We start from the raw sequence: 57,671 nt of genomic DNA on the forward strand, positions 1-57,671 counted from the left end.
GTAGTCGCTCAGAATATTCCGGGTCTGATCCTTTGAGCCATCATCACGAATAAAAAGCTGAAAGTTCTGATACGACTGGTTGAGAATCGAGTCTATCTGTTCACATAAATAAGTTTCACCATTATATGCCGACATAATTACGGCTACGTTGATCATCTGTTTATTCCTCTGGATTCACAAGTACAGATAGTACAGCGGGGTTCAATTTATAGAAATCCTGAACTGATCTCAATGCAGACAAGTCATAACCTGAACGATATTCAGATCAACCCTTCACAGGAGGTGAAAAACTGTCCGCCCGGATTCGGACATCAGCAATTACAAGCAGATACAGATTCGTTATACTAGATGGCAATACATACATTCAATGAAGGATAAAAACATGATCATTGTAACTGGTGGTGCGGGCATGATCGGCAGTAATATTGTCAAAGCCCTGAATCGTCGTGGCATTGACGATATATTGGTGGTCGATCACCTGAAAGATGGAAAGAAATTTAAGAATCTGGTGGATTTAAATATTGCCGATTACATGGATCGTGATGACTTCTTAACGCAAATTATGGCCGGGGACGACTTCGGACCTATTGAAGCAGTATTTCATGAAGGAGCGTGCTCTGCGACCACTGAGTGGGATGGAAAGTATATGATGCTCAACAATTATGAGTACTCAAAAGAACTCCTCCACTACTGTCTGGACCGGGAAATTCCATTTCTCTATGCCTCTTCCGCGGCAACCTATGGTGAGACAAAAACGTTTGTCGAATCTCCGGAACATGAAGGTGCGCTGAATGTTTACGGCTATTCTAAACAGCTTTTCGACAACTATGTTCGCCGCTTGTGGCAGGATGCTGAAACACACGGTGAGAAACTCTCACAAATCACCGGATTCAGATACTTTAATGTGTACGGTCCAAGAGAAAACCATAAGGGCTCTATGGCTTCAGTTGCCTTCCATCTGAACAACCAGATGAATGCCGGTGACAACCCTAAATTATTTGAAGGCAGCGAGCATTTCATTCGTGACTTCATTTATGTAGGTGATGTCTGTGAAGTCAACCTGTGGTTCCTCGAACATGGTATTTCAGGCATTTTCAATTGTGGTACCGGTCGTGCAGAATCATTTGAAGAAGTGGCGAAAGCAGTGATTCAATATCATGGAAGAGGTCAGATTGAGACCATTCCATTCCCGGAGCATCTCAAAGGTGCCTATCAGGAGTTCACTCAGGCAGACTTAACCAAGCTGCGTCAGGCGGGATGTAATATTCAGTTCAAAACCGTCGCTGAAGGCGTCGCAGAATATTTACAAATCATTAATCAGTAATTCATATTCGGCTCATAACCTGAATCTCATGCTATCCGCCTTATCGTGCGGATAGCATTGCCTGACAATCAGCAAAGAGATGATGTTATGAAAATAGCCATTGCCGGAACCGGCTATGTCGGTTTATCGAATGCCATATTACTGGCGCAAAATCATCAGGTGATCGCTTTAGATATTGTTGAAACCAAAGTTTCTTTAATCAACAGCAAGCAGTCACCCGTTGCTGATGAAGATATAGCCACTTACCTGCAAACCCGGAAACTTGATCTCAAAGCTACGCTCGACCCTGCAGAAGCTTATGATAATGCAGATTTTATCATCGTGGCGACACCCACAGATTACGATCCTGAAACCAACTACTTCAACACTTCATCTGTCGAATCTGTGATTCAGGATATTATCAGATATAATCCACGGGCAACCATTATCATCAAATCTACGGTTCCGGTTGGATTTACTCAGAGAATCAAACAACATACGGGCCACTCTCATCTGATTTTTTCTCCTGAATTTCTGCGCGAAGGCAAAGCCCTTCATGATAACTTGTACCCATCCAGAATTATCGTCGGTGAAGACAGTGACAAAGCCAGAGAATTTGCCAGATTAATGTCCGAAGGTGCTATCAAAACTGATATTCCGGTCCAATTCACCCACGCAACAGAAGCAGAGGCTATCAAACTGTTTTCGAATACATTTTTAGCCATGCGCATCGCTTATTTTAATGAATTAGACAGTTATGCAGAAACGCATCATCTCGATACCCGGCAAATCATTGATGGTGTGTGCTCAGATCCCCGGATCGGCCACCACTACAATAATCCTTCCTTTGGCTACGGTGGGTACTGTTTGCCTAAAGATACCAGGCAATTGCTGGCAAACTATCAAAGCGTACCGAACAATCTGATTAAGGCAATTGTGGAAGCGAACCAGACCCGGAAAAACTTTATTACGGAAAGCATTATGCAGCGAGACCCGCAAGTGGTGGGCATCTATCGCCTTATCATGAAATCGGGGTCAGATAACTTCAGAGAATCTTCGGTCCAGGGCATTATGAGACGTCTGCATGAAAAAGGCGTTAAAGTCATCATTTATGAACCATTATTGTCAGATGAAAGGTTTAATCACTCAACGGTATTAACCGATCTGGAAGTATTCAAAGCTTTATCCGATATCATCATATCCAACCGGATGTCAGCAGATTTAGAAGATGTCGCAGAAAAAATATATACCCGGGATATATTTGGCTCTGACTGAAACCGGTCAATTTTACTTCCGGGGAACACTTCTGGCATAATCCTGTTTTTCTGCACTTGCATACAGATGATATGGCATTATTTCAATCTTCCCCTCGTTCTATCTGCATTTTACGCCTTTCGGCTATTGGTGATGTGTGTAATGCCGTCGCAGCAGTTCAGGCGATTCAACGTTACTGGCCTGAAACCCGCATTACCTGGATCACAGGGAAGCTGGAGGCTCAACTCATTAGCGATCTTCCCGGAATTGAGGTGATTATCTTTGACAAAAAACAGGGCTGGCACGCATACAAACAGGTATGGCAACAGTTAAAAGAACATCGCTTCGATGCCCTGCTCCATATGCAGTATGCCATCCGGGCAAGTATACTCACACTGGGGATTAAAGCCCGATATAAGCTGGGCTTTGATGCAACCCGCAGTCAGGATTTCCAAACACTGTTTACTAACGTCAAAGTACCATCACCGGCTCAGCCTCACGTATTGGATGGGTTTCTCGCTTTCGCTCAACATCTGGGTGTCAAAGATATCTCACCGACTTGGAATATCAGCTATTCAGCGGAAGATAAACAGTGGGCAGAGAAGCATCTGGATTTACATCACAAGAACCTGGTCATTGTTGCCGGTGCGAGCAAGAAGTATAAAAACTGGATACCAGAAGGCTATGCCCGGGTATTGGAACATGCCACTCAATCGGGCTGGAATATCATTTTAGCGGGTTCTCCTTCTGCAACAGAAACTCAGTTAGCGGACGATATTCTCAGAGAAACGACGGCATCTGTGACAAATCTGGTTGGAGAGAGTTCGATCAAGCAAATGCTGGCATTGATTGATCTGGCTGATCTGTTAATTGCACCGGATACAGGGCCAACACATATGGCCAATGCAATGAAGACACCGGTCATCGGCCTTTATGCACATCATAACCCAGCCAGAACCGGCCCCTATCATTATCGTGACTCTGTTATTTCAGTCTATGAAGAAGCTTTAAAAGCCGAGCAAAAAAAAGAAATATCTCAATTAAGCTGGCGCACAAGAGTCAAAGATGAACAGGCGATGAAACGCATTAAAGCGGATGATGTGATTATAATGTTCGAACGTATATCTCAGCAGTTATCCTGAGGCCACAGAATCTCAGACAGTGCGCTGTGGCCTTTATTGTTCACAGAAAATGAAGTTTATTTTTTTAACAATTCACCCGGCTTTTTATGATTCCATTTTCCTTTTGGCTTATCCATATACTGAAAATACTCATTGGTAAAGGTGCCCTGGATACAAACATGATCCCGCGATTTATACAAAACCTCTTGATCTTTCAGTACTTCATTGACAACTAAAGGGCCGGTCACAGCAAAGGCGCTTTGATTTTCCATTGAATCAAAGTGATTTATATTATCCACCACTTTTTCAATAATAGATTTATAAACCGGATTATCCGGAGCAGTTGCGAGGAAAAAGTTCGTAAATTCAGTATTGTTCTTATATTTAATAAATAATGAGTCATTGCTTCCCTGAAGCGTTTTGTTTAGTGGCCAAACTAAAGTTGCGTCGATATCCATGTAGATACCACCATGAAGATAGAGCGTCGTTACGCGCCATAAATCAGCTTGTGCTGCCCCATCATTCAGTTTCATGTAAGCTTGAAACACTTCAGGAGCTGCATTGTCACGCATGAACGCTTCACGCTCTTCAGTACTGACATAGCGGTAATCATAATCAAGAGACATGAGCCGGTTAAACAGATAATTAATATAAACCGGTAAAGTGCAACGATTTGAGTAGTTTGTTTGCCAGATCAATTTTGTAATTTGTTGTTCTTTGTTCTTTTTGATCTTTGCTTTTGAATACTCAGGAATAGTGAAACGAGCCTTCGGAAAAACAAAGTGAAAGAAATAAGACAACAATTTAATCAAATTACCAACCAGACGAATCCCACGGTTTAATACTATTTTAAAAAAGTCACTCATAAATCACCCTTCACTATATCTCCGTCTTTTTCATTGACCGATTCCGTATTTTTCTGCTCAGTACCTGTATTATTTCTCATGGAAAATAAAAGACACCAGAGTGTAAACATAATGATAGTATCAAAACTAAATTCATTACCATACAGCATGCCAATTGACATATAGCCAACTAATAAAACGAGTGCCGATTGAGAAAAAATATGACCTTGTACAGCTGATTGATAAGTTTTAAAAAATAAAAACAACATCATCGAATAAAACATAACAAAATATAGCATGCCTTGTTTACTCAATGTATTCAGCAAAGCATTATGCTGGTCTCTGACCGAAAACTGTCTGTTCGTTATCTCCATCAGGTGTTCATATTTCCCTTCTTGAGTCAGGTAATGAACAAACTCCTGATTGAAACCTTTCTCTCCCATGCCAAAAAGAATTGACTTTGGATGATTAACCAGCTGATGATAAATAAAGATGCTACCTTCTTTATACATGTGCAATCGCCCAATATTAGAATAGTTGGACTCAGTATTAAAAATTGACTCAACCCGATGATCAATAGCCTTAAAAACAGGATTTGGTACGAAATATATCAAACCAGAGCAGATAACAGCAAACAAAATAAAGTGTTTGATTTTGTCTCTTTTCAATAGAAAAAAATAGGCAACCACTGCAATAGTTACAGCAAAGTAAACAACCCGGCCACCACTAAATATCACGGAGGGTATACATACCAGTATTAATGCCAATGCGAGTAGTTTCAGCTTATTATCTTTATGAAATAAAACGGGTATCGCGATACATAAACTAAAAGTCAGTATTTCACGCCACCTGAGAATATCCCAAAAACTGTCAACAAGCGCTTCACTCATTGTAAAATGAGAATGAATGAAAAGATAATAACAATAAAAATTTGCTATAACTAAACCAACAATAAAGCCAGAAAAAAGTATTTTTTGATTCAGTTTATTTTTCAGATAAAAAAGCAACACCGGAATTAAAAAAAGGAAAATAGCCTTTTTTGTATAAAATCCTATATCTGAGTAAACACTCAAGTTAATGAGTTTAGACAGAAAACCAACAACAAAGGTAGCGAATGAGATCAGTGCTATTTTCTTTAACATCTCATCCTGCATAAAGTTTTTAGGCTTGATAAAAATAAATGTAATAAATAGTAATACAGGGAATAAGTACATACCGCCTTTGAAAACACACAAAGACACGCCAAACAATCCCAATATTATCTGGTTTAATCGATCAATTCTTGTTATAGACATCACTTTTCCATAGCTGCTTAACTATAAGGTCTCATTACCTGAAGTTGATATATTCAGCGTCTCATAAGCCTGAATGACTTGCTGTACACTTAATTGATTCAAACAGTTCAAGTGCTCCAATGGGCATTCTCTTTTAAAACAGGGCCGACACGAAATATCCGTATGAACAACACAGCACCGATCAGTCAAGGGTGGCGTATAGCGGGTCGATGTAGAACCATAAATCGCAACAATCCGGACCCCAACCGCAGCCGATATATGCATCAGCCCAGAATCATTACAGAAAACAGTATGGCACATAGCAAGTAAATCAACCACTTCGGACAACGATGTCTGTCCGGCAAGATCAAAGCAATGCTTTCTGGCTTCTTCAGGTAAAGACCGGTAAATAGCCTGAGAGACATTTTGATCTTTCGCCGATCCAAAAATACAAACCTGATGTCCCTGCTCAATCAGATACAATGCAAGTTCAGCATAATACTTTTCAGGCCAGCGCTTAGCGGGGCCAAACTCAGCACCCGGGCACATACCGACCACCTGACCATGTTTTGACAAGCCTAAGCGGGAGCAGACTTCAGCCTGCTGCTCTGAGTCCACAACCAACTTCGGTTTTGGGCAACTTGCCAGTGCGACTTCTTCCAGCATTGTTTCTTTACTGCTGGCTAACGCAACATATCGCTCAACCATATACTGAAACACCTGCTTACGGGGTCTGAGGTCATTCAGTAATCCATAACGGGATTCACCTTTCCACCCCGTCCTGTGTTTAATCCCGGCAAAAAGCGGAATCAAAGCTGATTTCGCTGAATTCGGTAAAACAAAAGCATGAGTAAAGTTTTCCTGAATGAGTTGGCGACCTATTTTCCAGCGCCCCTTTAGATCAAACTTCCCATGTCCAATCGGCATCTCAAGAATCTGATCAACCTCAGGCATTCGTTGTAAAACCGGGTTACACCACTTGGGGGCTAATACAGCAATTGTTGATTCAGGATGACGCTTTTTCAGTTCAATATACAAACTTTGCGACATCACCATATCACCAATCCATGAAGGACCTATGACAAGAATTTTCATATACTTTTATTCAGACAATACGCACATTGATTGCAGATAGTACCATTCGTATGACGCTTGAAAACCATGTTTTAAAATAAATTGTTACAATCATTCAAGTCCGGCAGCCAAAACCACACTGCGACTGACCAAATCAGAATAAAAGTCTATCAACCCCTGAATATGTTTTTCCATTGAGAATTCGTGCACAGCTCTTCGCCGGGCATGACCGGCCAAACAATCAGCTAAGTTCTTCTCCGTCATTAAAGTCATCACTTGATTGGCAATATCTTGCTCATCCCTGGGATTACATAGTAAAGCAGTCTCTGCGAAAATTTCCGGGAAAGCACCTGTATTAGCACCGACGATAGGCTTTTGGGCGGCCATTGCTTCAATCGCAGTTAAGCCAAAAGCTTCATTGGCATAAGGTAAACAAACAACGTCAATCACAGATAAGGCCTGTTGAACATCAGACATGAATCCGGTGAAGATAACCTTATCTTCTAAACGCAGTTCCGTAATAACTTGTTTCAGGCGCTGAAGATAACGCTGATCACATCCCTCATAGGCATGAACTCCCCCCACAATCACTAACAAGGTCCGGGGATACTGTTGTTCGATCAAGCGAAAAGCCCGGACCAGCTCGATATGCCCTTTTCCCTCACAAATCCGGCCAACTGTACCAAGAATCGTGAGAGAATCAGGAATCCCCATATCCCGTTTAATTTCAGCGATGTTTTCTTGCATACCAGATAACACATCCGGAATATCAGTTCCCAGCCAAAGCCTGGACACCTTTTCTTCAGGTACAGGTAATGCGTGGATGTTTCGCCGGTACGTTGAATCACTCACGGACAGGACTAAATCGACCCCACGATAAACCCAGCGATGATACACATCTTTTTTCTCTCGCCGGCTTCCCATGTGTTCGGTAAAAACAACCCGTACAGGGCAAAATAAACGAATCAGCCGCCCGAACACCAAATCACCGGATTTATGACAGTGAATTACGGTTATTTTACGGGCTTTAATCCAACGGACTAAACTGAAAAAATCCCGGGAGAGCAAAGTACTTTTACTCTTGGCTGAAAAAACCGGGATTCCGGACTGCTTCATCTTATGATGAACTTGTGTCTTTTGCAGACAAAGCCCGAAAATCTGATAACCAGCCTGAGACAACCTGCTTCCAACCCGGATAGGGTACATTTCCAGTCCCCCCCATCCTTCTGAAAGGCAAATATGTAAAATAACAGGCGTGGCCATAAAAACTCCGATTCATGTGATATGCTGCACAAAGTGTACTATGAAAACAATCCGGGTATCAAAACCGAAAAGATCAGTGAAGGGTGCTCCCCTCTGTACTAAAATATCTGATTGAGTAATAATAAGTTTTACTAATAAGACAGATGTTAAGAATGTTTAAAAGATATACAACAATGAGAAAAAAACAATCAACACGCCATTCACTGAATATTCAACTCTCTGATTAAGGCCCGATCATGTTTGTCCGCATCGTTTATACATTCGTTCTCTTTCTCCTGTCCCCTTATTTGCTTTACCGCCTGTACAGAAAAAAAACAAATCACCCCAAATTTGGCAGTCGCTGGAAAGAACATTTTGGCTTGACTCCTCCCCTGAAAACAAAAGTATCGCCATTATGGATTCATGCCGTATCCGTCGGTGAAAGTATCCTTGCGGTATCGTTAGTCAAAAAAATTAAGCAAGAGTTCCCCGAACTCCCCATTGTTATCACAACGACAACCAGCACCGGCGCTGCAGAAATTGCCAAATTAGGTGACCTCGCTGAACACCGCTATATGCCAATTGACTTTGGATTTGCTGTCAGAGGTTTTTTAGCTTCTGTTCACCCTAAAGAAATGATGATCATCGAAACAGAATTATGGCCAAATACAATTCACTATGTCAGCCAGGCTGGCATTCCAATTACAATCGTAAATGCAAGGTTATCAGAGAAATCATATAAGAATTATCAAAAGATATATCCAATATTTTGTCAGATGATTCCGGCTTTAACCCGTATACTCTGCCAAACGGCAGCTGACAGAAAACACTTTCTTAAGTTAGGTATTAAGCCAGAAAAAACAGAGATAACTGGCTCTGTGAAATTCGATCTGACAATTCCGGACACCACAGTTTCAGCAGGTAAAAAGTTAAGAGAGAGATTAGGTGAGAGTCGCCCTGTCTGGATTGCAGCCAGTACCCATCAGGGAGAAGAAGAGCAAATTTTACAGGCCCACCAGCTTTTGCTCGAGAAAAAACCAGATAGCCTTCTTATCTTAGTCCCCCGCCACCCGGAACGTTTTAATCTTGTATATGAATTATGCAAATCCCGGAAATTAAAAACGATTCGAAGAACATCTCAAGATAATGTGACAGCCGAACATCAAGTATACTTAGGCGATACAATGGGAGAAATGCTGCTTCTGCTTGGGGCAACAGATATCTGCTTCATGGGGGGAAGCCTGATAGGTGATAAAGTGGGTGGACATAACATATTAGAGCCGGCAGCCCTGGGAGTTCCAACATTGACAGGTCCCAGTTTTTTTAATTTCAAAGAGATCATGGATCAATTTATTAAGAATGAGGCCATCATCATCTGCTCCGAACCGCAAGATATAGCTAAACAAATAATCATGCTATTCGATAACCATCTGCTATATAAAGCACACTCTGAATCAGCACTCCATATACTACAAAAAAACCAGGGTGCACTTAAAAAGACAATTCAATGGATAACAGGTTAAATTATTCTATGAACATATTTCTCGTCACATCTCCTTTTCAATACATATGTGCAAATGAGGCACGGGAAGCTTATCGTACAAAAAATAATTTACTGATTTTGTTTGAGCAAAACAATTTAATTGGTCAAAAGCAAATGTCATCCCTGCTGAATGAACAGGATTGGGATCGGGTGCTGCGTTATCCCAGAAATAAAAGAACTACAATTACTCCGAGAGTCATTCGTGACATAAAAAAATATAGCAAGGGAAACCTTAACAATCTTTTTTACAGTGAGTATTGCTCATGGCGCTCAAAGCTGATCATTCGTAATCTTGCGTTTAAGAAACATATTTTTTTCGATGATGGCACAATGACATTTTTTGATTACTATGATCATATCGAGCCTAAAAGTGTTTTCTATCGTCCCAGATGGATTCAGGATTTTATTCTAAAATTCAGTGGTATTAAACCGATTGGAAAGTTAGGTTTTTTTGAGAATACTGAAATATTCTCTATTTTTCATTTTCCTGATTGTGTAGTGTCTTATAAAGAAAATACCCTCACTTTATTAAAAGAAAGAATCAATTCAAGAAGGCACCAAATGGTGCCTCACAATATATTCATTGGTCAGGGAAGTATTGATGAAAAAGGTCGGATATCGATCGATGAGTATCTGGAAAGCATCAAATCCGCACTCAGTCATTCTGAACAATCATTGATTTATATTCCTCACCGAACAGAGGCAGAACATGTCTCAAAAGAGATAAAAAAGCTGGAAGGTATTATTTACCATCAGCCCCAATTTCCAATCGAAATCGAGCTCATTGAGCATGGTTTTATACCTAATGAAATCATCGGGCTATCGTCAACAGCTCTCTACACCTTATCCAAAATATATCCTGACGCAAAAATCCGGCTCATTGAACACAAATATATGACTTCTTCAAGAGATAACCGGATACAAAGTTATCTGCTTGACTACTTTCATAATCGGTCGCTACCTGAGCTCAGGAAAAGCCAAATCGTACGCTCATAAGTCAATATTTTAACCTGACTGTTGATTTTATAATTACCTGTAAAATTGTGTAAAATATCTTAAGAACAGTCTCACTATTGATTTTTTGAGCATACTTTCTCAAATAGATCCTCCCATTGTGAGCAGACTGCATCTACACTATATTTTTCCATCCCTTTGCGTCCATTTTCTCCAAGTTTTTTACGAAGTTCAGTATCAGACATCAATTTGCTCATACACAAAGAAAACTGTTTTGCATCATTTTCACAAACTAACCCAGCATTCTCCGACTGAATCAGATAATTCACAGCCGAAGTACTTTTTATTCCAACACAGGGGAGCCCAACAGACATCGCTTCAGTCAATACTAATCCCCATCCTTCTTCATGTACTGATGGAAATGCAAATAAATCAGCATCACATAACTCTTTTTCTACTTCAGAAGTTGGGCCATTCAAACTTACCCTATGATCCATATGATTGGAGCTAATAATGGAATGCAATCTATCAATATAATCTTTATGACCACCACCAAATAAAACAACATCCCAATCAGGAAATTGATCTTTAATTAAAGCAAATGACTCTAATAACATATGCTGTTGTTTTTTCTTATCTAAACGGGAATGCATAATAATTTTTTTTCGGGGATAAGAGCTTTTCTGGGTACTATCTGCAAATTGATTTGGTGAATTCACAATATTAGCAATACAAACCACTTCTTTATTAATAAGTTTCTGTAATCTATCCGAAAAATCTGGTGTCAATGCCTGAACGGCATGACAATTTTGAATATTTTTGATATCCGATTTTGTTAAGTTGCTGAAATATACATCGACATCACTATGAGTCATATGGATTACAGGAACGTCTTTTTTCAACCATTTTTTCCCTGCAAAAAAAGAATTAACATCCTGGGCACCATAAGCCAAAATCACATCAGGATCATATTGGTTAATAAACTGAACTACCGGCTTAGCCAACATTTTTGCTTTTTCCTGATGCAAAGGATCAGGAAAATAAGCACTGTACTTTGTTTTTCTCAGTGGACGGGTAATTTCCCGCCATACTTTCTTAAGCTGATGAAAAGGTCCACACGTGGGACTGGATAAATTAACAACCCGGGCATTTCCTTCCGCTTTAAAAAATAACTCTCCAGGACCTGTATCATTGTAAATAGAGGTAATGTCATGCCCTCGTTTAGCAAGCTGGTTCCCCAATTCGATCATTACTTTTTGAGTTCCGCCAGCAAATCCATGCGCATAAGCATGTACCATAACCTGTAAAATTTTCATTATCGTTTGCACTCCATTACAAACTAAACCCATCGTCAACAATAATATTTTGCCCGGTCACATACCTTGACTGTTCAGACAGTAAAAACAGGATAGCCCCTTCTATTTCCTTCACATCAAGCATACCTGCACCATGTGTATTCGACTTATAAGCTTCGAGGAAAGGCTCAGGCTGATGGTCAAAAATACCACCAGGGCTCACACAGTTAATTCTGAACCGGCTGTCATTCACATAAGCAACAGCGTATTTATTTAAATGCAAAATAGCCGACTTGATCGCCGCATACTCAACCGGCATCGTCATGGGCGTGTTGTCATACACATCAAATTTTGGTGCAACGACGCCATAGATCGATGCAATATTAACCAGTGAAAACGGTTGTTGGTGACGTTTAAAAAATGCCGCGCACTGCTGGGTAAATAAAAAAGAACTGCCCAGGTGTAACGTCAGGTTCTCATTAAAACTGTCCTGTGTTACATCAAAGAAATGAGCACCATAGGTTTTATTTCTGGGATAACTGGCGTTAACCGCACCATCGATGTGATCCAAACTTTCAAAAAATGATTTCACATCCGTTTCGTTGGTGACATCTAATGCCGCTGTGACTAACTGTTCAGCGTCAGTCTCTACGCCGACACTGACCAGCCGGTTTGTCATTGCGGTCACATCGATATCGGCAGCAATCACTTTGGCGCCCTGCGCTATCATGGCTGAGACTAAAGATGTCCCCAGTAAACCACCGGCACCCACCACCAGAATTGTTTTATTTTTCAGTTGATTTTCCATTTATTTTTCACTCTGTAATATGGCTTCAGCCAGGTGGAAATCGTAAATATCATCGATATCTACCGCCCGTGATTTTGGCACTTCAATACTGGCTACTTTCCCGGAAAATAACCCATAGTGATTCATCACAAACGCCGGCGTTGTAACATAAACAACCGTTGTGATATCAAAGACCTCCGGAACATCCTGTCTTCGGCAAACCTCATTGTCAGGCTGAATGACCAGCTCCATCAAATCAGATTCATTTGCTTTCACCATATTAAAATAAGGGCTCCGGCTGGATGGCGTGACTGAAATACAAATGTCCGCATCCTGAGACTGAAGTTTTTCGATCGCATGTTCAACATCATCGACACTACGCAGCGGGCTGGTTGCCGGAAGGCTGACAAACCCATCAAACTCACCGTAGTGCTGTGAAGCCCATTCAACCGCATGTCGCCATGATAACCACTCCGGACTCTGATCTGTGGCCAGTTCAACAGGGCGATCAATCACAATAGCACCCGCATTTTTTGCAACCGCTGCTATCTCTTTGTCATCCGTAGAAACAAAAACCCGTGCTACCGAAGGTGCAGCCTGAGCCGTATCAATGGAATACTCAAGCAGAGGTTTACCCGCTAATGGCTTAATATTTTTACCCGGCAGACCTTTAGAGCCCCCTCTGGCAAAAATGAAAGCAAAATACTTCATATCATCTCCGTGACAGCCGCTCTTCTTAAATACTACTCATAACTTAAATATCAATCTGCGACTTGCTTAATTTGTTCAATCAACCTGACTGTTTTCACTGCGTCTTCAACACTGGCCAGGTTTTCCGGTTCAGTTTGCGGGTCTGTGATCTGCTGAATAAATGCTTTCAGCATATTCAGATACATCAGATTTTTATCCCATTCAGGCTCACTGTAGATTATCTCACACCCGCCATCTGCTGAACTCAGCGTCACTTCATTGCGAATCAAATCCCAGTCCAAAGCCCCCTGACTGCCTGTTATCCTGCACTTTCGCCGCGCTTTTCTCTGCAAAAAATCCAAATGAATATTGACTACAGCCTGATGTTGCGTCATTGAAATAATATCGGCAGAGTCTTCAACACTCAGACTTAATTCGTCAGAAGAGCGTAATATTGCATGCCGGACATCAAGCGCTCCAAGCAGCCACTGGCAATAATCCAGCTCATGGCTCAACTCCAGTAAAGCACCGCCGCCTAAATGCGCATTTGCAGAAACACTCTCCCGAAAGTCTTTTGCCGGACGCCAGTCAGGTAAGTACTGGCCGGTTTCAATAAATACGTTATACAAATGACCGATAGTCCCGGATCGCAATAGTTCTCTGATCCGTCGAGAAGAAGGCAGATAACGTAAACAGTAACCCACGCCAGCCGGGGTCTGATATTGATTCACCGCATCGGCAATGGCCTGCGCATCTTCCGAGCTTGCGGCAATCGGTTTTTCAATCAACACCGGAATACCGGCCTTGATGAAAGGAATAGCGTGGCGGGCATGAAAAGGGGCCGGAGAGGCAACAATAACCAGCTGCACGCCGGCATCAATCAGCATTTGAACGTCAGAAACTACCTGATCACAGTTTTCAACAGACTCATCAGGAATGCGTCCGCTGGCAGACATCGCATACAGCGTTGAATCAGGATATAAGCACTTCAGATTACGACGATGCCGGATAGCAATATTGCCCAGCCCAATAACCGCGACACGTTCCATAAATCAATTCAACCCCAATGTATAAATATCCATTTGTGCCCGGTTAAAATCATCCATACGGCCTATATCAAGCCAGTATTCATGAACAGGAAACATCAATACACTGTCATTTTTTTGCATATGCTGTTCAAGAAGTGTTGGCATGTCTATCCGGAAATTCTCCGGAACTGACTGGAAGATTTTTGGGGACACGACATAAATACCAGCATTCACGAAAAACCGCTGAACCGGTTTCTCAATCATACTGGTAATTTTATGGCCTTCGCCATTAATCACACCATAAGGGATCTGATAATCATATTCCCGGACACAAATCGTTGCATCAGCCTGATTGTCGGTATGAAACTCCAGCAATCGCTGAAAATCGACTTTCGTCAGCACATCGCCATTAATCATAATCAGCGGTAAATCATTGGGTAAGTCATTGGGCAATAATCCAAGTGCACCTCCGGTACCCAAAGGCGATTCTTCATGCACATAAGTAATGTTAACACCCAGTGAAGAACCATCCCCAAAGTGATTCCGGATTTGCTCAGGCATATAGTGGGTGGAAATATAGAAATTGCTAAAACCTGCTTTCATAAAACTTCTGATCAGGATTTCCAGAATAGGCTTATCACCCACTTTCAGCATCGGTTTGGGGCAGTTATCCGTTAAAGGTCGTAAACGCGTGCCAAACCCACCCGCCATAATGAAAACCGGATTCTGGTACTCAGGCTGGTTTAATGCACTATGTAAGGTTTCCAGTCCCACAATCATCCCGGTATCATCCAGCAAGGGGACAGAGAGAATTCCCTTCTGCTCCATTAACGCCACCAGCGCTTTACGGGACGTATCTTTGCGGGCAGTCACAGGAGAAGTATTCATGACACCAGAGACGACATCATCCAAAGAAAGATCACTTAATAAACCCCGGCGTATATCACCGTCGGTCACCACACCAATCAAATGCTGTTCCTGATCGACAACTAAGACAACACGTAAAGCTTCTCTGTTTATTATCTCCAATGCATCCCGGATTGTATTATCGGGTTTAATCAGTACATTGTTCCAACAATAGCTCATGGCATCCCTTTTACTGTATATGTTTGATGATACTTCGGGCCGGGTAGACAATCTCTTCTTCTGATAATGACTCAGTCAATATCGCACCCGCACCAACCACTGCTTTTTGCTTCAGATGAAGGTTTTGAATGACCCGCGCACCCGCACCAACGAAAACGTCATCCTCTGTTTCTACCTGACCACAAATGACGGCACCTGGCGCGATATGATTGTAATCACCAATGCTGCAATCATGCTCAACAATAGCCCCCGTATTAATGACTGTATGTTGCCCGATGACAGCCCCGGCCTGAATGATGGCTCCGGGAAATACCTGCGCCCCTTCTGAGACTGAAGCATAAGGTGAAACGACCGCTTCGCTGGCAATCACAGTCTCAAAACGGTACCCCAAAGATAAATAATATTGATTCAGTCGTTTCTTTAAATCTGAGCCGGGCAACACGCCGATCCCATTGACCAAAAGCACCTGTTCTGGCTGAAACTGAAGAATATCATCGTCTTGCTGAGCATGTTGAATTCCATCAAAAACTGACCGCTCAATCACTTCATCCGGAGAAATAACAGCTAAAATTTGTCGTTTCTGCCGCAGTAAGATATCCGCTAAAACCGAAGCATGACCGCCGCCGCCAATCAGAACTAATGGTAATTCATCTCTATGATTCAACAATCAGCTCTCCCGGTAAATAATCCTGACCGGCAGCTGAACCCAGCAGCTCCCAGTACCGATAGGGGGAAATCCCCGTACCCGGCCTTTTTATCACCAGGTTTGACTCATCAAAAATTTCCCCGGCTTTGATCGTCCGGGAAGCGACTAAACTTTTGCGGGCGACCGGTTTGTTATTGACCTCAGAAATCGTCGGAGCTTTCACAGAGCGCCCTAAAGCCACTTCGACCTGCCGGATAGAGGAAACCATTTCCGCAAGTTCTCCAGGTTCAAGTGAAGCCTTATGATCCGGGCCTTCCATCATTTTATCTAAGGTAAAATGCTTCTCTATCACAACAGCGCCGCGGGCAACGGCAGCGACAGGGATCGCAATACCCTGACTGTGATCTGAATAACCTGCGGGTAATTCAAATGCCTGAGCAAGCGTATCCATTGCCTTCAGATTAATCTCTTCCATTGGCGCGGGATATTCCGTCGTACAGTGCAAAATAGTCACTTTGTCTTTTAATGCTGCTTGTCCGGTTTCAGACGCATAAGCCTGCTGAAACGCTTCCTGAGAAGGTTCATCCTGATCAGTACAGGTATAACCAAACGCAATCACACCCAATGCCATCTCAATTTCTGCTAGTGTGGCCATACCGGTTGAAATAATTAAGTCACATCCCGTCCGGGCATGTTGTAAAACCAGCGGTGCATTGGTCAATTCTCCGGATGGCAGTTTCAAACGCTTCAGCCCCAGCTCATTGACCAGAAAGTCCAGACTTTCTGAATCAAAGGCAGTTGAAAGAAATTCAATCCCCAACTCATCACAGTATTGGACCAGTTTAAAATGAGTTTTATAAGACAACTCTAAACGGCTCAGCATCGCCAGCTGAGACTCCTGCTTTTGGGTGTTTTCGATCTGGTAATCCGCCTGACGTGCCTGCTCCGTGACCAGATTTTTCGCCTTAAATGTCTGAAATTTAACAATATCAGCACCGGCATCACTGGCGGCTTTGACTAACTCAAACGCCAGCGCTTCCTGGCCATTATGATTTACCCCAGCTTCTGCAATAATCAGCGTCATGATAATCTCACTTCCCGGTTTCAAAGGACACATCAAAGAAAGTTTTACATTTCTCAAATGATATGGACTTAATCATTTCAATCACTTGGGCGCTAGTATTCCCTTTCCCATAAGGATTTTCAATCTCAGCTGAAGATTCTTTGTAAGCATGAGTAATCGCTGTTTGAATCGCACGATGAATGGATACTTCATCCGCAGCGGTATGAATCACACTGTCTGCCGCTAAGCGTCCTTTCTGACGAACACCAATATCAACCGTGGGCACCCCAAATGACGGCACTTCAATAATGCCACTGGAGGAATTACCAATGACTGCACTGGCATATTTGACAGCACTCAGATACCGCATTTGACCCAGAGAGGGAATCGCTAACACCCGTTCAGGCTGCCGCGCAGCATACTGTTCAAGCAAAGGAATAATACGACGTCCGCCATCGTCAGCATTCGGATACGTCAGAATAATCTGGTGTTCCGGATATTGGTCCAGCGCTTTGAGCAACGCTTCAAAACTTGCTTCAGGTGCTTCCTCACCCAAAGTCACGGGATGATATGTCACGATAAAATATGGCTTTTCCAACGAAAAATTTAAATTTTCCGCCAGCTCATTCTTCGTCATCAGGGTTGCACGTTTTAAATGATCCAAACCAATGGCACCAACATTACGCACACGTTCAGGTGACTCTCCCAGCTGAATCACCCGTTGCCGGTACTCTTCGGTCGAAGTCGCATGCAAATAGCTGAATTTTGTAATCGCATGGCGAATGGCATCATCATAAGCGCCTTCAGTAATTTCTCCGCCATGAAGGTGCAGAATCGGGATCCGCATAATCGCTGCTGTCTGCGCAGCAGCCAGTGCTTCAAAACGGTCTCCCAATATCACCAGCAAATCCGGTTGAAGCCGGTTTAATGCATCAGCGAACCCTAATACGCCGAGCCCCATACTTTTCGCAACACCAACCGCTGTATCAGAAGAAAGTAAGATTTCAATTTTTTCATCAATATGAAATCCATCTTTCTCAATTTGCTGGTAAGTTTCACCAAATTCCGGAGACAGATGCATCCCGGAGACCAGAAGTTGCAACACTAAATCCGGATCAGCCTCAATATCTTTGAGTAGCCAGTAAAGTAAACCGTACTCGGCTCGCGTGCCGGTAAACACTGCAACTTTCTTTTTTTCTGCTGTCACAAGACAGTCCTCTTCCTGTTTGTTCTGTTTTCCGGTTTAAACACGAAAAATGTCAGCGGGCGAACTGGGTAAATTAATTAAATGCGCCTCAATAAACTCAGAATAAGCCAACGATCCCCGAAGAGCTTGTTCAAACATCGGCAAACGGTGCATCAGTTGCCAGATCGGGCGAGTCATTACCCCGGCATCGTTGGTTTCTTTGAGCATCGTATCCCGCGCAGATTTATCAGGACAAATCACTGCATTCAGCCAATAGTTCGATTGTGCGTATTCGGGTTCAGCCACAAAAGCATAATCAGAACCAGCGAAGAAATCCTGATACAAACCAGCCAAATAACGCTTTTGCTGTAAATAAGTCTCAATCACTTCCATTTGCGCACAACCCAGTGCCGCATTCAGGTTAGGCATCCGGTAGTTAAAGCCCGGCTCATCATGGTAAAACTCATAAGGGTGTGGTTTTTTGGCTGTCGTTGTGACATGTTTTACATGTTGACCTGACGCCTGAGTTTTACACAGTACCATGCCACCACCACCGGTGGTAATAATCTTGTTCCCGTTAAAACTCAATGCGCTGAAATCACCGATAGTTCCCGTATGTTGCCCCTTATAAAAGGATCCCAGACTTTCTGCAGCATCCTCGACAAGCACCAACTTCCACCGCAGACAAACAGCCATCAGCTCATCTAATTCTGCCGGATGACCAAAAGTATGCATGGGCACAACCGCTTTGATTTTCTGACCGGTCTGCCGATGAACACAACCGAAGTCATTCAGTTCAGCATATTCAGTCAAATAAGCATCAACGGCTTTCGGACATAAACTCAGGCTCACCGGAGACACATCAACAAAAACCGGATCAGCCCCCATGTGATAAAGCGCGTTACAGGTTGCAACAAAAGTTAAAGCCTGGGTGATCACCAGATCTCCGCGCTCAACACCTGCCATATATAAAGCTGTATGTAACGCCGCCGTGCCGTTCACCGTTGCAACCGCACGCGGACTCCCGGTAAAAGCTTCGATTTGACGCTCAAAGTCGTCAACAAATTTTCCGACACTGGAAACAAAAGTGCTCTCAATCGTCTCCGTCACATATTTCTTTTCGTTACCATCGAACGTCGGCGCATGTAACGGAATGAATTCGCTGGACTGGTAAGTATCACGAATAAACTCAACAAGAGAAAAAGGTTTCATGAAAAACACCCTGATTACATTTTACTATCTAAATATTTGCCCGTTTCCTGATGCCCGAAGTCAGGAATCATTCTGAAGAATAAAGCAACAATTTGTTCTTTCGACCATAGCCCTGACTGCTTCATCTCCGTAATTTCCTGTTCAAATAAACTCAGCAGCGCCTGATCGTATACTGGTTCATTCTGAATGACCCCAAGATTGTCAAAACGAGACATATCAAGGGTTTCTTTCTCGGTAAAAAACTCTTCAAAATCCTTTTCTCCCGTCGTATCACTTGAAGTGAACAAACACGGCCACTGATTCTCAGGCAGTGTCGTGACCGACTGACGGGCTTCCTCTTCACTTTGGCACAAGTATGGCGTGTATCCCCGCTGTTTCAGATACTTCACTGCGATATCGGCAAAACTGATTAGATGAAGTGATTCACTGAGCTTAGGGAAGAAAATATCGCGGTTTTCACCAAAGATACATGACATTAAACACAATTCACCAGATTCCTGAGGGGTCACGAAATACCGTCGAATATCATTCGGTGCGACGATCGGCTGATGCTTTTGAATTCGCTGATTAAACCCATGGAGCAGAGAACCATCCGAGAAAGCAACATTGGCAAAACGTGCAGTTGAGATCTGAATGTCTTTACTGCGACGCATCAAAAACATTTCCATAATCCGCTTGGACGCCCCCATCATATTGACCGGATTCGCGGCTTTATCTGTCGACACGCAGAAGTATTTTTTTACCCCGGCATCAATTGACTGGCGGATTGTTTTATCGGTATTGAATATATTGACATCAATCATCCGCATTAACGTAAACGGATCTTTCTCACTACGGACATGCTTTAGTGCAGACAGATTCAACACATAGTCATACTGGCCATCAGATTTGATGAAAGCATCATACTCAAGTGAACCAATATCCAAGGCGAATGTTTGAAAATCCCCATCAATGTAGCCAAAGGAACTGCGGATATCCCGCACCAGCTCCACCATATTATTTTCGCTGATGTCCACGACATGAAGCTTTTGCGGCTTGCGTTTAAAAATCTCTTTAGTGACCGCCTGGCCAATGGACCCGGCACCGCCAAGTACCAGAAAGCGGGATTGGGAGACTATGTCTGAAAGCTCAGCTTCATGACTATGGATGTCCTGAGTGAAGAGTGCATCGGTTCGGCCGATGAGAGGGAGAATAGGATTCATAACAAACAATGAGTTGTGACTGATAAAAAGATATTAAACCAAGTACCCACCATATCAAAGTCATCCATAGTAAATATTAATGTCTAAAGTAATAACGCACGAGATAAACAACCATATACATAAGAAATTAAATGTATATAATGAATTTAATTTTATACTTTGACGCAAATACTCATGAATATTAACCCTCTGAAAATATTAAAACACCGAAAACAAGAAAAACGTCGTCAAGAGAGACAGTCAGAGCAACAACGGGTGATGAAGGATGTTTTTCATGACAATTTCACCGTGTTGAACGGCCCTTTTCAAGGGATGAAATACATCCCGGATTCATACGGTAGCGCTTTACTGCCAAAGCTGATTGGATCGTATGAAGAACCGATTCAAGCATGGATTGATACATTAATTGACCAGAAGAAGTACCAGCTGATTTTAGATATTGGGTGTGCTGAAGGTTACTACGCATGCGGATTTGCTTATTCGTTACCCGATGTTGAAATCCGGGCATATGATGTCAGCCCAACGGCCCATACTATGGTGAAACAACTGGCAGAAATGAACCAGCTCAAAAATATCAGTATTCACGGTCTTTGTTCTCACGAAGAACTCAACCGGTACACAAACCAACAAACTTTAGTTTTCTGTGATATTGAAGGAGCAGAAAATGAATTACTGATGCCGGAACAAGTTCCAAATTTAAAGTATGCCGATTTAATTATTGAGTCCCATGACTGCATCATACCTGGTATAACCGAGAAATTGATTTCCCGCTTCAAACCTACACATCATATCAAGCTCGTCATAGATTATCCAAACAGGGTCAATGAATACAAAATCCCGGTAACACCAACAGCAGAAGAATTAAAATTTATTTTTGATGAACGTCGCGCGAAATACATGAGATTCTTATATCTTCAGTCTAAGGACTTTCAAACCTGTTCATAACCAGATGATAACAGACCAAAACTATAGCTTTGCCAGTGTATATTGCACTTGGCAAGCTCCTTCTCAAACGATCGCTTCAGCCGGGAAAGGTTCTCTTGCTGCCAACCTTTTCCTGTATCCACAAAACACTTATCAAAATCGATAATCCAGACACGCTTCTGCCCATCAATCAGGATATTATGAATATTCAAATCGGTATGATTCACCCCGGCAGCATGCATTTTCGCAATCTCCCGGCCAATCTTCTGGTACAGTTCACTTTCTAATGGCCGCTGCTTTAAAATCGCCACTAAATCCTGCGCATTTTCAACCCGTTCACTGAGTAAATCGGCCTGATAACAAACTCTTTTTTTTGTCACACGGGCAGCGATCGGACGAGGCACATTGACACCTGCATCCTTCAAGTGATGCAGCAGATGAAACTCTGCAACACTGCGGCTTTTTTCCCAGCCCGAGAACCAATAGTGATCTTTCACCAGCTTTCCAAATAACCCGCCGCGGCGGTAATGACGCAACGCAGCCTGAATATTATCTAACTGAATGAACCAGGTCGTTCCCCGACCCTGCGCACTACCAATCACTTGCTGCTGTGCCTGCCAGTATTCCGGAACAAAGACATCTGCACAAGCATTTGCCAACAGTTCACTGTCATAGATGATCAATTCATGTTGTGACTGAAGTTTTTTTATCAAGATACAATTACCAATAGTGATGAATGAGAATATACAGCCAGGTAAAACCGGCAAAGCTTAATGCAACAAACACGGCGGCAGAGCCAATATCCTTCGCCCTGCCACTCAATTCATGACGTTCAGGTCCAACGCGATCAACAACAGCTTCAATCGCTGAGTTTAGCAACTCAACAATAATCACCAGTACCACAGTTCCCAGCATTGCAATCCGTTCAAGCATGGCCAGATCAAGCCAAAAAACCAACACCATGGCAATCATAAGCAATATACATTCCTGACGGATGGCTGCTTCATATTTAAAAGCTGCCCGCAATCCCTGAATTGAATAAACTGTCGCTTTAATCACACGCTTTACCCCGGTAGATCCGGGCTTCCCCTGGCGAGATTCGGTCATGATATTTTACTTTCCGTAAATAAGATGAAAGACACTGGTTACTCTATACCCAGCCAGAACGATACAGTTTGATTCTGGCTGAATGGGTATAGTTATTTTACATTTATACCGACTATCTGCATAATTTAGCCTTATTTTTTTGAGTTTATCTATAGTTAACTCATGAATATACCCAAGTGACCTCAAACCTATCAGAGAAAACCGAGTATGACAGAGCATAAACCAAGTCTGGCAGTCGCATTAATTGTAAAAAATGAAGCTAAAAACCTTGATGCCTGTTTAAAGACGGTTGAAGGTTGGGTCGATGAAATTGTCATTCTGGATTCAGGAAGCTCTGATAACACTGAAGAAATTGCCCGCCGCTATACAAACAAGTTTTATGTGAATAAAAACTGGCCAGGGTTCGGCCCACAAAGACAACTGGCTCAAAGTTATGTGGAATCAGACTTTATCCTGTGGCTTGATGCCGATGAACGGGTCACACCGGCGTTAAAACAAAGCATTGAGCAGGCTGTTTGTCAGAATAAACCAGATATAGCCTACAGTATTTGCCGGCTCAGCTGGGTTTTCGGCCGCTATATTCGTCACTGTGGCTGGTATCCGGATCGGGTGATTCGTTTATATCCAACTCAGCTTACCCAATATAATGATGCGCTGGTTCATGAAAAAGTTGAAATCACTCCGGGCGTTCAGGTCGAACCACTACAAGGTGATGCCATTCACTACACCTATAACGACCTGAACCATTATCTGGTGAAGTCTGCAGGATATGCACAGGCCTGGGCTGAGCAGCGTGAGCAGCGCGGAAAGAAAAGCAGCCTGTCGCAGGGACTCCTCCACGCCTTCAGCTGCTTCACAAAAATGTATATTTTTAAAGCCGGGTTCTTAGATGGTAAACAGGGTTTCTTGCTGTCAGCATTATCGGCACACTCAACCTTTGTCAAATATGCCGACTTATGGATCAGGACAAGTACGACGCAATCCAGGGATTAAGCGTTTCCAGGACCTCATCCGGGTCAATCCGGCTCATATCTTCCTGCTGAGACTTCTCATCAGCCGGTGGCGGGGCAAACGCAATATGCCGCCCGTCGCTGTTCAGAGGACGCCAGCGAAGCGGTGTTGCGGAACGTTTCGCAGGAAAGAACCCCACGGTCGGTACATCAAGAGCAGCGGCAATATGCAGCGGACCGGTTGATCCCGCCATAAACACATCAGCACATGCAATAGAACGGGAAAAATCCACTAAACCATCATTTTTGTCGTATACAAATGCATTGACACCCGATTCAGCTAATAACGATTTCAATTCTCGGGCTTTTTCTTCTTCACCGGGTCCAGCCGTTAAAACCACTTCCTTATCCGTCGTCATACCACGAATAATATGCGCATACTGCTGTAACGATAAATTATTGGCTGAGCCACCGCTTCCGGCATGAACAAACAACCAGCGCTTCGTCAGGCTCAAACCGGACTCACCCGCAAACTGGATCCGTTGCTTCGCCACATCGACCGGATTAAATCTCAGATACGGTGTGGTTGGCTCAACCACAGCCGCGCCGATATCGGCTAAAAATGCCCGGATCAAATCAAGGTTGTACTCATATTCAGGCTTCAGGGAAAGAGAACGTTTCTGCTTTATCCGGTGATTATAAAAAACCTGAGCAACTTTAGTGGCTGGCGCTAACCGGTAGGGAATACCCGCTTTCCAGACCAGCAATGCATTATATGTGGTTGAAAACAGATTAACCGATGCATCGAACTGATGCTGTTTGATTTGAGAGATGAGCGCTTGCTTTTCACGTTTATCAGCACGTTTTCCCGGATCAATCAGTACATGATCAATCCACGGGCACAGATGTGCTAAAGCAGCCGTATATTCAGGAACAAGAGCGGATATATGACAGTCTGGCAAAGAAGACTTCAACATAGCAAAAGCAGGCCATGCCAGCATAAAGTCACCAATTTTGTCATTACGAATGACAAGTATCTTTTTCATAAAGTAATCTTCGGAGTTTTGACAGCGGCTTTATCATACCGGCTTCAACCCGCAGTTGTGAATCTTTTTGAAATATACCCATCCTGCTTATCTGGTAAGGAGCATTACACCCATATATGGGTATAGATAATTATAAATATTGGTATTAAGATTAAATGCCTGTAAAACAAGAAAGAGACCATATCCGGTGACGAAACAACGCCTGTCAAGAGTCATTTACCCGGGAACATTCGATCCGCTGACCAACGGACACCTTGATATAATCAGCCGGGCTGCAACAATGTTCGATGAAGTCATCATCGCAGTTGCGGCCAGTCCCAGTAAAAATACCATGTTTACATTAGAGGAAAGGGTCAAATTTGCCCGGGACGTGACCCGTCATCTGGATAATGTTTCTGCCAAAGGGTTTTCAGGCCTGATGGTTGAATTTGCCAAAACGGAGAAAGCAAATGTGCTCATTCGTGGTTTAAGAACAACAACCGACTTTGAGTATGAATTCGGCCTGACCAATATGTACCGGCGTTTGATGCCCGATCTGGAAAGTGTGTTCCTGACCCCGGCAGAAGAGTACGCCTTTCTGTCTTCAACGATTGTCCGCGAAGTTGCCATTCATGGCGGTGACGTTGAGCAATTCGTACCGCCGATCGTGGCAAAAGCGCTGAAACTGAAAAAAAACGTCTAGAGGCCATTCATCAGAACGGCTCAGGACTGACATACAGAGCAAAAGAAGGTATTCCGCTGACCAATCTTTTGCTCCTGTATCAGCCCCCCGCAGACCGGGCACGGTTCACCTGCTTTTCCGTACACCTGTAATTCCTGAGCAAAATACCCCGGCTTTCCGTCCGCTTGTGAAAAATCCTTCAATGTCGTTCCACCCTGCTGTATAGAACGGGTCAGTACCCGCTTGATGGCCTCAACCAACTTGTCCCACTCTTCCTGCGTCAGGGTTGAAGATGGCCGGGAGGGTATAATCCCCGCCATAAACAAAGATTCACTGGCATAGATGTTTCCGACACCAACCACAATCTTATTATCCATGATGAACTGTTTGACTGCGACACGCTTGCCCACCGCTTTTCCAGCGATATATCCGGGCGAGAAATCTTCTTCAAGTGGTTCAGGGCCAAGATGCTGTAAGACGGAATGAACCTGTCCGGTTTCACACCATAGCCAGGCTCCAAACCGACGGGGATCGTTATAGCGCAACACTTTGCCATTGCATAAAAAAAGATCCACATGATCATGTTTTTCAGGAGGAGATGCTTGTTCGAGTATCCTCAGCGAGCCGGACATACCAAGATGAATCAGAACAACGCCGCAATCCGTTTCCAGCAATAAATACTTGGCACGACGACTAATTTTCCGGATCACCTGACCTTCAATCTTTTTCAGTTCAAACGGGATATCCCAGCGTAACTTCGGTGTTCTCACCGCGATTGATTTTACTTTTTCACCGACAAGATGAGGGCTGATTCCCATCCTGCTGACTTCAACTTCCGGTAACTCTGGCATTTGATTTACTTCTCTGTGTTTTTTTCCTCATACTGAGGGAATAAATAATCAGACGCAACACTGACGGCAATCCACTGATCCTGCCAGTTTTTCAGTAACCAGAATTTTGGCAAACGATAAAAAGTCACCCGTTGCGGTTCTTCCTGCTCTTCATACCAGATTTCAACTGTCTCAGGCTTTTGCAGGCTCGATGCTAATGATTGATAAGTTTTGCTGTCAACAGCTGTTCCTGCCAGCTTCTGCCAGCGTTGAATCAACTCTGTCGGAGATACAGGGAAGGAAACATTTGAAACCCAGTGACTATTTTCACGGCTCAGAGACCAGTTTTCGGTGTTCACTGTGGTCACTGTATATCCGGGATGAAAAAGAACCGGATATCCTTCATTTTCAGGAGGAATCAGATAAGACTTGATTGCTGTGGGCAGGTTCAGGATGACAATAAATCCAATCACTAAGAGAATCAGAATATTATTCCAGCGACGTCCTCTGTATTTCATCATATCCCCCTGAGATCAAAACAGACTATTGCACATGGTTTTCTATATTCAGACCAGAGAAGAAGTGAGTTGAGCGTCTGAATATCAGTTGATACTAAATCTAACCCAATAAAAAACCCAGCATAAAGCCGGGTTTTTTACTTCTGTCACAAAGAATAAAAATTAATTACTTAATTTTAGCTTCTTTGTAGATAACGTGCTGGCGAACAACTGGATCATATTTTTTGATCTCAAATTTACCAGGCATGTTACGCTTGTTTTTATCTGTAGTGTAAAAATGACCAGTACCTGCAGAAGATACCAGACGAATTTTTTCACGAATGCCTTTAGCCATTGTCTAATTCCTCTTAAACGCTTTCGCCACGTGCACGGATATCAGAAAGAACGGCATCAATACCTTTCTTATCGATAATACGCATACCCTTAGGAGTCAGGCGTAATTTAACAAAACGTTTTTCGCTCTCTACCCAGAAACGATGAGTTTGTAGGTTCGGCAGAAAACGGCGCTTAGTAGCATTTCGTGCGTGTGAACGGTTGTTACCCGTTACAGGACGCTTACCAGTTACTTGGCATACTCGGGACATGAATGTCTTCTCCAAATCGTTTCAGCTCGATGTCAACCTTGCTGGCCGAACCTCTCTTCTTCAATGAAAATGAGACTTGAGGTTTAAAACCGCTATGGAAAATCCATACAAGGCTATCAAAGGTCGCGCATTATACTAACTTGACGAGCATTGCTCAAGACCCGAACAGATCCTTTTTACAGATCTTCTGATCTTTTTTAATCGCCGAGCTGATAAGGTTGAATAATTTAGTGGCGGAATGATAGCAGAAATTACTCATCTCACAACAAAAAACTCATCATATCCAACCACGCTCCGCAAAAGAAACGACTTCTCCGTCTCCGACAACAAAATGATCCAGTACCCGAATGTCTACCAGATTCAACGCATCGATAATTCGTCGCGTAATATGGCGGTCGGATTGACTGGGCTCCGCAACACCTGAAGGATGGTTGTGGGCCAGAATCAGCGCAGCCGCATTATGTTGCAAAGCCCGGCTTACAATCTCCCGTGGATAAACACTGGCCGTATTAATGGTTCCTTCAAATAACAGCGCTTCATTAATCACCCGGTGCTGATTATCCAGAAACAGCACATAAAACCCTTCCCGGCTTCTGTCTCTGAGTAAACCAGACAAATACAATTTCGTCATTTGCGGGCTTGTCAGTGCATCTCCACGTTGTAATGTTTCAGATAAGTAACGCTGCATCATTTCCAGAACTGCCTGCAGCTGAATATATTTCACTTCACCCAGGCCTTTACGGCGACAAAATTCATTCTTTGTCGCTGACAACAACGCCCTGAGTGAACCGAAATCAGACAGCAATGCATCCGACAGCGTCAACACATCAGTATCGCGGGTTCCTGTGCGAAGAAAAATAGCCAGTAATTCAGCATCGGTTAATGCCTGAGGGCCTCGGGTCAGTAATTTTTCCCGCGGCTTTGATTCATTGGGTAGATATTTGAAACTCACGAATGGCTCCTTACCGGCCTTCCAGCACTCTGGTAGCCGCTAAAATAAGCCATAAAAACCGAAAGATGGCCCGGAATGCAATCCTGCTCAGAGCCATCTTCAGTACACTTCAGCCTCTGATGTAACAACGATGTTGGTTAAGTTCTGAAATGTCCGACCAGGTCCCCCATTTTCTGGCCCGACAAATTCAGGCGGGAACTAATCGACTTTGAATGTTCCAGGTTATCACTCAGTTCATTGACGATTTGCTGAATCGTCACCAGATTCCGGTTGATATCTTCTGCTACGGCGCTTTGTTGCTCTGCTGCAGATGCAGTCTGAATCCCCATATCGTGAATCGTGCCAATCGCTTCCGTAATCCCGCTCAGACTTTGCTGAATCTGGGCAGAATCAGCCTCAGTTTTTTCGCCCTGCTCCCGGCTGACAGCCATGCTGTCAACAGCACGGTTGACCCCCTGATGCAGCGAATTCAGCATATCGCCAATTTCCTGCGTGCTCTGCTGAGTCCGGCTGGCCAGCAGGCGGACTTCATCAGCCACAACAGCAAAACCGCGTCCCTGTTCGCCTGCCCGCGCCGCTTCGATTGCTGCGTTCAATGCCAAAAGATTGGTCTGCTCTGCAATTTCACCAATCACGTCCAAAACCTTGGTAATTTGTCCGGTCTGGTTACTCAAATCAAGAATTGCGTCTGACGTATCATTCACTTCTTTCACCAAAATGCCAATCCCTTCAATCGCCTGGTTCACTTCCGTCTGTGCATCAGCAATTTGCGTATTGGCAGATTCAATGGCATGCGCAGTGGAATTGGTATTATTGGCGACCTCACGGGCCGTTGCACTCATCTCTGTTACCGCAGTCACCACTTTCTCAGTTTCCCGGCAATGACTATGCATCTGATGATTCGAACGGGATGTCTGCTGATCCAAGTCATAAGAAGCGGTTTCAATTTCTTTTTCAGCTTCCCTGATATCGTTGATCAAAGGATGAAGCTTATCCATGAACTGGTTAAAAGCCAGAGCCAGCTGACCGACTTCATCCCTGCTCTCAACTTTCAGTCTCGCCGTTAAATCTCCGCCACCAGCTGCGACATCCTGTAAAGAAAGAACCGCATGCTGTAACGGCCGGACACCCTTGGAAACAAGAATACTGACGATGATGATCGTCAGTACCAACCCAAGTAATGATAGCCCCATCACCGACCAGGTCTGATCATAAATATGTCGTTCCCGTTCGGCTTTATGCTTTGCGAGCTGGGAATCGATATCATCAATATAAATTCCGGTTCCCAGCACCCAGTCCCATTTGGATAAATATTCGGCGTAACCCAGTTTGGGAGCCTGAGCATTAATCGAAGGCTTATGCCATGAAAAATGCAGGAACCCATCTCCGGATTTGGACGATTTAATCAGTCCGGCAATCACCGGTACACCATTTTTATCTTTCAGGTTATAAAGATTCTTTCCTTCCAGGGATGGTTTTATTGCATGAAGTGTATTGATTCCCTGAGAATCATAACCGAAAAAATACCCGTCTTTATCAAACCGCATCGCTTTCAGAATCTGCTTTGCGCGTGCTTTATTTTCTCCGTGCTGATCGCTTTCATAAAGCGACTTAATCGCTGTTACCCCCATCATGACATGAGACTTTAATTCACTTTTACGAATTTCAACTAACTCTTTCCTGTATTGCTTAAGCTCCTGATCCAGTGTCTGCATTCCATTCCAGTAATAAAGAAGTGTAATCAGCGCAGTAATAACCACTAACGGTATCACCGTCAGCAATAAGAGTTTGGTCCGGCATCGGAGAGAACTAAACATAGGTATCCTTCTTTATTTTCATTATTTTATTAGACTCTATGTTGCATAAAATGTAATAAATATCTGTGAATGAAATGGAAGTTTACAGACGGGCAATTGAGTAAAAACTCTATCCGGCTCTGTTATTTGACACAGCTCTGACATCTACAGGGAGTTGTGCTAGCATAACGTGCAGATTTTTTTGAGGTATTTAACATGCAAACATTGTCAGGAAAAAATATCCTGCTTGGTATGAGCGGCGGCATTGCAGCCTACAAATGTGCTGAATTAACCCGCCGTCTGATCGAACACGGCGCTCAGGTCAGAGTTGTCATGACAGAAGCTGCTCAGGAATTTATCACACCTTTGACAATGCAGGCTGTTTCCGGAAAACCCGTCGCAACCAGCTTATTCGATCCTGCTGCAGAAGCATCTATGGGGCACATCGAACTGGCTAAATGGGCTGATCTGGTTTTGCTGGCACCAGCGACTGCGGATTTAATCGCCCGGGTCACGGCTGGTATGGGAAATGACCTGCTGAGCACTCTGGTCCTTGCCACTGATTCACCCGTTGCACTGGCACCGGCAATGAATCAGCAAATGTATAAAAATGTTGCGACTCAGGAAAATCTGGCGGTTCTGGAAACCCGCGGTTATACCATTTGGGGGCCGGCTGCCGGAGAACAGGCCTGTGGCGATACAGGACCGGGAAGAATGCTGGAACCCATGGAACTTGTGGCTAAATGCGGGGATTTTTTCAGCCATGGAAAACTGACCGGAAAACGTGTTCTGATCACTGCCGGACCAACCCGTGAAGCCATAGACCCGGTCAGATATTTAACGAATCACAGTTCCGGTAAAATGGGATTTGCACTGGCAGCCGCTGCGGCCCACTCGGGTGCAGACGTCACCTTAGTTGCCGGACCAGTCAACCAGACAACACCGTCAGGTGTCACCCGAATCAATGTCGATAGTGCCGAACAGATGTATCAGGCCGTCATTAATTCAGCCTCATCGCACGATATTTTTATTGGTTGTGCCGCCGTTGCTGATTATCGCCCGGAACATGTTGCCGCACAAAAAATAAAGAAAACGACTGAAAATGACGCCCTTACCATCAGAATGGTGAAAAATCCGGATATTATCGCGTCGGTTGCATCACTGAGTGAAAACAGGCCATTCACGGTTGGGTTTGCCGCAGAAACTCAGGATGTTGCTACCTATGCCCGCAATAAACTGGCTGACAAAAATCTGGATATGATTTGTGCGAATGATGTCTCTCTCAGCAATCAGGGATTTAACAGCGATCAAAACGCATTACATGTTTTCTGGCCTTCTGGCGAGAAACTGCTCCCAAGAACATCAAAATCACAGCTGGCTCATGAGTTAATCTCACTCATCAGTGCAAAGATCGTTTAATATATTGTTTATCGTTTCCATGAGAAACATCTTTGTGTAATGTAGATATCTATGTCCCCTGAATGACCTGTGATGCTTTTTTCGGCCAGCACAGGAATGAAGAGACAGTTATTCAAAGGATAGAGGAATGACCGGAACAAAAAGAAGTAACCGACGTGAAGAAATTCTTCAGGCTCTGGCCCAAATGCTTGAATCCCATGATGGCACCTCCCGGATTACCACTGCAAAACTAGCGAAACAAGTCGGCGTTTCTGAAGCTGCACTCTATCGGCATTTCCCCAGTAAAGCCCGGATGTTTGAAGGTTTGATTGAGTTTATTGAAGAAACGCTGATGTCACGGATTAATCTGATTCTGGACGAAGAAAAAGACACATTGAACCGGGTTCGTACCGTCATGCAACTCATCCTGACTTTCTCTGAAAAGAACCCCGGACTCAGCCGCATTTTATCAGGCCATGCCCTGATGTTTGAAAATGAGCGTTTGCGTGATCGCATCAATCAACTTTATGAACGTATTGAAACTTCTTTACGCCAAATCCTCAGAGAGCGTAAAATCCGCGAAGGAAAAACATTTCCCATAGAAGAAAATGTTTTAGCCGCCCAGTTACTGGGGCAGGTTGAAGGCAGCCTGAATCGTTTTGTCCGGTCAGATTTTAAATACCACCCGACGGAAAACTTCGACGCATACTGGGCGCTGCTCAGTGAGCAGATACAGTAGCTTTGGTTCATCGTCACAATCCAAGATTTTTATGAGCAAATACATCGTTAGCAAACCTGAATTTACACTCAGCCTGCTGCATCCGAAACACTGGGGAGTTTGGCTTATGTTTGGCCTGCTGGCTTTGCTGGTCAATATACTGCCGTACCCGCTGATTCTGAAAGCAGGCCGGCAGCTTGGCGCTTTTTCAAAAAGATTTGCTAAAAAAAGAGTCCATATCGCGACCCGGAATTTTGAACTGGCTTTTCCGGAAAAATCCCCGGAAGAAGTCAGACAGCTGGTTGATGAAAATCTGAAAAATACTGGTGCCGCTCTGATGGAAACCGGTATTGCATGGTTTTGGCCCACCTGGCGGCTGAAACGTATTTTGATCGACAAAGACACACAAGTCGTGCGCAAACATGGAGAAAATGGCAAAGGCGTCCTGCTATGCTGTGTTCATGCTTTGAATCTTGAAATTACCGCCCGGGCATGTGCGGTGATCGGTCTGAGCGGTTATGGTGTTTACCGGCCACATAAAAATCCGGCCTATGAATTCATTCAGTACAGGGGAAGAACCCGGAACGGTAACAAACTGATCTACCGCAGAGATCTGAAGCGGATGATCCGGATCTTGCGTCAGGGGCACAGATTGTTCTATCTTCCGGATCAGGATTACGGCCATAATAAGTCGGTGTTCGTTCCCTTTTTCGCAGTAGAAAATGCCTGTACCACAACAGGCACCAGTATTCTGGCTTATACCAGCCGTTGTGCGATTGTGCCGGGTTCAGGGTTCCGGAATGACGCCGGAAAATATGAAATCATCGCCGATCAGTCCATTGAGGAAAACTATCCTCAGAAAGATGAAGTCGCTGCTGCTGCATACATGAACAAGTATATGGAAGCCATTATCATGAGAGCGCCGGAACAGTGGATGTGGATACACAAACGATTTAAATCCAACCCTGATTCATCGCTGAATCATCAAAGATATCTTTAAAGTTACACAAGGCCAGCTTGATATGAGTTCGACCACCTCTCCGCCGGACAATCAACCCAAATCAGAAAAAAACAGTGTGACGGCAGCACTGTATAACCCGGTTTTCCGCTGGTCTTTTCTGCACCCCAGACATTGGGGAATGTGGCTGGGGGTTGCTGTTGCAGCTGTCTTCGCCTTTATTCCACCGCGTTGGCGGGATACATTAGCCCGAAAGATTTCGGTACTGATCGTCAACAGAAATGGCAGGGTTGTCCGGCGTGCCCGCACCAATCTGGCATACTGCTTCCCGGAAAAAACGGATGAAGCGCGGGAAATCATTCTGCAGAAAGCCTTCGCGACAGCTTCACAATACATGCTGGGTTATTCCGAATTTCTGGTTCGCTCCACCCGGCATAATCAAAACCGGGGAGTGATTATCGGGGAAGAGAATCTGATTCCGCTGCTGGATCAGGGAGAAAAAGTCATTATTCTCGCACCACATGCATGGGCAGTCGATTATCCGGCAGTGATGCTCGCAGCCAGAGGTTACAAAGTGACCACCATCATGAAGCCCCAGAAAAACCCGATAGGCGACTGGCTGATGCACGTCCAGAGAATGCAGTATGGCGGGCGGATATTTGCCCGAAGTGCCGGGGTTAAGCCGTTTGTCCGATCAATAAAAGACGGTTATCTGGGCTACTGGCTTCCCGATGAAGACCATGGCCCGGCCAACTCAGTTTTTGTCCCGTTTTTCGGCACTGAAAAAGCAACGCTGAAAGGATTTGGGAAGATGGCTCGTCTGTCCAGAGCGAAGGTCATCCCGGTGCTCCCGGCTTATAACGATCAAACTTCACGCTATGAAGTGTATATTCTGCCGGCTCTGGAGAATTTTCCGACCGGGGATGAGGAACTGGATGCCAGAGCGATGAATCAGGCGATTGAAGATTTGGTGACGGCACATCCGGAGCAGTACATGTGGAACTTACCTTTGCTGCAAACGCAGCGGGATGGTAAGAAAATATACCAGTAACAGAGCCATAAACGAAGACGCGCATTATCAAGGTAAGGGCAATTTTCCCTTACCTTTTTGATGACAGATGATTTTTTATTAAAGATGATCAGATACCATACTGTTCACGATAAGCTTTCACAGCCAACAGATTGTCTTCACTGTCACATTTCTCTTCCAGGTAAGTGATTAAATCAGACAAGCTGACAATTGAGACCACAGAGCAGCCAAAATCGCGCTCTACTTCCTGAATCGCAGACAGCTCGCCTTTACCTTTTTCCTGACGATCAATCGCGACCAGAACACCAGCCAGCTGTGCGCCATTGGTCTGAATAATTTCCATCGACTCACGAATTGCGGTTCCGGCCGTAATGACATCATCGACCAGCATAATCCGGCCTTCCAGTGCGCTACCGACCAGATTGCCGCCTTCACCATGATCTTTCGCTTCTTTGCGGTTAAAGCAATAAGGTGTATCAATATCATGGTGATCCGCCAGTGCAACCGCGGTTGTCGTTGCAATCGGAATCCCTTTATAAGCCGGACCAAACAAGACATCATAATCAATGCCGGCATCAACCAGCGCAGAGGCATAGAAGCGTCCCAGACGGGCTAAATCCCGGCCGGTATTAAACAAACCTGCATTGAAAAAATAAGGGCTTTTGCGTCCTGACTTCAGGGTAAACTCACCAAATTTCAGAACATCTCTTTCCAAGGCAAACTCAATAAATTCACGCTGGTATGCTTTCATCAACTTTTCTCTCTTCTGTGTTTGTTTATCTTCTCAAATCTGTATAAAAAAATAGCCCCTGAATCAGGAGCTATCTGAAAATCTTATCAATCGGTCAACGCCGCTTTCTGTGCGGTGACAATCTCCTGAATCCCTTTCTGAGCGACCGCTAACAGATCCAGAAGCTGCTCATGAGAAAACGGTTCGCCTTCCGCCGTTCCCTGAACTTCAATCATTTTCCCTTCTTCCGTCATCACAACGTTCATGTCTGTATCTGCAGCAGAGTCTTCCACATATTCCAGATCACACAGAACATTTTCACCAAGAATACCGACAGAAACCGCCGCCACATGACCTTTCATCGGGCTGGCCTTCAGCTTACCTTTCTCAACGATGGCCTGAAACGCATCAGCCATCGCCACACTGGCACCGGTGATTGATGCAGTTCGGGTACCACCATCCGCCTGAATCACATCACAATCAACCGTGATCATCATCTCACCCATCGCTTCCAGATCAACCACTGCTCTCAGGCTACGGGCAATCAAGCGCTGAATTTCCATCGTCCGTCCCCCCTGCTTGCCGCTTGCCGCTTCCCTGCGCGTCCGGGAATGCGTTGCGCGAGGCAACATACCGTATTCAGCCGTCACCCAGCCTTTCCCCTGACCTTTCAGCCAGCGCGGTACATTTTCTTCCACAGTGGCATTACATAACACTTTCGTATTGCCAAATTCGACGAGCACAGAACCTTCGGCATATGCTGTATAATGACGGGTAATTTTGATCGGGCGAACCTGATCAGCGGCACGATTGTCCGGGCGCATAGATCTTCTACCTTTGGTGGATGAGTTCAATAATTGGCCGCCGATTATAACGGAAATACCCGCGGCTTCCTAGCGGGCAGACCAAGTACAATGAAAGGATTTGTGATAACATGTTCCATCCTCAAGACTTAAGGACAAATTGATGATTTACAGTATGACCGCGTATGCACGCAAAGAAATTAAAGCAGACTGGGGAACCGCCGTATGGGAAATCCGTTCTGTCAATCAGCGTTATCTCGAAACTTATTTTCGTATGCCTGAACAGTTTCGCGGTCTGGAGCCTGTTCTTCGTGAGCGCTTCCGTAAAAAACTGGCCCGCGGAAAAGTTGAATGCCACCTGCGCTTTGACGCCAGCGCAGCCGCCACCAATGAACTTATCATCAATGAAACGCTGGCGCAGCAAGTCATTGAAGCAGCCAATCAAATCATGCATATGACCGGTGAGCTCAGCCGGGTCAATCCTTTTCAGGTGATGCAATGGCCAGGCGTGATGGAAACACCGGAACAAGACATGGACCAGATCAACAAAACGTTGCTGGAAGAGTTAGATGTTGCGCTGGATGAATTTATCGAAACACGCGCCCGCGAAGGTGAAAACATGAAAGCGCTGATCGAACAGCGTCTGGATACCATTACCGCAGAGGTCAGTAAAGTCCGGGCCCGCATGCCGGAAATTCTTGAATGGCAACGTGAGCGCCTGCACACCAAGTTTGAAGAAGCCAAAGTTGAGCTGGAACCGACCCGGATTGAGCAGGAACTGATCCTGATGGCGCAAAAATCTGACGTTGCTGAAGAGTTAGACCGTCTGGATTCTCACGTCAAAGAAACCAAAAATATCCTGAAAAAAGGCGGTGCCTGTGGTCGTCGTCTGGACTTCATGATGCAGGAGTTTAACCGCGAATCCAACACGCTGGCTTCCAAATCCATCAGCACAGATATCACCGCCTCCGGCGTCGAGCTGAAGGTGTTAATCGAACAGATGCGCGAGCAGATCCAGAATATCGAGTAATCTGTCCGGACACACAAAACACCATCACGCCATAAAAAGCTCCTTCATCGGGAGCTTTTTATCCTTCTTTCACTTTATCAGTGACTAACCGGCACTGACTTCAAATCTGTGGAACCGATTCAAGCCAGGAGGCTGATTCTGCGCCTGTCCCATTAAAACAGCATCATCAAAACATCCCAATCACCCACGCAAAAGCAAACATGATCAGCCCGACGGCCCAAAGACCAAAAAAGCTGTAGCGGATATGATCTTTCAGTTCAATGTTGGTCAGCCCGATACCGAGATAAGTCGCAGGAACTAACGGGCTGATCAGCAGCGACAGGTTTTTCCCCACCGTCATGGCAATCGCCATTGTCAGGCCGGTAATACCGTAGTTTTCACCCACTTTGATTGCCAGTGGCAACAAGCCGTAAAAATAAGAATCAGTGCCCAGCATCGTCCCCAGCGGCAGCGCAATAATGCCCATGATAATATGCAGAAAATGGGCGATTGGACCGGGAATCACTTCCAGCAAAGGCACCGTCATCGCTTCCAGCATGCCGCTTTTGCCTAAAATCCCTACCATAATCCCGGCAGCAAGCATCACAGAAGCGACATCAAGCGCAGCAGGTGCATGCGCTTTCATCCGGCGTTTCTGTTCTTGCACATCCGGATAATTCACCAGCAACGCGGCACATACACCAATCATGAAAGTAAAATAGGTCGGAAAAATATCCGCCAGCAGTACACCCAGCAATATCACCGTCATCCCGAGATTGACCCAGGTCCGGTCATAACGCTTCAGCTTCAGTGCTTCTTCATTTTCGGCTTTGGCTTCCAGCTCACCACTGGCTTCATTGACGACCAGATCAATCCGTCCTGCGTTGTGATATTTCTTCTCATGGATCGCCATCACCACTGCCAGCCCCAATGTAGCGAAAATACCCATAATTTGCAGCGGAATCATATGACGCCACAACGTGGTGGGATCAGTGCCGAGCACCACAGCAGCCCGCGCAACCGGCCCGCCCCAGGGCAGCAAATTCATCACGCCCATCCCACAGCCAACAATCAACAGCAGCAAATGTGGCCGGATGTTCAGCTTCTGATACACTGGCAGCATCGCCGGAACTGTGACTAAAACCGTCGTCACAGTTGCCCCGTCCAGATGGGAAAAGATGCCGATAATCGCGGTCGCCACAGCCACAGCCACCACATTCGTTCCGGCCTTTGAAACCAGTTTATTCACCAGCCCGTCAAACATTCCGGCATCGGACATAATGCCGAAAAAGGTCACCGAGAAGATAAACAACACCGCCATTTTACTGGTTTTCTTAATGCCAAACTGAATGAAGGAAACGACCTCCTCAACGGAAAAACCGGCCAGAAAAGCGGCCAATACAGGAACGGTAATAAAAACCACCACCGGAATTGTTCGTCCCCTGAACAGAAAATACATGATTGTTGCCAGCATCAAGAATCCTGAAACAGCCATTAACATAAATCACTCCTGTGTCATCGATACCCAGCCTTCTGAAAATTCAGACGATTTGAGTATAAGCTTCTGTTTTATCTGATTATCCTGCTATTTTTAACCAAGGCAGATTCCGGTGCTGTGAGTCGCTTCTAACTAAATATGCATTTATATGAAATCTATGATTTTTATATCATTAATGCGGCTAAATCCGGCATACCGCTCTGAATATCAACCCAAAGCGTCCGGTTACGGTCAATGCATTTTTCAAGGGTTTGGGTATACAATCGCCTTAACATCATCCGGAGAATATTATGAAAGTCGTCATCGCCCCTGATTCATTTAAAGAAAGTCTCAGTGCACAGCAAGTCTGTGAAGCTATTCGTACCGGTATGGTAAGAGTCTGGCCGGAGGCAGAATTTGTCTGTATACCCGTCGCAGATGGCGGAGAAGGCACGGTGCAGGCGCTGGTTGATGCCACACAAGGTCAGATAGTTCACACCCGGGTCACCAGCCCGTTGGGTGAACAGACTGATGCCTTTTATGGTTTGCTGGGCGACCAGCAGACTGCCGTCGTTGAGATGGCACAGGCCAGTGGCCTGCATTTGGTTCCCCGGGAACAACGCGACCCGAAGCGCACTACCAGCTACGGAACCGGACAACTGATTCTTCATGCGCTGGATCATGATGCCAGCCGTTTCATTATCGGGCTGGGTGGCAGTGCCACCAATGATGGCGGTGCCGGGATGCTGTCTGCGCTGGGCGCCCGTTTTTTCAGTGATGACAAAGAAATTTTCCGCCCTTCGGGTCAGGATCTGGCAACGCTGACCCATATTGATATCTCCGGTTTTGATCCCCGGCTCAGGCATTGTGACATCCAGGTGGCCTGTGATGTGGATAATCCACTTTGTGGTGAATATGGCGCGACCGCAATTTATGGTCCGCAGAAAGGCGCAACGGAAGCGGACATCGATTGGTTAGAACGCGGGCTATTACAGTTTGGCCGTCTGACAGAACAACTGACCGGTAAGCCCGTCATCAACCAACCGGGAGCCGGTGCTGCAGGCGGTATGGGCGCAGCTTTGCTGGCATATACACCAGCCATATTAAAACCGGGCACCGGGATTATTACCACAACCGTCCGGTTATCTGAACATCTTGCAGATGCCGATCTGGTCGTAACGGGAGAAGGACGAATTGACCACCAGACCATTCACGGAAAAACCCCGGTTGGTGTTGCCTCAATCGCGAAACAGTATCATCTGCCGGTCATTGCGCTGGCAGGCTGCACCGGAAAAAATTACCAAGCGGTTTACCAGCACGGCATTGATGCGGTATTTACCATTGTACCCGGTCCGGTCAGCTTATCTCAGGCGTTAACCACCGCCGCCGCTAATCTGACTGACACCGCTGAAAATATTGCCCGTATGTGGCAGCTTTCTGCGCCACGGGAGTCTTGAGGTCATCGCTCCGTTCATAAACCTGCTGTTTATACACTTGCTTTTCATGAACTTCCCCTGTCCATGCCGTACTTAAAAACCAGGCTTTATCGATAACGCAATAAAAAAATGGCTTTTCTCATCACTGTGGGGGAGACAGAAATGATAAAAGCCAAAGGATCCAAAACTAAACAAAATGACTGACCGAATTACCTCCGGCACAGCGTTCTGAAGTCAGATTGCCGGATCAGCCAATCAATAATCTTCATACACCGTAATTTCCCGGGCATACATAAAGAATGATTGTTCAGGGCAATAAAACGTTTTCTCCGGATCACTGTTAATTTCCAGTAATGCCTTTTCATAAGCCCTGAACATACCGGTACAACTCATATTGTCGTACCAAAGGCTGGCAACGCCTTCATAGACAGGCACATCCAGCCCGCCAAAATAAGCCAGCATGTCATTAAACTCCGGGAGCTGATGATGATGCACGCAACGACGAACCGTTGCAGCCGCTTCAGGACATGAAGCCAACGCCTCAAGGTGCGCCGCTTTCCAGCGCGCAAAGAATGTCTCCAGATCCAGTCCATCAGCCGCACGTAAAAAGTGCATGACTTTACCGCCACACCCGCTGGCTGGCTGAAGCACATCCTGCTCGACATCTTTAACCACCACACTTAAAGAATTCTTTTCATCACTGAAATTCTGTCCATCCGGACCAACAACGGTTTTCACGTACTCGTCGGAAAAAGTGTCCTGCATCGCACCGGCATCATCAAAACTTAACTCAGTCACAGAGTCCCGCACCGGTAGCAGGGAATGAGTCCGCTCAGCTGTTGTTCCAAATGCTGAATCTTCGACATGGTTCTGAACATATTTGCGAATAGTCAGTGGATTATCAGTCGTGATACGACCATGCACATGTTGAATATATGCAAAAAATTCACTCCGGGTCATCCCCGGTTTACGGGCTACAGCAGCAATCATTTTAATCATTTTCTTCTTTCTCCTGGTGAGCATGCCGGGACTTTGATGTAATTTACCGGAACAAAAGCATTCTTATCTGAATTGTTTAATGATACATTTTTTTACTATATTCAAAAAAGTGTTACATGTCAAAGAGAGGTTCTCATGGTAACGGAAGAGAAACAACATGATGATTACGGTAGTACCCAGAGTCTTTTGCTGACTTTATTTGCCCTGTTTGTCTATGATCATCCCACACGTCACGCGCTCCAGACCCGAATTATTCTCGCAGCACTTGAAGATGCAGAGATTCAGGAAAGCACCCTCAGAATTACCATCAACCGCATGGTAAAACGTAACCTCCTCAGCCGGGAACGCATCGGACGCATCAGCGCATTTAGTCTGACTGAATCAGGAGAAGCTCTGCTGTCACGCGGCAGAAACCGGATTTTTTCAGCCTATCCATTTGGCAGACACCAGGATCAATGGACACTTTTAAATTATGCTGCCAGCTTGCCTAAATCATTACGCTATCAGTTTGAAACCCGGCTTCAGTGGGGTGGTTTTTCAGCACTCGATAACCGGCTCTGGATTGCTCCGGGCGATATTGATGCAGCAGAACTTATCGGTCATATTCTGAGTGATGAAGAATTAGCGTCACTGAATATTTTTCAGGCGAAAATTGTGCCGGAGAGCAAGCGAAAGAAAATCATTACCACCGCCTGGGATTTGGTACATATTCGTCAGGCTCATGAGCGGTTTATTGCGACCTGGGCACCGGAATCAGCAGACCATCTGCCTTCACTGTCAGCGTTTATCCGCTTATTTAATGACTGGGTTTATTTATTGAGAACAGATCCGGGTCTGCCCGTCACAGACCTTGATCCAGACTGGCCCTCAATCCGTTCTGAAGGGGTTTTCAAACAACTGTATCATCCATGGCGAAGCGCCGCAGAAAAGCAATTTCATCAGATTGAATCAGCGATCCTGAAAGCCGGTTAGCCATGAGGCGCTTGACTTCCAGAGCATACAGCCCGCACGGATTCGGGCTGTATGCGTTCAACCCGCGACACTCAGGCCAATGCGGCTTTTAAAGCATCTTTTAACGATGTGGTCGGATGACCAATCAACCCTGACAGCGTTTTACTGTCATCAAACAACGCACCTTTTGATGCACCAATATCAGAGTTCGCCAACACCTGAGCAAATCCTTCCGGCAGGCCCATCTCTGTCAGTACTTTCACATACTCCTGCTCTGGCAGTTCCTGATAAACCACAGGTTTACCGTAGACTTCCGCCACAGCCGCCGCGTATTCAGCCAGTGTTACTGCTTCATCACCAGCCAGCTCATACACTTTTCCGGCATGGCCTTCTGTCGTCATCACAACGGCAGCAGCCTCAGCATAATCGGCCCGGCTTGCCATCGCATATTTACCGTCACCGGCACAACCTAATACTGCACCATGCTCAACCGCCATCGCCGCAGTGCCGGTGTAGTTTTCCAGATACCAGCTGTTACGCAGCAATACATAAGGAATGCCGGACTCTGCCAGCATCGCTTCTGTTGCATTATGCTCATCGGCTAACATCATCAGCGAAGCATCTGATTTCAGTAAACTGGTATAAGCCAGCAGCTCTACACCCGCTTCTTTTGCTGCGTCAATGATATTCTTATGCTGAGGAGCCCGCTGCCCTACTTCGCTGGAAGACACCAGCACAACTTTGTTCACACCAGCAAATGCTGCCGCCAGAGATGCGGTGTCATTATAGTCAGCCTGACGAACCACAATACCGGCATCTGCCAAATCCTGTACTTTCTCTGGTGAACGTACAGCGGCAACAATCTGATTCGCCGGTACACCTTTATCCTGTAATGATTGAACAATCAAACGACCAAGCTGGCCTGAGGCACCTGTTACTAAATACATCACTTTCTCCTTTCATCTTCTGCCAGAAAATGTCTCTGCCAGAAACGATGCTGTTGGTTAATTGTCCGGATTATAGTAAGCTTCATACTTACCAAATGTAAGTACTAACCAAAAAGTAAGTATGGAAATAAATTCAAAAAACAGTACAAAAGAGCAGATTCAGATGATGGCACACATGGGGGGCGCAAACGTGCTTGCGCCGGAATGCCCTTCCCGCGAAGTTCTCCGCCATATCAGCGGGCGTTGGGGGGCTCTGGTTTTCTGGGCACTACGCGACGGGGAAAAACATCGCTTCAGTGACATTCGCCGCACCATTCGCGGCATCAGTGAAAAAATGCTGTCACAAACACTACAACACCTTGAATATGATGGGTTTGTTGAACGGACGGTTCACCCGGTCGTGCCGCCACATGTGGAATATCACCTGACCCCACTGGGCGCTGAGTTTGGCTCCCGGATAGCAGAACTCATCACATGGCTGGAAGGGAATTTCATACAGATTCTCGAAGCCCGGGGAAAAGCAGATGAAGCACCGGCAAGAGGGAACGCAGCGAAGTGAGCTGCTGCTTGTTTTTAAGAACCGCCTGTTTTGAAGAACCGCCTGTTTTTAAGAGCTGTCTGGTTTTTAAGAACTGCCAGTTTTTCAGAACGGCTTGGCTTTCAGAACGATTGCACAGGCAGGACTATACCTTATTTTCTCAACTATTCCCCGAACCAGCGATGTCCGAATGTAAACAGGACCAATCCGCAGACCATCAGTCCCATCCCGGCAAACTTCCACCAGTGCGCCGGCCTGACAGACATTTGAATTAAGCCAAAATGATCGATCGCCATACCGGTGATCATCTGACCCACAATAAAAAGAAACATGGTGTTCGCAACACCCAGCTTCTGCGCCAGTAAGACCGAAGTAAACACGATGCCGGCGCCGATAGCCCCGCCAAACCAACGCCACAATGGTTGCTGCCCCAAACCATTCGTCACCTGATGCCAGTCTGAAAGAAACCCGGCAATGACCGCCAGACAAACAGAGCCAACCGCAAATGAAATCAGCGCAGCGACAACGGGTTGATCGCCAAGACCACTGCTCAAACGGCTGTTCACCGCGGCCTGAACTGACATACCAGCGCCAGCCAGTAAAGCAATGACAAGATAGACTGTATTCATGAAGGTTCCTGTATCATCCGCTCGTGCGAAAAGTTGAAATGATCCATTGCTCTTATAAGATCCATTGTTCTTATAAAACGGTTTGTTCTTATAAAACAGTTTATTCATATAAAACAATTTGTTCTGATAAACCAAATTATCCGGATAAACGAAACAACAGCAACATCAAACATTCATTTCAGGACTTACCTCTAAAAAAAGACACCACCTGCATCAGGTGGTGTCTGTATCAATATATCGGTTGACGCTGAACAATTACTGATTGAATGGATTCTCAGCAAAGTACTCATGTGTATCAGCATTCATCACAGCTTTATCCGGTGAACTGGCTGCCAGACTTCTTACAGCAGACATACCATAGACGTAATCATCTGTGCCGCCATTGACGGTAAAGTGGCTCATTTCATGAACAAGTGTGCCTGATTGTGAATCCGTGCCCTTGGTCGGAGAACCCCAGAACGCATTACAAATGTGGATATGGTAAGGCTGATTCGGATACACGTATGCATACGCATCATATAATTGTGGATCACAGTAGCAATCCATCGTGACCGCACTTTTTGTATAGGCATCATGAATTTTATAGAAATGATCAGTCACTTTTGTATAACGGGCTTTGGTATAAGCACCAAACCAGGTTTTATACCGGGCAGACTGATCGCCTTTATACCAGTAATCATAAAGGTGAAGTGCCGCATCATAGCTTATCTCCTGAGCGGCTTTCACAGCATTGCTCAGCGTCGATTTTTTGCTGTTTGAGCAGTTACCGGTGAAATTCAGGCTGAATTTCGCACTGGCCGCTTTAGCCGTCTGAATTTTACTCAACAGCTCTGTCTTCGGGCCTGGCCCATCCACCCAGAACGAGACGTTGTTTGATTCTAATTTTTGCAAACCTTCTTTTGCTTTTGAACGTGCGCCGGAAGTTTGTTTGATTAATCCAAAGGCATCAACATCATACTGAACGCTATATGTCCCCGTCTGGGTCATGTCATAAAATGAAGATAAATCAAATGACTGAGTGATCGTTTCACCCGCGGCCAGCTGAATATAATCGTCTTCCTGAGGTGCAGGACGTTTTACAACAGGCCCGGTATAAGCGACTGCGTCCCCATCAACGGTCACATCAAACGCATTATTCTGTAATTTTGCATCATTGATCAGATACCAGCTTAAAACTTTGACATCATCCTGACTTGTATTTGTGATTGTCAGATTAACCTTCACGTCACTGTTTTTATCGAATGACTGATCTGCTGGTGTAATTGTAACTTCCAAAGAATGAGCAAATGCCAACGACGATATACTCCCCAGTGCAGTAGCGAGTACTAATTTTTTGATGTTGTTCATTACTATTTATCTCTTATTAATTTTTATATGAATTAGGTTATTACCTGAATAATAAATTGAATTATATGAAAGGAATAAAATTCATAAAAAAGACTATTTCTTATCCAATCTCTTTGTAAAGAAATATTTTAAGCCACTCAGGTTTATTTGAGCGACATAAAATAATTAGCCCCTTTTAAAAACAGAATAAACTATAGATAATATTATCTTCAATAATACAAGAATAATAACATTATATAGAATCATTGAATTAAAATAATATAATTTACTGATAATACGATTCAGAATTAATATTTACAGAATAAAATACCCAATGAAAGACCTGATATTCAGTTAATTAAAATATACTTATACAATAATTAAAAAATTCAAATGAAACCGCTTACATTAATTGATAAATATTCATACAATTCACATAAAAAACGATTTATTTCAAGGCCGGTGTGTTTTCAGAAAAGTATTCGTGATTATCAGCATTCATGATTGCTTTATCTGGATCGAGCACCGCAAGCCGTTTCGCCCGGTAATGCCCATAAGCATAATCATACGTTCCGCCATTTACCGTAAAATGACTCATTTCATGAATCATTGTCCCGGATCGGGAATCATGGCCAGTTAAAGGTGCTGACCAGAATGCCTGACATAAATGGATATGATATGGCTGGTTTCTGTACACATAAGCATAGGTTCTCAGTAACTTTTCTTTACAAAAGCAATCTATTGTCAGGTGCTTATAATTCAGCGCATCAGACAACAAATGAAAATGGTCTGCGACTTTGGCAAAGCGGGTTGCAGAATAATCACCAAACCAGGTTTTATAACGGATACCAGCCTTATCTGGCTGCCAGTTTTGATCTAAATAACTGCCCGACTCCCGGCCCATTTGACGTGCTGTGACCAACGCATCCTGAATTATCACTTTCTGGCTGTTGGAACAGTTTCCAAGATAAGAAAGCCCCTGATTAATATTTAATGCTGATGTATTCAGTTTGCTCAAAACGTTATATGGCAAATCAATCCCGTCCATCCAGAACGATAAATCATTAGAGACTAACTCTTCATCGGCATTCTGTTTTATTTTTGTTTTCAGTGCTGAAACTTCCTGAATCACTCCCGGCACATTCACATGATATTGAATATGATATATGCCAGCCTGAGTCATATCATAATATGCCGATAAATCGACAGTCTGGATCACCGAAGCAGAAGGTGCCAAATGAATATAATCTCTTTCTTCAGGTAAACCTCTTTTTGCGATAGGCCCTGAATAATCAACGGCCTGACCATCGAGGAAAACCGAAAAAATATCACTCTGTAATTCAGCATCTCCGGCCAGATACCAGTTCAGTATTTTCAACTCATTCTGACTCAGGTTTGTTATTTTAACCCTGACTTCAGCACCATTATTTTTTTGATTGACCGGCTCTATCCGGATACTGACAGGCTGAGCCTGAGCCAAAGAAAAAACGCCCGCCAGCACAGTGGCCAGGGATAATTGATTCATACAATTCATTTTATTATCTCTTAATCAATGTTAATAAAATTAGCTATTTTTTGAATGGAATAAAATCATGTGAAATGATAAATAAGCGGGAAAAAAGACTATTCTCCGGTGTTCTGTTATGTAAAGTTTTATTTCAGGTAAGCGGATAATATGAGAGACGCTGTGAATAAAATAAAAAACATAAAAACAACCCTCATTATAATGCAGTCAGACTATAAACAAACCACACCAATAAGGTTATATAAATAAATTATGATGAACTGGTTTTATATGATATTTCACTGTTTTTCATTTGATAAATTTAACACCAGATTTACCTTTCATCCTTGGGCGATTCCATCACGACCATGGTTGTAATCGAATTCACCTGCGGTAATTCACCTAAAACATCCGAGTGAAAACGCTTATAAGCTGCCAGATCCTGTGTCTCTATTCTGAGCAAATATTCCTTTGAGCCGGTAATATTGTGGCACTCCGTCACCTCATCCGCTAAAAGAATCTGTGCCTCAAACAAATGCTGTGAACGGGTACTGTGATCAGAAAGTCCGATGGAAACATACGCAATAAACCCGACATTCAGCTTCTGTTTATCCAGCACTGCCCGGTAGCCTTTAATCGTACCATTGCGTTCCAGCTCCTGAACCCGGCGCAGGGTCGCTGAGGGGGATAAACCCACACATTCAGAAAGCTCAACATTGGAGATTCTGCCGTTTCGCGTCAGTTCACGCAATATTCTTTCATCCAGCCTGTCCATATATATCAATCCTTGTGAAAAAAGCCTTTATCTACACAATAAAAGCATGAAATTGCGCCGTGATCCAGAGAGGATATAACCAAGCTGTCGTACAGGAGATAAACCATGCCTGAATATTTTACACCCTTGTTTCTCTTTGCTTTTGTTGCAACCTTTACACCCGGCCCGAACAACACCATGTTGATGACATCCGGCGTTCATGCAGGATTTTTCCGCAGCATGCCACACATGCTTGGTGTTGCCATTGGTTTCAGTGTGATGCTGATGTTGGTCGGACTGGGCATGACCGGTATTTTTAATACACTGCCCTGGCTCCACCAGTCACTGAATATTCTCTGTATGGCTTATCTGTGTTATCTCGCATACCGGATCGCCACCAGCCGTCCCCATATTGAACAGGCCGATTACCAGCCGATGACTTTCTTTTCTGCCGCGATGTTTCAATGGGTGAACCCGAAAGGATGGACCATGGCACTGACTGCAATCAGCCTGTATAACCCCTCAGCCAGCTGGGATGGACTGGGCTGGATTACCGCTGCATTTTTTATCGCAACACTCCCTTCCGTTGCCGCCTGGGTACTGGCAGGCAAGCAAATCCGCCGCCTGCTGAAATCTCCCGGTCATATGACCTGTTTCAATTACGTGATGGCACTCGCACTGCTGGTTTCCGTAGCCCCGATGATGCTTTGATACCAATCTGGAAAATAAACTGATCATCTGGATGTGTTTGGTGGAGCAAACATACAAGGGCATGGATGCTAATGCCGTTCACTTAACGTGAGCGGCCCTGCTTTTTCTGGGATATTTACATGGCTTGGGCTTAACAACTCTGGGGAAGGATCTCTGTCTTCGGGGCTCCAGGATTAAGCTTTCACATATTGAGTAGAAGTTTTTCAACTGCCCCGGGATAGCGCCTGGAGATGAATAAGGGAGCCCAACTAATAAGCGCATTATATGGGCTAAAGCGCCGTTGAAGCTCAACTGATAAGGTAAGTAGTCTCCTTTCAGATTCATGCACATTTGCACCATTTGGTATCTCACGAGATTGTAAGTCAGCAGAATACCCCATAGCTCTTGCCTAACGAGTTCGGGCAACCGACTGCGAAGCGTGAGTCTGTTACCCAGCATATATTGCTTTTGCTCCCGGTAGCCAAGCTCTATTTCCCATCGGTATTCATACAGACCAACAATATCTGATTTTGGGTATAACATTGGATCCGTCATGGAGGTTAAGACATCATATTGCTTACCGTCTTTTACTCTCGTGATTAAACGGACGGTGACCTCATGTGCAAGCTCAGGCCAGAGCTTACGGGATTTTGGGTTACTTTTCAGTTTAACCAGTTTATCGTGTCGGCCTAAAGACTGAGCAACTTGATACTTAAGCCCTTTTTTTAAAGGGATAAGCCAGTGCCTGTTTGTTCCTGTGGCATTCCATTGATGTAACAGACCAAGAGAGTGAAAGCCTTTATCGAAGAGCGTTAAGCTGTTGTCCGGTGTGCTTTCGATTAACTGCTCAGCCAGCTTCATTTCATTGACAGCATAAGAGTCGAAGGCACTCCCTGTAATCAGATGACTGCTGAGCTCCATCTGACAGACCATGCGAACCTGAGGATATTGCATTTCCTGTCCATCCCGGTAAGTCGGCTTGGCAAAAGCCTGAGCGTTTTCTTCAGAATCCTCCGTTCGCCATATTACACCGTCCACCCCTAAAAGGGTCAGACCATTCCAGTCAGGAAAGTTAGCGCAGTCAGTCCAGTGTTTTTGAGTACATTCAAACAGAGCTTTGGCGGCAGATTCTCCAAGATCTTTTCTTCTCCTCGTTAATGCACTGGGGGCAACAAAGGGTTTACCGGTTCGATCAACAATGTCGAGCATATTGACGATGTCAGCCATCGACTTATCATTATATATTGCCATCCCAACGAGCAGCCATGCCATTGACTCCAGAGTGAGTTTTCGTTTTCTGAGGGTAACTGTATCGGTGAGTTGGTAAGCCTCTTCAATGAGTTCTGTTGGCAGTAAGTCAGCCAGAGTTTCTACTTGGTTGGGTTTCCAGTGATTGATGATGTCGAGCGCTTGAGAAACGTGCATAAAAGAATCCGGTAAACAGTGTCTACCGGATTTTTACATACTGTCAGGATCATTCAACTGATCGACGATTAAAGTCTAAAGTGATCGGCATTAGGGCATGGATGCCCTTGTTTAAGCGCCTTTCTTATCAACAAAAAGGGATGGCTTGAGCGGTTTGCGGAACCAGATATATCCAGATCAGAAAATGACTTAGAATAGTATGACAGGCGATACTTTGACAGGTGATTCATTTGACAGACGATGCGCTGACTGACGAAACAGCAAGACATCACCCATCATCAAAAGAACTCATCAGGAAAAAGAGCAGCACAAAGGCTGCTCTTTTTCATTTCTGGTCATCAGCGTGATGACGCTTCAGCTCACTCGGCCGCTTTCTCATCCAGGTAACTGACCACCCAGAAGAACGGTGCATTCCAGTTGACCGTCACTTCATTGAGCGTCCACGCGCCGATATCATCGACCCAGCAAGCCTGTCCGGTGCATTTTCCTTTCATGGTCTCAGCAACCGGATCACTGAAGTCAATCGAGTCCGGCCCTCCGGAAAGCACACCCGGAGGCGCGACCGGCAGGGATGCATCCCGCGAGTGACCCCAGTAACGATGGTGCGGATTCATAAGCGGATAACTGCCATACCCGGTGACATAAGACTGATCCATCGGGTTACGTCCCAGAATATAATCCATCGCATCTGACATCGCCTGCAGATACTTCGGCTTCCCCGTCAGATCGTAGGCTACGCCAAGGAAAATCCCCCGGTTCACCACAAACGAGTTCGAACCCCATGGATACTCAACCGCCAGATAAGGCAGCAGATACCCCTGTTTTTCGACGCTTTGCTGATACACATCAGCCGTTTTGATCAGGTTTGACCGGGCCTCTCTGACCTGCTCTTTCCCCAGATGATTCGGCACAGTCGCCAGTGTGATGGTTCCCGCACTGGCCACATCCGCCCAGGTCAGATCGCCGGTTGCCGCCACATCACCAGCCGGACTGCTGAACCGGTAAGCCGACTGCTCAATCGCCGCTTTATATTCTGCTTTCCCGGTGGTGGTGTACAACTCTGCGGCTGCCCAGTAAAACTCATCTCCCAGCTGCCGGTCATCGTACGGGCCGGATCCGGTGAAATTATCATAGGCATACACATCCTGATGACGTTTTGCAGCCTGCCATGCGCTTTCAGCAGCGGTCAGACATGTCGCCGAATAATCCGGATCAACCACCTGCCAGACCCGGGCACACTGTGCCGCGGTGGCCGCCAGATTCAGGGTCGCCGCCGTGGTCGGATAACTCAATACCCGCGGTTGTGTATCTTCATAGGGTGGCAGCGGAACCCCCGTCCACGACGCATCAGCGATTTTATGGAACACCATGCCGCCTGCATCAATTTCTGTCAGTTTCAGTGCCGACAAGTGACCGGACTGATCACCGACCGGAACATGTACTTTCTTATGCTCCGGCACTTGCATCGCCAGCATAAAATCCATCTCCCAGCGCGCTTCATCCAGCAAATCGTTGTCGTGATTGCCCTGTTCCGGAATCTTCACTTTGCCATCAGCAAACGCACTTTTCTGCGGATTAAACAACTTTTCCCGCTCGTAAAAGTTCATCAGCGTCCAGGCTGAAATCCCGCCATTCACCACATACTTTCCGTGATCCCCGGCATCGTACCAGCCGCCCGTCACATCGAGAGAGAAATCACACCCCGGCCACGAATTGCCTCTGGCGTCTGTCTGGGCAAAGCAACTCACGACTTCATGCGGGTGACCTGCCGGACGCGCTAAGTCCGGTCGCTGAACATATTGCTGTTTAATCTCAATCCCGCTGCGCTGCTGATAGAAAAAAGATAAAGCGTCATACTTCATCGTCTGATAAATATCATCGCGGATATCAAACGGATGACTTTTCTCTCCGTTCACTTCAAGCACAAGGCCTTTCTCCGGTGTATACACCCGGCTGAAATCGGCAATTTGCACCAGCTCACCCGAAGCCACATTCAAACCAAATGGTGTTGTTTTACCTTCCGCAATCGCATGACCCTGCGCATCCAGCAAGTGCCAGGTCAGCGGTGTTTGTATATCTGTGGCGACGGTCGCCCGTTTCCGGGCATTAATCTGGTAACCGACCTGATTCAGCCGGACTGATGAATGCTGTGATGCGTCAGATGATGTCAGCTTCTGCGCAGAAACACAGCCGCTCATCACACTGCAAATCATCACCGCAAGCAGCGTGGGTTGGATTGTTTTCATGAAAGCCCCCCGGATGATCAATGACCCGCTCTGAATCTGCGGCAAACTGATCATTCATTGGTGAATAAATTAATATAAAAATAAATGCATATTTAATAAACGTCATTTATTCACGCAATTCAAAGGGTATTTCAGCTTATTATGATGACAGTCCAAAATATTCATGAAGATTAATTTTCATATTTATCAACCTCATCCAATCCATGTGATGGCAACAGTAAAGTTTTCATCATTTATTGATGAAGATAATAATAAAAATCTGGAAAATAAACTGAGCATCTGGATGTGTCTGGTGGAACAAACATACAAGGGCATGAATGCCCTTGTTAAAGCGCCTTTCTTATCAACGAAAAGGGAGGGCTTGAGCGGTTTGCGGAACCAGATATATCCAGATCAGAAAATGACTTAGAACGGAATAATGAAGCTGATCATTTACACTTCACCCACCAGCGCCCTCCGGAACAACAACCGAACCGGCGGCATCACCACCAGCGCAATGCCGAGTAAAAAAGCACTACAGGCAACCCACTGTGCAGCCGTCAGCTGCTCGTCAAACATCAGCCAGCCACTCAACACACCAAAGACAGTCGTCAGCAGAGTAAGCGGTGCGATGGTACTCATCGGATATTTCAGCACCAGCCGGTTCCAGATCCAATAACCGAAAATAGTGGTCGGATACGCCTGAAACAGCACCGACAGCCAGGCGTGACCATTCCAGTGTTCATAAGCTGTCACCAGCACCTGCGGGCCATAAAACAGCACGCTCAGGCCAATCAGCGGCAGCGGCGCAAACACCATGCCCCAGATATTAAACGCAAAAGGTGATTTTGAACCGGAGCGGCGCAACACTACACCCGCAAGAGGCCAGCACACTGCCGACACGATAATCAGAATCAGACCGGCAACCGTGACATTCCCGTTGGTATAGATCACAGAAACCACAACACCAGCCAGAGCGATCATAATTCCCGCCGCAACTTGCCGGGTGATCACTTCTCTATACAGCAACACCCCGACAGCCACCGTGGTCAGCACATCCAGCTGAAGCAGCACAGAGGTCATGCCGGAAGACAACCCCATATACATCGCGCTGGAAGCCATGCCCCAGATCCCGACACCAAATACCAGCCCATACCCCACCAGATAACGCCACGGCACCTGTGGCCTGCGGACAAACAACACCATCGGAAATGCCGCACAAAAAAACCGCCCGGCAGCAATCAACATCGGGCTGATCTCCGAAACCCCGAGCTTTATCATCGTATAGTTAAATCCCCAAATCGCCATCACAAACACGGCCAGGGCCAAATCTCTGCCAGACATATACACTCCTCGTATTGGTCATTATTTATCCGGAGTGTCGCTTGCATTGCCAAAGCAGTACAGATACAATTTTTAATTATTTAACCAGTACAGTTAAGCGAAAGGTGGGCGCAGTGGCAAAATATCAGCAACTTGCAGACAAAATTATTCATGACATTCAGTCTGGTAAGCTTCCCGCCGGAGAGAAAATGCTGTCGCTGCGGCGCTTTGCCGGGCAGCACAGTATCAGCGTGTCGACGGCGGTCAGTTGTTACGATGAACTGGCTTCACGGGGCTGGCTGGTTGCCCGCCCGCAGGCTGGTTTTTTTATCGCATCGCCAGCCCGGGAGATGAGCCCGCCACAATGGCAGCCATTTATCAGCCAGCTGGCTGACCCACACGCCTATCTGCCGAAATCTCATACGCCAACCGGTCTGACCGGTATTTCGCAGCTTCTGATTCCGGAGTCGGTCAGCCAGCAGCTCACCAAATGCTTCCGCCGCGCCCTCAGCCAGCAAGCTGGCCGGCTCTCGTCTTATCCGCAAACACAGGGAGAGCCGGAATTTCTCAGCGCCCTTGCCACACATTTCAGCCAAAGTGGTTTCATCCTGACACCCGATGAGCTGGTGATCACCCACGGCTGTATCGACGCAGTAAAAACCGCACTGGAGGTCAGCACCCGGCCCGGCGATGCCGTGGCGGTCAATTCACCGTGCTTTCTCGGCTTACTGGAGTTGTTATCGCAGATGGAGCGGCCGATTGTGGAAATTCCCACCACCGCAGACGGGATCGATCTGGATCAGTTTGAGCAGTTGCTGCAAGCAGGCACGGTCAAAGCCGGATTATTCAGCACCACATTTATGAACCCGCAGGGCATCACGCTTTCGGTCGCCCAAAAGCAGCGGCTGGCACAACTGGCGAATCATTACCGGATTCCGGTGATTGAGGATGACGTCTATCTGGAGTTATCGCACCAATCCGGGCAACCGCCATTACCGGCCGCTTATTTCGATACGCAGGGCTATATTCTGTGGTGCGGCGCAATCACCAAAAGTCTTTCCCCGGCTTACCGGACCGGCTGGTGCCGTCCCGGCCGCTATATTGCAGACTATGTGAAGCGCTGTCAGGGCGTGCCGGCACTGATGCAACATGCACTTGCAGAGTTCATCAACAGCGGCCACTATGCCCGGCATCTAAAACAGGCCCGCACTCAGTTGACGCTTAACATGCAGCACTTCCTGAAATATTTTGACGCACAACTGCCCGCAGGCACCCGCGTCACCCATCCGGAGGGTGGTTTGGTGTTATGGCTGCAAATCCCCGGCTTCGACGCCCGCAAGCTGGCCGCTCTGGCCGCTCAAAAAGACCACTATTTTATCACCGGGCCACTCTTCACCACTTCCGATCGCTACCGCGATTGCCTTCGGGTAAATATCGGTTATCCGCTCAATGAAGCGGTAGAGAAAGAGCTGGCGGTGTTGGTTGAGCTGGTGTGGGAGAGTTTGGAAACAGTTGAGGTGAGTTAGAATCCTTGTTGCAAATCTGAATCTCTTCCTTCAATTGAAGTCATCTATTGAATGAAGCTCACGTAAATAAAACTCAACTATTGTCATATAAGTAGAATGCATTAATGTGCATAATAAATTTAACTCAATTGAGATTATTAATAGTGGCACATACATCCTACCTAACACTCACCGGGGGAAAACAAGGATTAATTTCCAGTGGTTGTAATACGAAAGACTCTATGGGGAACAGATATCAGGAAACCCACACAGACCACATCACAATTCTTGCCTGCGACTATTCTATGTCGAAGCAACCCAATCAGCCGGAAATAGAACATGGTGGAATTCAAATTACCAAACCGAAAGATAAAGCATCACCATTACTGGCAACCGCTTTTGCAAAACAGGAACACCTTGAGGGAATCATTGATTTCTACCGGACGAATGAAAGTGGCCATCACCAAAAGTTCTATTCAATTAAATTTCAAAAAGCTGTCATCACAAGCATCAGCGATACGATGCCCCACACCGTACATTCCAGCGATGAAGCAATGCACGAGGTGATCACCTTTCAGTGTAAAGGCGTACAGTGGGAACATGTCCCATGTGGGACGCTGGCTTACGATGGCTGGAGCGATGCAAACAGCATTGCTGCAATCCTTGCTGAAACTGCACTCCCGCTAACCAGTGCGGAACGATATGCAAAACAAATTCATGAGGACATGCAGGCGGAGAAGGCAGCAAAGCGACAGGCAGAAAAAGAAAAGCAAAGTGAGCAGCAGCGTAGAAAATCTGATGCGAAGGAAGAAGACTGGGAGCCCATATCCGGCAGTTATCCGATTCTGGTGTATGAGACGCAGCATCAGATGGACGATTTCAACGCGCCAGACATGAGTTATGGTGATGAATCCAGAGAAACTATTGAAGGTTACGGATTTATGAAACCGTTTAAACAGTCTCAGTACACCTCGTATAAAGAGGGATATACAATGTGCGGTGAAGATCAGTTTGCCTTATCTGCTGAAGAACATTTTAAGCGATTGCGAGACCTCGGAGAGGGGATTGGTTTCTCGATGATTGGCAAGACTAAAGATGTTTTCTCTGAAATGGTCGATAAACTTGAGCGTAATGAAGGTGGATATTACCAAAATTCTCTATTAACCAATGCTCTCAAGGAGCACAAGACAACAAAAGAGTTTCATGCTGCGCTTCTTCTTTGCTTGGAAAATAACGTTAGTAATGGAGTACTGGATAATGATATTTTAAATATTTCAAGCAATTATATGAAATCAGAAAAAACCGGAGCGAAACTCCCCCGGCTGACAGGTGTGTTTGATGGAACAGTGTTAACTGTTCATGGTATTTGGTCAATGCAAATATATGCAACAAAACTGGAATATAAAGGAAATAACATCAGAGGAGACTTCCTCTACAAAATTCAGGATCATTTTGGCTTGAACTCTGCTGATATTAATCATCCATCTTTCCTCAGTAAAAATAAACCTGGTACTGATGGGCAGTCCTTTATATCTGAACTGATACACTTCTTGGGACGTGTAAAAGATGGATCTACGAATAAATTTGAGTTATTAGATGGGTTTCGTTCATGGTATATTTTGCAACACTATGTAAAGCATGGATATAAGCCATTTATCACAGAATTGAACTTTGAATTTAAGGAGTCATCGGAATGAGATCTTATTTTCGAACGGCTTTATTTTCTTTGCTTACGGTGTGGTTCATTTCATTATGGTTATGGTTTTTTCAATGGCCCAATTTGATTACATTGCTTTTTGGAGAAGATCCCGGGCTAATGTTGGTACCTTTGCTCGGTGTTGTTAATATTCCAGCTTTATTTATTTGTGCAGGCTACTCGTTTTATCGCAAATATTGGTACTGGTTTGGGTCTTTCATTGTCATAGGAGGGGGACCGTTGGCTATATATTTATTCTTTGCATTTATCGATGCGTATATTTAAGGTAAATCGGTTCACTTGTACGTTCAGAATGACTCTGATCGGCCTCTCGCAATTGTTATAATCTGAACGACTCGTCCCAAAAGTCATAGAACTATAGGTGTAATTACCGAACCAAAGCTTCATCATAAACTCTATCCAGCTTTCCAAAGACTGATTGGGAAGTGAGCCCTGAAAGGGTCGTCAAACACATCGATTTAATGAAAGGACGATGAGGCATTCTGAAAACGGGTTCCGGTAGTATTAACGGTTTTCCAAGCTGAAACAGATAGTAGAGTTCATCAGAATCGACTTGTTTGCCCGCTTGCTCCTCTGAAATATCACGACGTGGCTTTAAAACCACACCTTTGACCGGCCATACCCGTTGGATCTCTTTCGTATGCGAATTCTGCGATGATGTCTCACCCAACGCCAGAAAACGAATCTCATGAACGACGGACTTTTTATATTTATTATCAAAAGTAGCAGCCTTAATATGGTAATACTCAGCCTTCCCTTGCTTAAACGCATCCAAATATAACGATGTTCTACCTCGCATCCCTCCTAAAGCTACCGTCATCACCAAATCGGGATAAAGTACTTGCGTCATACCATGGTAGGGAATTCGGGCGGCTTCTTGAACAAAGAGTTGATCCTGTAACCGATGTGCGGGTTGATGCTGCCCCAGCTGCTGTTCTAAAAAATTTTTCAGCCACAAACATCCTTGACGATTGGCATCTGGCAATAACGGAAAAGCGCCAATACCAATCTCCTGAATAGATTGCTCATAATCATTTGTGCTAGAGGTTTGATCGACACTACCGGGAAACAGGGCGAAAGCGCCTAACACTGGTCGAGTTTTTAATTCATCTCCAGAATTGTGATTGATGTGAATCAGCGCATCCCTATATCGATGCATCTGATTAATCGCATCATTGGGAACTCTATCACCGTCTTTTTCAGAAGTATTTTCTAACCTGTATTTCGCATCAAATAACCAGATACACTGTTTCCCAGAGGGAAAAGTGACCCTCAGTAATATATCCGGACGCTGGTTAACTAAATAAGATCGAATGGCCCCATCGGACTTGAATTCGGCTTCATGCTTCAGCTCAGCTGCCAGACCATCAGCTCGCTGAAATTTAAACCCTCTAGCCATTTCGCCA

The 57,671-nt window shown here is 45.1% G+C and carries 56 protein-coding genes (2 of these 56 cut by a window edge); 19 read left to right on the top strand and 37 right to left on the bottom strand.

What is annotated here, in order from left to right:
- Positions 1–156, bottom strand: the 5' end (the start) of a protein-coding gene (locus OCV29_RS16490; protein WP_084193352.1) for a glycosyltransferase family 2 protein. Its footprint begins 813 nt before the window's first position; 156 of the gene's 969 nt are visible here — the first part of the coding sequence; the start codon lies at positions 154–156; its stop codon lies off the left edge, out of view.
- Positions 157–382: 226 nt separating this feature from the next.
- On the opposite strand from OCV29_RS16490, the gene rfaD reads away from it, so the two are divergent.
- The 3 genes from rfaD (at position 383) to OCV29_RS16505 (ending at position 3,699) form a co-directional block, all read left to right on the top strand.
- Complete coding sequence (gene rfaD, locus OCV29_RS16495) at positions 383–1,324, top strand: ADP-glyceromanno-heptose 6-epimerase (protein WP_073604229.1); 942 nt, start codon at positions 383–385, stop codon at positions 1,322–1,324.
- A gap of 87 nt (positions 1,325–1,411) precedes the next feature.
- Positions 1,412–2,578: a nucleotide sugar dehydrogenase gene (locus OCV29_RS16500; RefSeq protein ID WP_073604280.1), complete on the top strand. Its 1,167-nt coding sequence runs from the start codon at positions 1,412–1,414 to the stop codon at positions 2,576–2,578.
- Between the two features lie 71 nt (positions 2,579–2,649).
- On the top strand, positions 2,650–3,699 hold the full coding sequence (locus tag OCV29_RS16505) for a glycosyltransferase family 9 protein (RefSeq protein WP_073604281.1): 1,050 nt from the start codon (positions 2,650–2,652) through the stop codon (positions 3,697–3,699).
- A 56-nt stretch (positions 3,700–3,755) separates the two neighbouring features.
- Here the strand turns inward: OCV29_RS16505 and OCV29_RS16510 are convergent, their stop codons facing one another.
- The 4 genes from OCV29_RS16510 to OCV29_RS16525 all read right to left on the bottom strand — a co-directional run bounded on the left by OCV29_RS16510 (position 3,756) and on the right by OCV29_RS16525 (position 8,134).
- A complete protein-coding gene (locus tag OCV29_RS16510; protein WP_073604230.1) occupies positions 3,756–4,544 on the bottom strand; it encodes a glycosyltransferase family 32 protein in 789 nt (262 codons plus the stop codon).
- Positions 4,541–5,818 carry an O-antigen ligase family protein gene (locus OCV29_RS16515; RefSeq protein ID WP_084193353.1) on the bottom strand — a complete coding sequence of 426 codons (1,278 nt, stop codon included), beginning with the start codon at positions 5,816–5,818 and terminating at the stop codon, positions 4,541–4,543. Before OCV29_RS16515 ends, OCV29_RS16510 begins: the two co-directional genes overlap by 4 nt.
- Before the next feature lie 21 nt (positions 5,819–5,839).
- Positions 5,840–6,892: a lipopolysaccharide heptosyltransferase II gene (gene waaF / locus OCV29_RS16520; protein WP_073604232.1), complete on the bottom strand. Its 1,053-nt coding sequence runs from the start codon at positions 6,890–6,892 to the stop codon at positions 5,840–5,842.
- A gap of 90 nt (positions 6,893–6,982) precedes the next feature.
- A complete protein-coding gene (locus tag OCV29_RS16525) occupies positions 6,983–8,134 on the bottom strand; it encodes a glycosyltransferase family 4 protein (protein WP_073604233.1) in 1,152 nt (383 codons plus the stop codon).
- Positions 8,135–8,370: 236 nt separating this feature from the next.
- Here OCV29_RS16525 and waaA point away from each other — a divergent pair, with 236 nt between their 5' ends.
- Positions 8,371–9,636, top strand: coding sequence for a lipid IV(A) 3-deoxy-D-manno-octulosonic acid transferase (gene waaA, locus OCV29_RS16530; RefSeq protein ID WP_073604234.1), 1,266 nt, complete (start codon positions 8,371–8,373; stop codon positions 9,634–9,636).
- Positions 9,621–10,652 (top strand): polysialyltransferase family glycosyltransferase, encoded by a 1,032-nt coding sequence (locus OCV29_RS16535; RefSeq protein WP_084193354.1) that lies wholly within the window; start codon positions 9,621–9,623, stop codon positions 10,650–10,652. The genes waaA and OCV29_RS16535 overlap by 16 nt, the downstream gene beginning before the upstream one ends.
- 74 nt (positions 10,653–10,726) lie before the next feature.
- On the opposite strand, the gene OCV29_RS16540 is transcribed toward OCV29_RS16535, so the two are convergent.
- Genes OCV29_RS16540 through OCV29_RS16585 form a run of 10 tightly spaced genes read right to left on the bottom strand, consistent with a single transcriptional unit; the run spans position 10,727 to position 20,805 of the window.
- A complete protein-coding gene (locus OCV29_RS16540) occupies positions 10,727–11,926 on the bottom strand; it encodes a glycosyltransferase (RefSeq protein ID WP_073604235.1) in 1,200 nt (399 codons plus the stop codon).
- Positions 11,927–11,942: 16 nt separating this feature from the next.
- Positions 11,943–12,713 carry an oxidoreductase gene (locus OCV29_RS16545; RefSeq protein ID WP_073604236.1) on the bottom strand — a complete coding sequence of 257 codons (771 nt, stop codon included), beginning with the start codon at positions 12,711–12,713 and terminating at the stop codon, positions 11,943–11,945.
- Positions 12,714–13,403: an acylneuraminate cytidylyltransferase family protein gene (locus OCV29_RS16550; protein WP_261887340.1), complete on the bottom strand. Its 690-nt coding sequence runs from the start codon at positions 13,401–13,403 to the stop codon at positions 12,714–12,716.
- A 50-nt stretch (positions 13,404–13,453) separates the two neighbouring features.
- Positions 13,454–14,431 (bottom strand): Gfo/Idh/MocA family protein, encoded by a 978-nt coding sequence (locus OCV29_RS16555; protein ID WP_073604238.1) that lies wholly within the window; start codon positions 14,429–14,431, stop codon positions 13,454–13,456.
- Positions 14,432–14,434: 3 nt separating this feature from the next.
- On the bottom strand, positions 14,435–15,496 hold the full coding sequence (locus tag OCV29_RS16560) for a nucleotidyltransferase family protein (RefSeq protein ID WP_073604239.1): 1,062 nt from the start codon (positions 15,494–15,496) through the stop codon (positions 14,435–14,437).
- Between the two features lie 10 nt (positions 15,497–15,506).
- The gene (locus tag OCV29_RS16565) at positions 15,507–16,160 is read right to left on the bottom strand and encodes an acetyltransferase (protein ID WP_370737204.1); all 654 of its coding nucleotides are present in this window, start codon (positions 16,158–16,160) and stop codon (positions 15,507–15,509) included.
- Positions 16,150–17,226, bottom strand: a complete 1,077-nt coding sequence (neuB, locus tag OCV29_RS16570; RefSeq protein WP_073604241.1) for an N-acetylneuraminate synthase — start codon at positions 17,224–17,226, stop codon at positions 16,150–16,152. Before neuB ends, OCV29_RS16565 begins: the two co-directional genes overlap by 11 nt.
- A 7-nt stretch (positions 17,227–17,233) precedes the next feature.
- A complete protein-coding gene (neuC, locus tag OCV29_RS16575) occupies positions 17,234–18,412 on the bottom strand; it encodes a UDP-N-acetylglucosamine 2-epimerase (protein ID WP_073604242.1) in 1,179 nt (392 codons plus the stop codon).
- A 36-nt stretch (positions 18,413–18,448) separates the two neighbouring features.
- The gene (locus OCV29_RS16580) at positions 18,449–19,603 is read right to left on the bottom strand and encodes a LegC family aminotransferase (RefSeq protein WP_073604243.1); all 1,155 of its coding nucleotides are present in this window, start codon (positions 19,601–19,603) and stop codon (positions 18,449–18,451) included.
- A 14-nt stretch (positions 19,604–19,617) separates the two neighbouring features.
- Positions 19,618–20,805: a UDP-N-acetylglucosamine 4,6-dehydratase gene (locus OCV29_RS16585; RefSeq protein ID WP_073604244.1), complete on the bottom strand. Its 1,188-nt coding sequence runs from the start codon at positions 20,803–20,805 to the stop codon at positions 19,618–19,620.
- Positions 20,806–20,979: 174 nt separating this feature from the next.
- Between OCV29_RS16585 and OCV29_RS16590 the strand changes: the two genes are divergently transcribed.
- The gene (locus OCV29_RS16590; RefSeq protein ID WP_073604245.1) at positions 20,980–21,750 is read left to right on the top strand and encodes a methyltransferase; all 771 of its coding nucleotides are present in this window, start codon (positions 20,980–20,982) and stop codon (positions 21,748–21,750) included.
- On the opposite strand, the gene OCV29_RS16595 is transcribed toward OCV29_RS16590, so the two are convergent.
- Both OCV29_RS16595 and OCV29_RS16600 read right to left on the bottom strand, forming a co-directional pair.
- Positions 21,735–22,442, bottom strand: coding sequence for a 3-deoxy-D-manno-octulosonic acid kinase (locus OCV29_RS16595; RefSeq protein ID WP_073604246.1), 708 nt, complete (start codon positions 22,440–22,442; stop codon positions 21,735–21,737). The two genes, OCV29_RS16590 and OCV29_RS16595, sit on opposite strands and share 16 nt — an antisense overlap.
- A 7-nt stretch (positions 22,443–22,449) precedes the next feature.
- Positions 22,450–22,836, bottom strand: coding sequence for a diacylglycerol kinase (locus OCV29_RS16600; protein ID WP_073604247.1), 387 nt, complete (start codon positions 22,834–22,836; stop codon positions 22,450–22,452).
- Positions 22,837–23,043: 207 nt separating this feature from the next.
- On the opposite strand from OCV29_RS16600, the gene OCV29_RS16605 reads away from it, so the two are divergent.
- Positions 23,044–23,829 (top strand): glycosyltransferase family 2 protein, encoded by a 786-nt coding sequence (locus tag OCV29_RS16605; RefSeq protein ID WP_073604248.1) that lies wholly within the window; start codon positions 23,044–23,046, stop codon positions 23,827–23,829.
- Here OCV29_RS16605 and OCV29_RS16610 read toward each other — a convergent pair.
- On the bottom strand, positions 23,798–24,832 hold the full coding sequence (locus OCV29_RS16610; protein ID WP_073604249.1) for a glycosyltransferase family 9 protein: 1,035 nt from the start codon (positions 24,830–24,832) through the stop codon (positions 23,798–23,800). The two genes, OCV29_RS16605 and OCV29_RS16610, sit on opposite strands and share 32 nt — an antisense overlap.
- A 187-nt stretch (positions 24,833–25,019) precedes the next feature.
- Here OCV29_RS16610 and coaD point away from each other — a divergent pair, with 187 nt between their 5' ends.
- A complete protein-coding gene (gene coaD, locus OCV29_RS16615) occupies positions 25,020–25,514 on the top strand; it encodes a pantetheine-phosphate adenylyltransferase (protein WP_073604250.1) in 495 nt (164 codons plus the stop codon).
- 20 nt (positions 25,515–25,534) lie between these two features.
- Here the strand turns inward: coaD and mutM are convergent, their stop codons facing one another.
- The 6 genes from mutM to OCV29_RS16645 all read right to left on the bottom strand — a co-directional run bounded on the left by mutM (position 25,535) and on the right by OCV29_RS16645 (position 30,194).
- Positions 25,535–26,344, bottom strand: coding sequence for a bifunctional DNA-formamidopyrimidine glycosylase/DNA-(apurinic or apyrimidinic site) lyase (mutM, locus tag OCV29_RS16620; protein ID WP_073604251.1), 810 nt, complete (start codon positions 26,342–26,344; stop codon positions 25,535–25,537).
- A 5-nt stretch (positions 26,345–26,349) separates the two neighbouring features.
- On the bottom strand, positions 26,350–26,841 hold the full coding sequence (locus tag OCV29_RS16625) for a hypothetical protein (protein WP_073604252.1): 492 nt from the start codon (positions 26,839–26,841) through the stop codon (positions 26,350–26,352).
- A 166-nt stretch (positions 26,842–27,007) separates the two neighbouring features.
- Positions 27,008–27,175: a 50S ribosomal protein L33 gene (rpmG, locus tag OCV29_RS16630; protein WP_073584726.1), complete on the bottom strand. Its 168-nt coding sequence runs from the start codon at positions 27,173–27,175 to the stop codon at positions 27,008–27,010.
- Positions 27,176–27,188: 13 nt separating this feature from the next.
- Positions 27,189–27,425, bottom strand: a complete 237-nt coding sequence (rpmB, locus tag OCV29_RS16635; RefSeq protein WP_073604253.1) for a 50S ribosomal protein L28 — start codon at positions 27,423–27,425, stop codon at positions 27,189–27,191.
- Between the two features lie 277 nt (positions 27,426–27,702).
- A complete protein-coding gene (radC, locus tag OCV29_RS16640; RefSeq protein ID WP_073604254.1) occupies positions 27,703–28,377 on the bottom strand; it encodes a RadC family protein in 675 nt (224 codons plus the stop codon).
- 137 nt (positions 28,378–28,514) lie between these two features.
- Entirely contained in the window at positions 28,515–30,194 is a 1,680-nt protein-coding gene (locus tag OCV29_RS16645) for a methyl-accepting chemotaxis protein (RefSeq protein WP_073604255.1), read from the bottom strand.
- A 195-nt stretch (positions 30,195–30,389) separates the two neighbouring features.
- Here OCV29_RS16645 and coaBC point away from each other — a divergent pair, with 195 nt between their 5' ends.
- The 4 genes from coaBC (at position 30,390) to lpxM (ending at position 34,298) form a co-directional block, all read left to right on the top strand.
- Entirely contained in the window at positions 30,390–31,592 is a 1,203-nt protein-coding gene (gene coaBC / locus OCV29_RS16650) for a bifunctional phosphopantothenoylcysteine decarboxylase/phosphopantothenate--cysteine ligase CoaBC (RefSeq protein WP_073604256.1), read from the top strand.
- A 127-nt stretch (positions 31,593–31,719) separates the two neighbouring features.
- Positions 31,720–32,310: a nucleoid occlusion factor SlmA gene (gene slmA / locus OCV29_RS16655; protein WP_073604257.1), complete on the top strand. Its 591-nt coding sequence runs from the start codon at positions 31,720–31,722 to the stop codon at positions 32,308–32,310.
- 31 nt (positions 32,311–32,341) lie between these two features.
- Complete coding sequence (gene lpxL / locus OCV29_RS16660; RefSeq protein ID WP_073604258.1) at positions 32,342–33,289, top strand: LpxL/LpxP family Kdo(2)-lipid IV(A) lauroyl/palmitoleoyl acyltransferase; 948 nt, start codon at positions 32,342–32,344, stop codon at positions 33,287–33,289.
- 22 nt (positions 33,290–33,311) lie between these two features.
- Positions 33,312–34,298, top strand: coding sequence for a lauroyl-Kdo(2)-lipid IV(A) myristoyltransferase (gene lpxM / locus OCV29_RS16665; RefSeq protein ID WP_073604259.1), 987 nt, complete (start codon positions 33,312–33,314; stop codon positions 34,296–34,298).
- Positions 34,299–34,386: 88 nt separating this feature from the next.
- On the opposite strand, the gene pyrE is transcribed toward lpxM, so the two are convergent.
- The gene (gene pyrE / locus OCV29_RS16670; RefSeq protein WP_073604260.1) at positions 34,387–35,028 is read right to left on the bottom strand and encodes an orotate phosphoribosyltransferase; all 642 of its coding nucleotides are present in this window, start codon (positions 35,026–35,028) and stop codon (positions 34,387–34,389) included.
- An 86-nt stretch (positions 35,029–35,114) separates the two neighbouring features.
- The gene (gene rph / locus OCV29_RS16675) at positions 35,115–35,831 is read right to left on the bottom strand and encodes a ribonuclease PH (protein ID WP_073604261.1); all 717 of its coding nucleotides are present in this window, start codon (positions 35,829–35,831) and stop codon (positions 35,115–35,117) included.
- 142 nt (positions 35,832–35,973) lie between these two features.
- On the opposite strand from rph, the gene OCV29_RS16680 reads away from it, so the two are divergent.
- Positions 35,974–36,840, top strand: a complete 867-nt coding sequence (locus tag OCV29_RS16680; protein WP_073604262.1) for a YicC/YloC family endoribonuclease — start codon at positions 35,974–35,976, stop codon at positions 36,838–36,840.
- Positions 36,841–37,006: 166 nt separating this feature from the next.
- Here OCV29_RS16680 and OCV29_RS16685 read toward each other — a convergent pair whose 3' ends face one another.
- A complete protein-coding gene (locus tag OCV29_RS16685; protein ID WP_073604263.1) occupies positions 37,007–38,320 on the bottom strand; it encodes a CitMHS family transporter in 1,314 nt (437 codons plus the stop codon).
- Between the two features lie 287 nt (positions 38,321–38,607).
- Between OCV29_RS16685 and OCV29_RS16690 the strand changes: the two genes are divergently transcribed.
- Positions 38,608–39,753, top strand: coding sequence for a glycerate kinase (locus OCV29_RS16690; protein ID WP_073604264.1), 1,146 nt, complete (start codon positions 38,608–38,610; stop codon positions 39,751–39,753).
- A gap of 234 nt (positions 39,754–39,987) precedes the next feature.
- On the opposite strand, the gene OCV29_RS16695 is transcribed toward OCV29_RS16690, so the two are convergent.
- A complete protein-coding gene (locus OCV29_RS16695) occupies positions 39,988–40,731 on the bottom strand; it encodes an EthD domain-containing protein (protein WP_073604265.1) in 744 nt (247 codons plus the stop codon).
- Positions 40,732–40,866: 135 nt separating this feature from the next.
- Here OCV29_RS16695 and OCV29_RS16700 point away from each other — a divergent pair, with 135 nt between their 5' ends.
- On the top strand, positions 40,867–41,703 hold the full coding sequence (locus tag OCV29_RS16700) for a PaaX family transcriptional regulator C-terminal domain-containing protein (protein WP_139281605.1): 837 nt from the start codon (positions 40,867–40,869) through the stop codon (positions 41,701–41,703).
- A gap of 71 nt (positions 41,704–41,774) precedes the next feature.
- On the opposite strand, the gene OCV29_RS16705 is transcribed toward OCV29_RS16700, so the two are convergent.
- On the bottom strand, positions 41,775–42,629 hold the full coding sequence (locus OCV29_RS16705) for an SDR family oxidoreductase (RefSeq protein ID WP_073604267.1): 855 nt from the start codon (positions 42,627–42,629) through the stop codon (positions 41,775–41,777).
- A gap of 121 nt (positions 42,630–42,750) precedes the next feature.
- Between OCV29_RS16705 and OCV29_RS16710 the strand changes: the two genes are divergently transcribed.
- Positions 42,751–43,188: a winged helix-turn-helix transcriptional regulator gene (locus OCV29_RS16710; protein ID WP_084193357.1), complete on the top strand. Its 438-nt coding sequence runs from the start codon at positions 42,751–42,753 to the stop codon at positions 43,186–43,188.
- A gap of 143 nt (positions 43,189–43,331) precedes the next feature.
- On the opposite strand, the gene OCV29_RS16715 is transcribed toward OCV29_RS16710, so the two are convergent.
- The 4 genes from OCV29_RS16715 to OCV29_RS16730 form a co-directional block, all read right to left on the bottom strand.
- On the bottom strand, positions 43,332–43,796 hold the full coding sequence (locus OCV29_RS16715; RefSeq protein ID WP_073604284.1) for a DMT family transporter: 465 nt from the start codon (positions 43,794–43,796) through the stop codon (positions 43,332–43,334).
- Positions 43,797–44,051: 255 nt separating this feature from the next.
- Positions 44,052–45,143, bottom strand: coding sequence for a M35 family metallo-endopeptidase (locus tag OCV29_RS16720; protein WP_073604268.1), 1,092 nt, complete (start codon positions 45,141–45,143; stop codon positions 44,052–44,054).
- Between the two features lie 427 nt (positions 45,144–45,570).
- Positions 45,571–46,647, bottom strand: coding sequence for a M35 family metallo-endopeptidase (locus OCV29_RS16725; RefSeq protein WP_175561550.1), 1,077 nt, complete (start codon positions 46,645–46,647; stop codon positions 45,571–45,573).
- Between the two features lie 313 nt (positions 46,648–46,960).
- The gene (locus tag OCV29_RS16730; RefSeq protein WP_073604270.1) at positions 46,961–47,401 is read right to left on the bottom strand and encodes an Lrp/AsnC family transcriptional regulator; all 441 of its coding nucleotides are present in this window, start codon (positions 47,399–47,401) and stop codon (positions 46,961–46,963) included.
- 105 nt (positions 47,402–47,506) lie between these two features.
- Between OCV29_RS16730 and OCV29_RS16735 the strand changes: the two genes are divergently transcribed.
- Entirely contained in the window at positions 47,507–48,091 is a 585-nt protein-coding gene (locus tag OCV29_RS16735) for a LysE family translocator (protein ID WP_073604271.1), read from the top strand.
- Positions 48,092–48,169: 78 nt separating this feature from the next.
- Here OCV29_RS16735 and OCV29_RS16740 read toward each other — a convergent pair whose 3' ends face one another.
- The 3 genes from OCV29_RS16740 to OCV29_RS16750 form a co-directional block, all read right to left on the bottom strand.
- A complete protein-coding gene (locus OCV29_RS16740) occupies positions 48,170–49,495 on the bottom strand; it encodes an IS4 family transposase (RefSeq protein ID WP_261887323.1) in 1,326 nt (441 codons plus the stop codon).
- Positions 49,496–49,854: 359 nt separating this feature from the next.
- Positions 49,855–51,741 carry a glycoside hydrolase family 9 protein gene (locus OCV29_RS16745; RefSeq protein ID WP_217653345.1) on the bottom strand — a complete coding sequence of 629 codons (1,887 nt, stop codon included), beginning with the start codon at positions 51,739–51,741 and terminating at the stop codon, positions 49,855–49,857.
- 432 nt (positions 51,742–52,173) lie between these two features.
- Positions 52,174–53,064 (bottom strand): EamA family transporter, encoded by an 891-nt coding sequence (locus tag OCV29_RS16750; RefSeq protein WP_073606116.1) that lies wholly within the window; start codon positions 53,062–53,064, stop codon positions 52,174–52,176.
- Between the two features lie 113 nt (positions 53,065–53,177).
- On the opposite strand from OCV29_RS16750, the gene OCV29_RS16755 reads away from it, so the two are divergent.
- Entirely contained in the window at positions 53,178–54,569 is a 1,392-nt protein-coding gene (locus tag OCV29_RS16755) for an aminotransferase-like domain-containing protein (protein WP_073606117.1), read from the top strand.
- Positions 54,570–54,673: 104 nt separating this feature from the next.
- Complete coding sequence (tssD, locus tag OCV29_RS16760; protein WP_139281721.1) at positions 54,674–56,245, top strand: type VI secretion system tube protein TssD; 1,572 nt, start codon at positions 54,674–54,676, stop codon at positions 56,243–56,245.
- A 387-nt stretch (positions 56,246–56,632) separates the two neighbouring features.
- On the opposite strand, the gene OCV29_RS16765 is transcribed toward tssD, so the two are convergent.
- A protein-coding gene (locus OCV29_RS16765; protein WP_073606119.1) for a DUF2357 domain-containing protein crosses the window boundary here: on the bottom strand, positions 56,633–57,671 show its end. 1,319 nt of this gene lie beyond the right edge of the window; the window shows 1,039 of its 2,358 coding nt (coding positions 1,320–2,358); the start codon falls outside the window, past its right edge; its stop codon occupies positions 56,633–56,635.

It is taken from the genome of Vibrio aerogenes, from assembly GCF_024346755.1.
GTDB classification, from domain to species: Bacteria; Pseudomonadota; Gammaproteobacteria; order Enterobacterales; family Vibrionaceae; genus Vibrio; species Vibrio aerogenes.

What these genes read in the sequence shown, in the direction of transcription:
- rfaD (WP_073604229.1), top strand. Translation starts at nt 383, where the DNA reads ATGATCATTGTAACTGGTGGTGCGGGCATGATCGGCAGTAATATTGTC.
- OCV29_RS16500 (WP_073604280.1), top strand. Translation starts at nt 1,412, where the DNA reads ATGAAAATAGCCATTGCCGGAACCGGCTATGTCGGTTTATCGAATGCC.
- OCV29_RS16505 (WP_073604281.1), top strand. Translation starts at nt 2,650, where the DNA reads ATGGCATTATTTCAATCTTCCCCTCGTTCTATCTGCATTTTACGCCTT.
- OCV29_RS16510 (WP_073604230.1), bottom strand. Translation starts at nt 4,544, where the DNA reads ATGAGTGACTTTTTTAAAATAGTATTAAACCGTGGGATTCGTCTGGTT.
- OCV29_RS16515 (WP_084193353.1), bottom strand. Translation starts at nt 5,818, where the DNA reads ATGTCTATAACAAGAATTGATCGATTAAACCAGATAATATTGGGATTG.
- waaF (WP_073604232.1), bottom strand. Translation starts at nt 6,892, where the DNA reads ATGAAAATTCTTGTCATAGGTCCTTCATGGATTGGTGATATGGTGATG.
- OCV29_RS16525 (WP_073604233.1), bottom strand. Translation starts at nt 8,134, where the DNA reads ATGGCCACGCCTGTTATTTTACATATTTGCCTTTCAGAAGGATGGGGG.
- waaA (WP_073604234.1), top strand. Translation starts at nt 8,371, where the DNA reads ATGTTTGTCCGCATCGTTTATACATTCGTTCTCTTTCTCCTGTCCCCT.
- OCV29_RS16535 (WP_084193354.1), top strand. Translation starts at nt 9,621, where the DNA reads ATGGATAACAGGTTAAATTATTCTATGAACATATTTCTCGTCACATCT.
- OCV29_RS16540 (WP_073604235.1), bottom strand. Translation starts at nt 11,926, where the DNA reads ATGAAAATTTTACAGGTTATGGTACATGCTTATGCGCATGGATTTGCT.
- OCV29_RS16545 (WP_073604236.1), bottom strand. Translation starts at nt 12,713, where the DNA reads ATGGAAAATCAACTGAAAAATAAAACAATTCTGGTGGTGGGTGCCGGT.
- OCV29_RS16550 (WP_261887340.1), bottom strand. Translation starts at nt 13,403, where the DNA reads ATGAAGTATTTTGCTTTCATTTTTGCCAGAGGGGGCTCTAAAGGTCTG.
- OCV29_RS16555 (WP_073604238.1), bottom strand. Translation starts at nt 14,431, where the DNA reads ATGGAACGTGTCGCGGTTATTGGGCTGGGCAATATTGCTATCCGGCAT.
- OCV29_RS16560 (WP_073604239.1), bottom strand. Translation starts at nt 15,496, where the DNA reads ATGAGCTATTGTTGGAACAATGTACTGATTAAACCCGATAATACAATC.
- neuB (WP_073604241.1), bottom strand. Translation starts at nt 17,226, where the DNA reads ATGACGCTGATTATTGCAGAAGCTGGGGTAAATCATAATGGCCAGGAA.
- OCV29_RS16580 (WP_073604243.1), bottom strand. Translation starts at nt 19,603, where the DNA reads ATGAAACCTTTTTCTCTTGTTGAGTTTATTCGTGATACTTACCAGTCC.
- OCV29_RS16585 (WP_073604244.1), bottom strand. Translation starts at nt 20,805, where the DNA reads ATGAATCCTATTCTCCCTCTCATCGGCCGAACCGATGCACTCTTCACT.
- OCV29_RS16590 (WP_073604245.1), top strand. Translation starts at nt 20,980, where the DNA reads ATGAATATTAACCCTCTGAAAATATTAAAACACCGAAAACAAGAAAAA.
- OCV29_RS16600 (WP_073604247.1), bottom strand. Translation starts at nt 22,836, where the DNA reads ATGACCGAATCTCGCCAGGGGAAGCCCGGATCTACCGGGGTAAAGCGT.
- OCV29_RS16605 (WP_073604248.1), top strand. Translation starts at nt 23,044, where the DNA reads ATGACAGAGCATAAACCAAGTCTGGCAGTCGCATTAATTGTAAAAAAT.
- OCV29_RS16610 (WP_073604249.1), bottom strand. Translation starts at nt 24,832, where the DNA reads ATGAAAAAGATACTTGTCATTCGTAATGACAAAATTGGTGACTTTATG.
- mutM (WP_073604251.1), bottom strand. Translation starts at nt 26,344, where the DNA reads ATGCCAGAGTTACCGGAAGTTGAAGTCAGCAGGATGGGAATCAGCCCT.
- OCV29_RS16625 (WP_073604252.1), bottom strand. Translation starts at nt 26,841, where the DNA reads ATGAAATACAGAGGACGTCGCTGGAATAATATTCTGATTCTCTTAGTG.
- rpmG (WP_073584726.1), bottom strand. Translation starts at nt 27,175, where the DNA reads ATGGCTAAAGGCATTCGTGAAAAAATTCGTCTGGTATCTTCTGCAGGT.
- rpmB (WP_073604253.1), bottom strand. Translation starts at nt 27,425, where the DNA reads ATGTCCCGAGTATGCCAAGTAACTGGTAAGCGTCCTGTAACGGGTAAC.
- OCV29_RS16645 (WP_073604255.1), bottom strand. Translation starts at nt 30,194, where the DNA reads ATGTTTAGTTCTCTCCGATGCCGGACCAAACTCTTATTGCTGACGGTG.
- coaBC (WP_073604256.1), top strand. Translation starts at nt 30,390, where the DNA reads ATGCAAACATTGTCAGGAAAAAATATCCTGCTTGGTATGAGCGGCGGC.
- slmA (WP_073604257.1), top strand. Translation starts at nt 31,720, where the DNA reads ATGACCGGAACAAAAAGAAGTAACCGACGTGAAGAAATTCTTCAGGCT.
- lpxL (WP_073604258.1), top strand. Translation starts at nt 32,342, where the DNA reads ATGAGCAAATACATCGTTAGCAAACCTGAATTTACACTCAGCCTGCTG.
- lpxM (WP_073604259.1), top strand. Translation starts at nt 33,312, where the DNA reads ATGAGTTCGACCACCTCTCCGCCGGACAATCAACCCAAATCAGAAAAA.
- pyrE (WP_073604260.1), bottom strand. Translation starts at nt 35,028, where the DNA reads ATGAAAGCATACCAGCGTGAATTTATTGAGTTTGCCTTGGAAAGAGAT.
- rph (WP_073604261.1), bottom strand. Translation starts at nt 35,831, where the DNA reads ATGCGCCCGGACAATCGTGCCGCTGATCAGGTTCGCCCGATCAAAATT.
- OCV29_RS16680 (WP_073604262.1), top strand. Translation starts at nt 35,974, where the DNA reads ATGATTTACAGTATGACCGCGTATGCACGCAAAGAAATTAAAGCAGAC.
- OCV29_RS16685 (WP_073604263.1), bottom strand. Translation starts at nt 38,320, where the DNA reads ATGTTAATGGCTGTTTCAGGATTCTTGATGCTGGCAACAATCATGTAT.
- OCV29_RS16690 (WP_073604264.1), top strand. Translation starts at nt 38,608, where the DNA reads ATGAAAGTCGTCATCGCCCCTGATTCATTTAAAGAAAGTCTCAGTGCA.
- OCV29_RS16695 (WP_073604265.1), bottom strand. Translation starts at nt 40,731, where the DNA reads ATGATTAAAATGATTGCTGCTGTAGCCCGTAAACCGGGGATGACCCGG.
- OCV29_RS16700 (WP_139281605.1), top strand. Translation starts at nt 40,867, where the DNA reads ATGGTAACGGAAGAGAAACAACATGATGATTACGGTAGTACCCAGAGT.
- OCV29_RS16705 (WP_073604267.1), bottom strand. Translation starts at nt 42,629, where the DNA reads ATGTATTTAGTAACAGGTGCCTCAGGCCAGCTTGGTCGTTTGATTGTT.
- OCV29_RS16710 (WP_084193357.1), top strand. Translation starts at nt 42,751, where the DNA reads ATGGAAATAAATTCAAAAAACAGTACAAAAGAGCAGATTCAGATGATG.
- OCV29_RS16715 (WP_073604284.1), bottom strand. Translation starts at nt 43,796, where the DNA reads ATGAATACAGTCTATCTTGTCATTGCTTTACTGGCTGGCGCTGGTATG.
- OCV29_RS16720 (WP_073604268.1), bottom strand. Translation starts at nt 45,143, where the DNA reads ATGAACAACATCAAAAAATTAGTACTCGCTACTGCACTGGGGAGTATA.
- OCV29_RS16725 (WP_175561550.1), bottom strand. Translation starts at nt 46,647, where the DNA reads ATGAATCAATTATCCCTGGCCACTGTGCTGGCGGGCGTTTTTTCTTTG.
- OCV29_RS16730 (WP_073604270.1), bottom strand. Translation starts at nt 47,401, where the DNA reads ATGGACAGGCTGGATGAAAGAATATTGCGTGAACTGACGCGAAACGGC.
- OCV29_RS16735 (WP_073604271.1), top strand. Translation starts at nt 47,507, where the DNA reads ATGCCTGAATATTTTACACCCTTGTTTCTCTTTGCTTTTGTTGCAACC.
- OCV29_RS16740 (WP_261887323.1), bottom strand. Translation starts at nt 49,495, where the DNA reads ATGCACGTTTCTCAAGCGCTCGACATCATCAATCACTGGAAACCCAAC.
- OCV29_RS16745 (WP_217653345.1), bottom strand. Translation starts at nt 51,741, where the DNA reads ATGAAAACAATCCAACCCACGCTGCTTGCGGTGATGATTTGCAGTGTG.
- OCV29_RS16750 (WP_073606116.1), bottom strand. Translation starts at nt 53,064, where the DNA reads ATGTCTGGCAGAGATTTGGCCCTGGCCGTGTTTGTGATGGCGATTTGG.
- tssD (WP_139281721.1), top strand. Translation starts at nt 54,674, where the DNA reads ATGTGCATAATAAATTTAACTCAATTGAGATTATTAATAGTGGCACAT.